55 protein-coding genes, 1 pseudogene and 1 riboswitch (1 of these 57 running past the window's edge) are annotated in these 57671 nt (G+C 57.1%); of the genes and pseudogenes, 7 read left to right on the top strand and 49 right to left on the bottom strand.

Annotated features, from left to right (window positions below; all coding sequences use genetic code 11):
* From VE23_RS22305 to VE23_RS22195, 24 genes are all read right to left on the bottom strand, one after another.
* Positions 1-269, bottom strand: partial view of a glycerol-3-phosphate responsive antiterminator gene (locus VE23_RS22305; RefSeq protein WP_049869175.1) — the start only. Its footprint begins 316 nt before the window's first position; the window shows 269 of its 585 coding nt (coding positions 1-269); the start codon lies at positions 267-269; its stop codon lies beyond the left edge, outside the window.
* Between the two features lie 396 nt (positions 270-665).
* Entirely contained in the window at positions 666-1133 is a 468-nt protein-coding gene (locus VE23_RS22300) for a DUF6985 domain-containing protein (RefSeq protein ID WP_049869174.1), read from the bottom strand.
* 17 nt (positions 1134-1150) lie between these two features.
* Complete coding sequence (locus tag VE23_RS27770; RefSeq protein ID WP_332310180.1) at positions 1151-3325, bottom strand: HNH endonuclease; 2175 nt, start codon at positions 3323-3325, stop codon at positions 1151-1153.
* A complete protein-coding gene (locus VE23_RS26705; RefSeq protein WP_021880435.1) occupies positions 3326-3475 on the bottom strand; it encodes a hypothetical protein in 150 nt (49 codons plus the stop codon).
* 95 nt (positions 3476-3570) lie between these two features.
* Positions 3571-6354, bottom strand: a complete 2784-nt coding sequence (locus tag VE23_RS22290; RefSeq protein ID WP_157054019.1) for a hypothetical protein — start codon at positions 6352-6354, stop codon at positions 3571-3573.
* Positions 6355-6372: 18 nt separating this feature from the next.
* The gene (locus VE23_RS22285; protein WP_049869171.1) at positions 6373-7197 is read right to left on the bottom strand and encodes a copper amine oxidase N-terminal domain-containing protein; all 825 of its coding nucleotides are present in this window, start codon (positions 7195-7197) and stop codon (positions 6373-6375) included.
* Between the two features lie 18 nt (positions 7198-7215).
* Entirely contained in the window at positions 7216-7452 is a 237-nt protein-coding gene (locus VE23_RS22280; protein WP_021880431.1) for a hypothetical protein, read from the bottom strand.
* Positions 7453-7547: 95 nt separating this feature from the next.
* Positions 7548-8297 carry a hypothetical protein gene (locus tag VE23_RS22275; RefSeq protein WP_048745732.1) on the bottom strand — a complete coding sequence of 250 codons (750 nt, stop codon included), beginning with the start codon at positions 8295-8297 and terminating at the stop codon, positions 7548-7550.
* 31 nt (positions 8298-8328) lie between these two features.
* Positions 8329-8958 (bottom strand): hypothetical protein, encoded by a 630-nt coding sequence (locus tag VE23_RS22270; protein WP_021880429.1) that lies wholly within the window; start codon positions 8956-8958, stop codon positions 8329-8331.
* A 15-nt stretch (positions 8959-8973) separates the two neighbouring features.
* On the bottom strand, positions 8974-10155 hold the full coding sequence (locus VE23_RS22265) for a hypothetical protein (protein WP_049869169.1): 1182 nt from the start codon (positions 10153-10155) through the stop codon (positions 8974-8976).
* Between the two features lie 136 nt (positions 10156-10291).
* Entirely contained in the window at positions 10292-10582 is a 291-nt protein-coding gene (locus VE23_RS22260; protein ID WP_048749331.1) for a WXG100 family type VII secretion target, read from the bottom strand.
* 73 nt (positions 10583-10655) lie between these two features.
* On the bottom strand, positions 10656-11006 hold the full coding sequence (locus VE23_RS22255; RefSeq protein ID WP_021878936.1) for a WXG100 family type VII secretion target: 351 nt from the start codon (positions 11004-11006) through the stop codon (positions 10656-10658).
* A 14-nt stretch (positions 11007-11020) separates the two neighbouring features.
* Positions 11021-14941 carry a type VII secretion protein EssC gene (gene essC, locus VE23_RS22250; RefSeq protein ID WP_084781626.1) on the bottom strand — a complete coding sequence of 1307 codons (3921 nt, stop codon included), beginning with the start codon at positions 14939-14941 and terminating at the stop codon, positions 11021-11023.
* A complete protein-coding gene (locus VE23_RS22245; protein ID WP_049869167.1) occupies positions 14938-15768 on the bottom strand; it encodes a DUF5050 domain-containing protein in 831 nt (276 codons plus the stop codon). Before VE23_RS22245 ends, essC begins: the two co-directional genes overlap by 4 nt.
* A 12-nt stretch (positions 15769-15780) precedes the next feature.
* The gene (locus tag VE23_RS22240) at positions 15781-16017 is read right to left on the bottom strand and encodes an EsaB/YukD family protein (protein WP_048749324.1); all 237 of its coding nucleotides are present in this window, start codon (positions 16015-16017) and stop codon (positions 15781-15783) included.
* A gap of 18 nt (positions 16018-16035) precedes the next feature.
* Positions 16036-16533 (bottom strand): hypothetical protein, encoded by a 498-nt coding sequence (locus VE23_RS22235; RefSeq protein ID WP_048749321.1) that lies wholly within the window; start codon positions 16531-16533, stop codon positions 16036-16038.
* Between the two features lie 15 nt (positions 16534-16548).
* Positions 16549-17028 carry a hypothetical protein gene (locus tag VE23_RS22230; RefSeq protein WP_049869165.1) on the bottom strand — a complete coding sequence of 160 codons (480 nt, stop codon included), beginning with the start codon at positions 17026-17028 and terminating at the stop codon, positions 16549-16551.
* Positions 17029-17042: 14 nt separating this feature from the next.
* Positions 17043-17240: a hypothetical protein gene (locus tag VE23_RS22225; RefSeq protein WP_048749319.1), complete on the bottom strand. Its 198-nt coding sequence runs from the start codon at positions 17238-17240 to the stop codon at positions 17043-17045.
* A 175-nt stretch (positions 17241-17415) separates the two neighbouring features.
* Entirely contained in the window at positions 17416-18297 is an 882-nt protein-coding gene (locus VE23_RS22220) for a hypothetical protein (RefSeq protein ID WP_049869163.1), read from the bottom strand.
* Positions 18294-19280 carry a hypothetical protein gene (locus VE23_RS22215; protein ID WP_049869162.1) on the bottom strand — a complete coding sequence of 329 codons (987 nt, stop codon included), beginning with the start codon at positions 19278-19280 and terminating at the stop codon, positions 18294-18296. The genes VE23_RS22220 and VE23_RS22215 overlap by 4 nt, the downstream gene beginning before the upstream one ends.
* Positions 19258-20727 carry an ATPase, T2SS/T4P/T4SS family gene (locus VE23_RS22210; RefSeq protein WP_021878928.1) on the bottom strand — a complete coding sequence of 490 codons (1470 nt, stop codon included), beginning with the start codon at positions 20725-20727 and terminating at the stop codon, positions 19258-19260. Before VE23_RS22210 ends, VE23_RS22215 begins: the two co-directional genes overlap by 23 nt.
* 89 nt (positions 20728-20816) lie before the next feature.
* Positions 20817-21551, bottom strand: coding sequence for a hypothetical protein (locus tag VE23_RS22205; protein ID WP_049869160.1), 735 nt, complete (start codon positions 21549-21551; stop codon positions 20817-20819).
* On the bottom strand, positions 21524-22405 hold the full coding sequence (locus VE23_RS22200; protein WP_021878926.1) for a hypothetical protein: 882 nt from the start codon (positions 22403-22405) through the stop codon (positions 21524-21526). The genes VE23_RS22205 and VE23_RS22200 overlap by 28 nt, the downstream gene beginning before the upstream one ends.
* 1 nt (position 22406) lies before the next feature.
* Positions 22407-23786: a hypothetical protein gene (locus VE23_RS22195; RefSeq protein WP_049869158.1), complete on the bottom strand. Its 1380-nt coding sequence runs from the start codon at positions 23784-23786 to the stop codon at positions 22407-22409.
* Between the two features lie 136 nt (positions 23787-23922).
* Between VE23_RS22195 and VE23_RS22190 the strand changes: the two genes are divergently transcribed.
* The gene (locus tag VE23_RS22190) at positions 23923-24363 is read left to right on the top strand and encodes a prepilin peptidase (protein WP_049869157.1); all 441 of its coding nucleotides are present in this window, start codon (positions 23923-23925) and stop codon (positions 24361-24363) included.
* A gap of 465 nt (positions 24364-24828) precedes the next feature.
* Here VE23_RS22190 and VE23_RS22185 read toward each other — a convergent pair whose 3' ends face one another.
* The 5 genes from VE23_RS22185 to VE23_RS27510 form a co-directional block, all read right to left on the bottom strand.
* The gene (locus tag VE23_RS22185) at positions 24829-25146 is read right to left on the bottom strand and encodes a hypothetical protein (protein ID WP_157054018.1); all 318 of its coding nucleotides are present in this window, start codon (positions 25144-25146) and stop codon (positions 24829-24831) included.
* Positions 25147-25174: 28 nt separating this feature from the next.
* Positions 25175-26080, bottom strand: coding sequence for a MerR family transcriptional regulator (locus VE23_RS22180; RefSeq protein WP_049869154.1), 906 nt, complete (start codon positions 26078-26080; stop codon positions 25175-25177).
* Between the two features lie 124 nt (positions 26081-26204).
* Positions 26205-26564 (bottom strand): fluoride efflux transporter FluC, encoded by a 360-nt coding sequence (locus VE23_RS22175; protein WP_049869152.1) that lies wholly within the window; start codon positions 26562-26564, stop codon positions 26205-26207.
* On the bottom strand, positions 26561-26962 hold the full coding sequence (locus VE23_RS22170; RefSeq protein WP_049869150.1) for a fluoride efflux transporter FluC: 402 nt from the start codon (positions 26960-26962) through the stop codon (positions 26561-26563). The genes VE23_RS22175 and VE23_RS22170 overlap by 4 nt, the downstream gene beginning before the upstream one ends.
* Before the next feature lie 71 nt (positions 26963-27033).
* A riboswitch (Fluoride riboswitch) is annotated at positions 27034-27094 on the bottom strand.
* Between the two features lie 120 nt (positions 27095-27214).
* Complete coding sequence (locus VE23_RS27510; protein WP_232312936.1) at positions 27215-27313, bottom strand: YjcZ family sporulation protein; 99 nt, start codon at positions 27311-27313, stop codon at positions 27215-27217.
* 336 nt (positions 27314-27649) lie between these two features.
* Between VE23_RS27510 and VE23_RS22165 the strand changes: the two genes are divergently transcribed.
* Complete coding sequence (locus VE23_RS22165) at positions 27650-28294, top strand: hypothetical protein (protein WP_049869149.1); 645 nt, start codon at positions 27650-27652, stop codon at positions 28292-28294.
* A gap of 66 nt (positions 28295-28360) precedes the next feature.
* On the opposite strand, the gene VE23_RS22160 is transcribed toward VE23_RS22165, so the two are convergent.
* The 4 genes from VE23_RS22160 to VE23_RS26120 form a co-directional block, all read right to left on the bottom strand.
* The gene (locus VE23_RS22160; protein WP_049869147.1) at positions 28361-29941 is read right to left on the bottom strand and encodes a SagB family peptide dehydrogenase; all 1581 of its coding nucleotides are present in this window, start codon (positions 29939-29941) and stop codon (positions 28361-28363) included.
* Positions 29942-29997: 56 nt separating this feature from the next.
* Positions 29998-31938 carry a TOMM precursor leader peptide-binding protein gene (locus VE23_RS22155; RefSeq protein WP_049869145.1) on the bottom strand — a complete coding sequence of 647 codons (1941 nt, stop codon included), beginning with the start codon at positions 31936-31938 and terminating at the stop codon, positions 29998-30000.
* Positions 31935-33887, bottom strand: a complete 1953-nt coding sequence (locus VE23_RS22150; protein ID WP_049869144.1) for a putative thiazole-containing bacteriocin maturation protein — start codon at positions 33885-33887, stop codon at positions 31935-31937. The genes VE23_RS22155 and VE23_RS22150 overlap by 4 nt, the downstream gene beginning before the upstream one ends.
* Positions 33888-34063: 176 nt before the next feature.
* Positions 34064-34318 carry a heterocycloanthracin/sonorensin family bacteriocin gene (locus VE23_RS26120; protein WP_084781624.1) on the bottom strand — a complete coding sequence of 85 codons (255 nt, stop codon included), beginning with the start codon at positions 34316-34318 and terminating at the stop codon, positions 34064-34066.
* Between the two features lie 241 nt (positions 34319-34559).
* Between VE23_RS26120 and VE23_RS22140 the strand changes: the two genes are divergently transcribed.
* On the top strand, positions 34560-35024 hold the full coding sequence (locus VE23_RS22140; RefSeq protein ID WP_049869141.1) for a heme-degrading domain-containing protein: 465 nt from the start codon (positions 34560-34562) through the stop codon (positions 35022-35024).
* Positions 35025-35157: 133 nt separating this feature from the next.
* Here VE23_RS22140 and VE23_RS22135 read toward each other — a convergent pair whose 3' ends face one another.
* The 4 genes from VE23_RS22135 to VE23_RS22120 form a co-directional block, all read right to left on the bottom strand.
* Positions 35158-36330: a hypothetical protein gene (locus tag VE23_RS22135; RefSeq protein ID WP_048748889.1), complete on the bottom strand. Its 1173-nt coding sequence runs from the start codon at positions 36328-36330 to the stop codon at positions 35158-35160.
* Between the two features lie 599 nt (positions 36331-36929).
* Positions 36930-37568, bottom strand: a complete 639-nt coding sequence (locus VE23_RS22130; protein WP_048748883.1) for a bifunctional 4-hydroxy-2-oxoglutarate aldolase/2-dehydro-3-deoxy-phosphogluconate aldolase — start codon at positions 37566-37568, stop codon at positions 36930-36932.
* A 5-nt stretch (positions 37569-37573) separates the two neighbouring features.
* A complete protein-coding gene (mutY, locus tag VE23_RS22125) occupies positions 37574-38902 on the bottom strand; it encodes an A/G-specific adenine glycosylase (RefSeq protein WP_049869139.1) in 1329 nt (442 codons plus the stop codon).
* Between the two features lie 17 nt (positions 38903-38919).
* Entirely contained in the window at positions 38920-40170 is a 1251-nt protein-coding gene (locus VE23_RS22120; protein ID WP_198156204.1) for a helix-turn-helix domain-containing protein, read from the bottom strand.
* Between the two features lie 171 nt (positions 40171-40341).
* Here VE23_RS22120 and VE23_RS22115 point away from each other — a divergent pair, with 171 nt between their 5' ends.
* Positions 40342-40674, top strand: a complete 333-nt coding sequence (locus tag VE23_RS22115; protein ID WP_021878790.1) for a c-type cytochrome — start codon at positions 40342-40344, stop codon at positions 40672-40674.
* Positions 40675-40745: 71 nt separating this feature from the next.
* On the opposite strand, the gene acpS is transcribed toward VE23_RS22115, so the two are convergent.
* The 6 genes from acpS to VE23_RS22090 all read right to left on the bottom strand — a co-directional run bounded on the left by acpS (position 40746) and on the right by VE23_RS22090 (position 44851).
* Positions 40746-41135 carry a holo-ACP synthase gene (gene acpS, locus VE23_RS22110; RefSeq protein ID WP_049869135.1) on the bottom strand — a complete coding sequence of 130 codons (390 nt, stop codon included), beginning with the start codon at positions 41133-41135 and terminating at the stop codon, positions 40746-40748.
* A 17-nt stretch (positions 41136-41152) separates the two neighbouring features.
* Positions 41153-41962 (bottom strand): ammonia-dependent NAD(+) synthetase, encoded by an 810-nt coding sequence (gene nadE, locus VE23_RS22105; RefSeq protein ID WP_048747499.1) that lies wholly within the window; start codon positions 41960-41962, stop codon positions 41153-41155.
* Positions 41963-41992: 30 nt separating this feature from the next.
* Positions 41993-42427, bottom strand: coding sequence for a BrxA/BrxB family bacilliredoxin (locus tag VE23_RS22100; RefSeq protein WP_021878793.1), 435 nt, complete (start codon positions 42425-42427; stop codon positions 41993-41995).
* Between the two features lie 175 nt (positions 42428-42602).
* Complete coding sequence (locus tag VE23_RS22095; RefSeq protein ID WP_049869134.1) at positions 42603-42950, bottom strand: DUF3905 domain-containing protein; 348 nt, start codon at positions 42948-42950, stop codon at positions 42603-42605.
* Between the two features lie 4 nt (positions 42951-42954).
* Positions 42955-43089: a hypothetical protein gene (locus tag VE23_RS27670; protein ID WP_269746003.1), complete on the bottom strand. Its 135-nt coding sequence runs from the start codon at positions 43087-43089 to the stop codon at positions 42955-42957.
* An 82-nt stretch (positions 43090-43171) separates the two neighbouring features.
* Positions 43172-44851, bottom strand: a complete 1680-nt coding sequence (locus VE23_RS22090) for a two-component system sensor histidine kinase NtrB (protein ID WP_069202511.1) — start codon at positions 44849-44851, stop codon at positions 43172-43174.
* Positions 44852-45132: 281 nt separating this feature from the next.
* Between VE23_RS22090 and VE23_RS22085 the strand changes: the two genes are divergently transcribed.
* Positions 45133-46416 carry an NAD(P)/FAD-dependent oxidoreductase gene (locus VE23_RS22085; protein WP_048747495.1) on the top strand — a complete coding sequence of 428 codons (1284 nt, stop codon included), beginning with the start codon at positions 45133-45135 and terminating at the stop codon, positions 46414-46416.
* Between the two features lie 120 nt (positions 46417-46536).
* Here the strand turns inward: VE23_RS22085 and VE23_RS22080 are convergent, their stop codons facing one another.
* The 3 genes from VE23_RS22080 to xylA form a co-directional block, all read right to left on the bottom strand.
* On the bottom strand, positions 46537-46938 hold the full coding sequence (locus VE23_RS22080) for a hypothetical protein (protein ID WP_048747493.1): 402 nt from the start codon (positions 46936-46938) through the stop codon (positions 46537-46539).
* 206 nt (positions 46939-47144) lie between these two features.
* Complete coding sequence (gene xylB / locus VE23_RS22075) at positions 47145-48641, bottom strand: xylulokinase (protein ID WP_021878799.1); 1497 nt, start codon at positions 48639-48641, stop codon at positions 47145-47147.
* Positions 48634-49947, bottom strand: coding sequence for a xylose isomerase (gene xylA / locus VE23_RS22070; protein WP_048747491.1), 1314 nt, complete (start codon positions 49945-49947; stop codon positions 48634-48636). The genes xylB and xylA overlap by 8 nt, the downstream gene beginning before the upstream one ends.
* A 214-nt stretch (positions 49948-50161) precedes the next feature.
* Here xylA and VE23_RS22065 point away from each other — a divergent pair, with 214 nt between their 5' ends.
* Positions 50162-51352 (top strand): ROK family transcriptional regulator, encoded by a 1191-nt coding sequence (locus VE23_RS22065; protein ID WP_049869133.1) that lies wholly within the window; start codon positions 50162-50164, stop codon positions 51350-51352.
* A gap of 130 nt (positions 51353-51482) precedes the next feature.
* On the opposite strand, the gene VE23_RS22060 is transcribed toward VE23_RS22065, so the two are convergent.
* Positions 51483-52844: a sodium-dependent transporter gene (locus VE23_RS22060; RefSeq protein WP_049869132.1), complete on the bottom strand. Its 1362-nt coding sequence runs from the start codon at positions 52842-52844 to the stop codon at positions 51483-51485.
* Positions 52845-53059: 215 nt separating this feature from the next.
* Between VE23_RS22060 and VE23_RS22055 the strand changes: the two are divergent.
* Positions 53060-54616 (top strand): annotated as a pseudogene (locus tag VE23_RS22055) (catalase); the annotation flags it as partial.
* Between the two features lie 156 nt (positions 54617-54772).
* Here the strand turns inward: VE23_RS22055 and VE23_RS22050 are convergent.
* Positions 54773-56377, bottom strand: a complete 1605-nt coding sequence (locus VE23_RS22050; protein ID WP_049869130.1) for a methyl-accepting chemotaxis protein — start codon at positions 56375-56377, stop codon at positions 54773-54775.
* A 150-nt stretch (positions 56378-56527) separates the two neighbouring features.
* Positions 56528-57292: a ThuA domain-containing protein gene (locus VE23_RS22045; protein WP_021878806.1), complete on the bottom strand. Its 765-nt coding sequence runs from the start codon at positions 57290-57292 to the stop codon at positions 56528-56530.
* Between the last annotated feature and the right edge of the window lie 379 nt (positions 57293-57671).

Raw genomic sequence — 57671 nt, 5'->3', positions numbered from 1 at the left:
ATGACGCTCGCCCTCGTGGAGAGGATTCCCGCCGGCCTTATGATCTGGCACAGAAATTCCGCCGCATGCTCGTCGTTCTTGAGCCCTTCGATGAGATCGGCGTGGATGAGCAGCTGCTTGCCGCCGGACCTCGCCAGATCAAGGATCGGCTTCAGCTGGCTGATGTGGCTGTCGAGCAGAACGATGTATTCATAGGAGAAGCCCATGAGCTTCTCCAGATCCTTCGGCTTGCGGATCGCCGGCAGGATCAGCTGTCCCTTGAAGGCCATGCCGTCTTCCTCCCTTATCGGACTCCTAGCCCCTTATCTTCCTGACTGAAAAAAGGAAAAAGCCCGCGTCAAGCTGCCGTTTGCAATGAAACAGCGCTTGATGCGGACCTCCCTTTCTCCGTCGCCCTATTAACTTGAATTCATTATATCGGCCTGCTGGAAACGTTGTCAACGTACGCTTGCCGCCAGGCGCTGATCCGCTCGCTGTTCTCAGCGAAGGCGGCGGACGTCGCTCCCGGAATGAATCGAACCTATACTGGCTCTAATGGGGATTACAGCAAAGTAGCTGTTTTATTGCCGATTGCTATTTAAAATTGAAGCTCTGATTGAACGATACTACAATGCTATTGGTTGAATGATGAGTTTATTCGGCACTGGGTAGTAGCCCATATATACTCAAAGCGCCACATCTTGGTATCCCACCCTAGCTACTTCTTCATTAATTAGACGTATACCAACCCCATTTTCTTCATCCCATGTACAGTCAAATGTTAGTCCAATATATCTGGCTTCAAATCGTCTTGCAGATGGCACATAAATTCCAACTAGCTTGATATTTTCAAGAAGTTTATCATTTGTTTCAATTAAAGGGTAATTTACATCATATGAAACGTCGTACCCAAGTTCAGACCGCTTCTCTTTGTAATAATCTAAAATTGGGGTCAGAATATTTTGCTGAATATCCCCCCAATTTTCTTTTAAAGTGTTATATGAAGCATACTGTTTTTCACTAAATTCTCCATCTTCTTCACCATCTACCATCAAAGCAATATTGACTTCTTTTCCGAAAAACTCAATTGTAATATCCTTGCTCCACACATAATCGTATTCAAGTTCACCGAAAACTGCATCATTAATTTTCACTTTGAGAAATCTCCCTTCTAATTATCGGCAAATCCGCCAGGCTCAAACGCTCCTGCGTTTATCTCTCCTACGCCACCTAGATGTCCGAATTTACTGTTAATTTCAGACGGCACAAGCTGAATTGTTTTACCATCATTTAATTCGTGCCAAGTCAGCTTTAATTCCTCGCGAACATCTGCAATGTCCCCTGCTTTAATTTTCCCTGGGGTTAATCCAAATTGACTAGCCAACTCAGGTGAGTTATTAAGTTGCTCAGCAAATTTTATATCTGCTTGTTTAAAATTCGCAGTTCTAGCTTTAGTTCCATTGCTACCAACTCCGCCCACCATATGGTCAATTTCAAGTTCTGCTTTTGCTACAGGCGAAAAATCAGGTACTCCGATTTTATAATTTATCCCATTAATACCTGCTTCGTCTAATATCTTCTTCAATTCAGGGTCTGGTGGTGGTTTTAAAATACATTTTGTTTCGCCCCTTTGCCCCTCAAAACCAACCGTTTTATTATTAGGTGATGGCGTTTGATGAAGTCTCGCTTCATAAGAACTAGCAAATTTAGTCTGTTTAAAGGCAGAAGGAGCATCATCTGCATCCATCCCCTCAACCTTCAAAAAACGATCAGAATCCGCCCCCTTAACATCCGCGTTCCCTTTATTCCCAGCAGCCAGATCAGCCAACTCACTCCGAGAAATTTCCATCTGCCTTAAATAGTTATCCTGAACAGGCGTGCGGGGCAACGCGCCGATATCCCAACCTGGACTTAGATCGGTTGGCATTCTCGGTCCTGCCGTCACAGGGACAGGTCCGAGCGAGATTCTATCCAATCCCGTCGGTACCGCTCCACCTGCCTTCTTCGTCAACGTGGTTATTCCTTCGACTACCTTGCCTGCTTTGGTGACCTTGGTGATCGCTGCTCCGGGTATCAGAATCGTTGATATCGCTCCAAGCGCCCGCGCTTTCTCTTCCGGACTCATCTGCTCGAAGTCTGCATAGACCTGTTTGGCAACGTCTACAAGCTTATCGGGATTCTCGACGAAATACGCGACACTTCCTGCCGTTTGTTTGACTGCTTCAATCGCTTCTCTGGTCGTCTGAGCCGGGTCGATCACAAACTCCACTACCAACTCACCCATATCGATGACGCTCGTGATGACTTCCGTGCCCAGACCGAGAACAAATTCCTCGCTTAAATGCATCGCCTGCTCCCAACCGTTTCTCCCATAGATCGTTCTTACCCACGCGACATAAGCCGTATACGGGACTTGAACGTTCATATACTCTTTATCTTTTTCCAGCACATGCTCATTAAAGTACGCAAAGGTAAGCTCATTTTCTTTATTGGCGGCTGTAATCAGCGTTCCATCGGACAAATGTGTCGGCGGCAGCATGCTTTTAGCATACGCCTCGACTTTCTCTTGCAGCTCTTTCTGTTGCATGTCCTCTGCCGATTGGAGAGAGGGTTCTATTGCCGACAGCCTAGTCAGCTCTGTCCTTGCCCAGTCCCTCATGATTCCTTCCTGAACGCCCAGGCTCAGCAGCAGCCGGTATTTCGGGTTCAGCGGCAGCGGCATCGGCTGGGCCATACACAAAGGATCGAAGTCACAGGCCTCAATCGCGGCCCTCCTGAAATAGGGCGTGAGATCCACATTGTCACCATATGCGGCCTCGCGGACACCCTGGACCTTCAGCTCTTTCCTCGCCGCCTCGGCCATCTCATGCATCGCATCCATCAGCCCTTGGTTTCCATAGGCCTTGTACACCTGATAGGCCGTCTGCGCCTTCGCAATATCCAGCCGAAGCTGGAACATCTTGTCCAGTTCCGCTTGAGCGGCCTCCCTGTCTTCCGGCGCCCGCTTGAGATCCGCCGCCGCCTCTCGCATACTCCGAACCAGCGGATCCTGCTCCAGGAGATCCATCGAAGGCAGCGGCTTCAATCGATGAAGACCCGCTTCGGCCTGCATCTTCAGGTCGGCCAGTCCAATGCCGCCCAACGGAGTCTGATATCCCGCTCCACCCCAGTCCATTCCGCCTGACAAGGAGCGAATCAGCGTCATGTTCCGCTGCTCTGCATCCGCATACGCTTCTGCAGCACGGCGCAGCTCTGCTGCCTGGCGCTGCATCTTATCGTCCAGATGGGCAGCCAGCTGGCTGGCTTCCCGGTGCATTTCCTGCACACGGATTACCGATCTCTGCACCTAAGACTCTCCATACTCGGACCGAATGGAATCCTCCATCCGCTCCAGCCCTGCCATACCTCGTACGGTCGTCTCCTCCAACGAAACGGCAAGACGCTTCATTCCATCCGACAAGCTGCCCAGCTTGTCGAGTTGAACAGACTGTCTCATTCTCTTTACTCACCTCCTGGAGCTTGAACTGGATCCTTACAGGCTATCGGGCAAAAAAAGACGCCGTCCTATCGACCGGCGTCCTCAATCTCATCTCAGTTGTTCAAATCATCCAGCATGGAGCCTTGCACAGTAATGCCGACGATGTCCAGCTCCTTAATTCCCTTCAAGGCCGGAAGAACGTTATAGGCATGTTTTTCTTTGGACAGGTCGATATCCTCGACCCAGGCCCGGATCGTATAGCCGCCGTTCGCCATATTGGCATGCGTATAAAGCGGCAGATTGCCCTTGTTGATCTGAATGGTCACCGTCGTCGTTTCCGTGATCTCGTACATCTTGCCGTTCTTCACGTACTCGCGGTATTGGTAGCTGCTCTGGCTGCTCGCCGTGGACGACTCGGAATAACCCTCCATCACTTTCTTCCAGTAAGGATCCGTCGCATCGCCGTCCTGCTCCCGGGCTGCAGAGGATTTGATCTCCCTCACGGTTTTTTTATAGCTGTCGCTGCTTTCTTTCCTGCCGCTGACCGTCAGCAGCTCTTTCCCGTCCACGCCCTTGTTGTTTTTGGCGGACAGAACGCCCATTTTGCGCTCGAAGCCTCCCCCGCTGGCGGAGAGCTGCTCGCCCCGGATGTTGACCGCGCGCTTGCCGGAGTCGATGTACATCAGATCGGTTCCGTAACGGAATGAGTCCGTTGCCGCCTCGACCAGGTCTTTATGGTCCTGCGTATCGTCCGGGGTCGGCTTGTAGGTCACCGTCTTCACCTTGAACGTGTAGATTCCGGCGGGATTGAAGTAGTAGCCCGACTTGATCGGATAGGCGAACTTCTGCAGCTCGCGGTCCGTAGCGAAAACGGCCTTGTCATAGCTGGATTTGCTGCCCGCGCCGTTTTTCGCCGCCTCCCTGGCCGTCTTATAGCTGCCGGCCATCGAGGTTTTCACGCCCCAGTCCAGCTCCCCGCTCGCCTGCTGGGTGAAGCTGCGCTCATAGCGGCCGTCGACGGCCGTCCACTTGATCGCCTTGCCGGCCGCATCGACATCCTTCATCCAGCGGACGACGTCGAATTTGTAGGCTTCGTTTTCCCAGTACAGCTTTTTCGGCTCAGCCGTCTTGTCCTGGTTTCCCTCGATCTTCTGGTCATATTTATGCTGCACGAGAGTTTTGGAGCCGTTGTAAATGTGGACGAGGAAAGCCTTCGTATCGGTGCCGTCGTCAAAGCTTGCCGACGCCGTCCCTGTCCGCCGCTCGGTTTCCATTCTCTTGCAGCCGCCGTTCTCGTCCGCTTCCGCGCAGTAGTCGTACTCGTATTTCCAAGGCCGGACGACATCGCCGGAATAGAGAACGCTGCCGATCCGGTCCGCCGATGCCGGCTCGGCGCCCTGGAAGAAACGGCCGCCGACAGGATCGTCCCCGAAGTCCTTGCGGTCGACGACCGCCTTGATCTGCGGATTGCGCGTAATGACCGTTCCCGCCTCGTCGACCGGAGGATTGTTGTCGTCCCGGAACTGCCTGTACAGATCCGGCGCCTGGTTCGAGACGCTCAGAGCGCCGGCCGCATTGCCGGTCCAGGCATAGCTGGAACCGCCCGGGAGACGGAGAACAGCCGTTATATCCGCTCCGTTGGCCAGCGGGAAGTCCAGCTGCCGGGAGAGGACGTCATAACCGACCTCGATCGGCGTGATTTTTTTCACGGCTCTCGGAAGAGAGTCGATGGAATTGTTTGCCGTGTAGGCTTCTTTCGGCGAATCTCCATCCCGGTTGACGTTGAACTGGACGCGGACGTCGCGCTCCGGCATGGTGAACGTCGCATAGAGTACCGATTCTCCGTTTGGATTCAGCGTGAGTCGGCCGGTTGGAGCGGTTCCCTCCTCTCCTTTGACCGAGTAGGCGACGCCTCGGACCGAGCGGTCTGTTCCCGTCTCGACCACACTCCAGGAGAAGGGCGCCGTCACTTGATTCTTGAACGTCGACTTCACTCTGACGCCGATTCTCACCTCGCTGCCGGATACGGCCGCCGATGGCAGCTGCTCGAAGCTGGCCGACAAGTCGGCTTCGGGAGGACCGACCAGATCGAACGGCGCCATCGGGATGCCTAGAAACGTTATTTTTCCAGGCGTATTTTCAATGAAGATCATGCCGTAGCCCCATGAAATCCGCGTCGGAGGCTGAAAGACATGCACATAATCCTGCCATTTTCCTCCCAGGCTCGGTTTCGCGCCTTTGTCGAACACGATTCGGTCCTTATACGCTTCATTCTGACGGTTGTAGATGAATTGGCTGTACTTCTTGCCTGCGTACAGCCTGTTCAGCCCTTCCTGAATCGAATCCTCGAGCGTAACGTTCCGATCCGTGAAGCCATTGCCCCGCTTATTGAACTGATTCTGCACGATGAAATAGCGGTCGGTCACTTTTTCCTTGCGCCAAGGCTCCTCGATCATCTTCATATCCTGAATTTTGTGGCCGCTCCAGCCCGCATACCAAGGGGTTCCTTCCGTCGGAACCGAGGAGCCGGCCAGCGTATAGCCCGAATACTCCTTCACCGGAGGATTCATGTGGATCAGCGTGTCGCCATGATCGGATCCGTATACCACTTCAAAAGCATAATGCCCATCAATTTTTTGCGATTCCTGCAGCTTGTTCCGGATCAGATCCTTCCGGTAGGGTCCGAACTTGGATGTATTTTCCGGGAAATAGCTTTCAAGCCCGTAAATATCGAACATGTCCCGGTTGATCGCGGCCAACACTTCGGATGGATCGGAACTGCTCGTCAGCGCGCGCTCCGGAGGATCGCCCTGGGCTGCTGCGAAGGATGGGACTGCCGAAGGGAACAAGCTGGAAACAGCCGCAAGGACTAGAGAGATAGATAGGATTCTTTTCATTTTTCACCCGCATGCCCGCTAGTATTTTTTCAAAATGACCGTGATGGCTGTGTCGCTGTAATAGGCGGAGCCGACCAGCACCTTGTAGGTCGCATCCTCGAATTTTTTCGTTTCGAGCTCCATGTCTCTCTTGTTCTTCTTTTTCGCGTATGCGATGATGGCGTCCACCGTCTTGGCCTCGATTTTCTGCTTCAGGATGAATTCGGCTTCAACTAGCTGCCTCTCGAAGTCCGCACCCTTCAATCCGAAAGGCAGAATGAGGACGATGACCCCTCCGTCTTCCTTCACTTCGGACGGCTCCGAAACGTCGACCAGAAGCTTCGACTCATATTCCTTTTTGATGACGAAGCCGTTGGCATTGATTTCGTCCCCGGTTCCGCCCGTCGCCGGAGGCTTCGCCGTCCCGATTCCCGTCGTATCGATATAGATCGTATTGATTTTCTTGTCCCAGTTGACCGATGCGCCCAGCGCTTCGCTCACGAAGCGGATCGGCACGAACGTGCGGCTGCTCTTCACGAGAGCGGCGGTATCCATGAGCTTCTTCTCGCCGTTGACCTTGTATTCTTTCTTGCCGACCGTCACGGCTACGTTCATGCTGGCAGCCGAGACCGACGCCAGCTTGGCTCCGCTGTTCCAATCCACCTTCGCGCCGAGCGCCTGGCTGACGAAACGTAAAGGCACTTGTGCACGGGAGCTTTTATCCACGAACGGCTGCGCGTCCGGCAGGCTGATCTTCTCGCCATTGACGACGATGCGCAGCGGCAATGCCGCCGCCTGTGCAGCAACGGGAACGGCAGCTGCCGCGATCGTGCCGGCTGCGAGCAAGGAAATGATTTTCTTCATGATGGTTTCCTCCTTGGATTAAATGACGAACAGCAGCACGATGCCGAGGACGACCGCCACAAGCAAAGCCATGACGATGAAAAAGGGGAAGGAGATGCGCGCTTCGATCCATTCCATCCGGCTGAAATGCCAATCGAAAAGGAAGCGGGTCCAAAACCTTTGCCCGGGCTTCAGCTCCCGTTCCCCAAGCCAAAATCGGTAGAAATGGCCCGCCTGCACCATCTCTTCATTTCCCTGCCGGTTTTTGCGGATCATCTTGCGATGCTCCTTTTTGTACCTCTTGTATGTATCGCTCAGATCTTGCCACCAGCGGTCATTCCAGCTTTCCCATCGACGGTAAAGCCTGCCGATCATACGGCCTCTTCGCCAAGATGGTAAAACCGTGGCAAATCAAGCAGATGCGCGCAATAAGCGGCAAACAGCGAAACCTCCTCGACGACGCCGCCCGAGGCGAGAAGCGTCTTCAGCAGCAGCTGCTCAAAGCTGTCGGCGATGAGAGCGTCCTTGATCAGAGGCCTGCGGTTGAGCAGGGATATATCGACCGCCCCGAACAGCCAGTCCATGAACCCCGGGGCATGCTGGAACAGCGGCTGGGCAATGTAGAGGGAATCCCCGGGACTCAGCCCGCTGGCGGTTTCATCGATGATCAGCTCCTGCTCATGGGCAGCCAGATAACCGGCGTAAGCCCGTTCGGTGCGGCGGATCTCGGCGATGATGGCGTCATCTCCCCCCTCGCTCCCGGCCTTGGCTTCCAGGAAGCAGAAGGCGCCGATGAAGTCGCCAGCAGCCTGCCTGCCCCAGCGGCGCAAATGAATGAGCACCGCCTCTGTCGCTTCCTCATGGGATTCGGCCTTTTCAAGATCCTCTCCGATCTGCTTCACCATATCCTCGTTGTTCACCCAGTCACGGGCGTAAGCATGCGCATAGCCCTGCAGCCCGATCCACTTGTTCTGGATCAGCTGCGCAAGCTCCCGGCTGTGCTCCGGCTTCAGGCTGGAGCCTCCGTCCCCATATTCGATCAACAGCTTGTTCGAGAATGCTTCCATTTCCATGGGATCGTTCAAATCAATGGGAATGGATGTCTGCGGTGTAGCCGTCATTTCTTCACGCTCCTGTCGTCATCATGGGATGCTAGGCGCCTGACCTGAAGCTGCCCTTCGCATCCATCGGATCCCAGTCGGGATCATCTACCTTGCTCCAAGCGGAATAAATCACCAGCAGCACATACATGGAAACGGGAACAAAGGCGAGGGTGAGAAAGAGAGGCAGCTTGCCGGCGAACCTCTCTCCCAGAAGATTTCCCAGCGAATAGCCGAGAATGCCTGCGGCGCCTGCGCCTGCGAGCCCGATCGTATAAATGATTCTGCCGGTTTTTGTCTGAGGATTCGCGGCTTCCTGAAAAATGAACCTCCGGAATCTCAAGCCGACAAAAGCGCAAACGACGTTCAGCAGCAAAAGTCCCGCTGCCAGCAGCAGCCCCCCGTCCCAAACCCTCCAGACGATCCCCAGCATGAAAAGGACAAAGAGATTGAATTGGGAGATGCCGAAAATCACTTTCCGCTTGCGGGATTTCTCCAGCGTCCGTGTTCTCCTCATGATCAGAACAAACGCCATGTTCAGCACGCCTGCCGTAATGGCGAACCAGGCCGTCCGTGGCGACCAGGCCGGAATGACGGACATGAGCACGGCGCCGACAAGAGGCACAAAAAAAGCAGCGTACAAGGCATTTGAGCTTCGGGCAGGCCTAGCTTCGCGCGGCATCGATATGCCTCCTTGCTAAAAGAGTGATTTGAGTCCGCCGACGAGCGAGCCGGCTGCCTTCCCGATCAGATCAGCCGCTTGAGAACCTTTTTCAAGAATCTCGTCGGCAGCCTGCTTCGCTTTTTTGACGCCTGTCTCAATCGTGCTGTGGACGGCACCTGCAGCGGCGCTGATCGCTTTTCCGGTGAACTCCGCGCCTTGCTTCAACGCTTTTCCGGCTGCCTTCACGCCTGCGACGGTTCCTTCGATGCCCTTATTGAGCTTGTCTTTCGTCCAATCCTTGATCGCCTTGCCCGTATCGGAGCTCATGAATACGCCGACGCCCAATCCGACGAAGAAGCCGACTGCGGTCCCAAGTCCAGGAACAACGCTGCCGAAGGCCGCGCCGGCCAGAGCGCCGGCTCCTGCGCCCGCCGCGGCGCTAAGCGCGGTCGTTCCGACCATGACCGCCGACTCCACGACGAGATCGGAAGCGAACTCGGTGCTGGCCAGACCGTGGTTCTTGTTCTCGCCCCAGCCGTAGCTGTAGACGCTTCCTCCGACAGTGAAGGCGGCTCCAAGGATGCCTCCGCCTTTAAGGGAGTTTTTCCAGGCGCTTTTCTTCAAGATATTGTAGCTGCTCGACAAATCGCCTTTAATGGCTGTTTTAGGGTCCATATACTTTCCGACTTTGCCATTGTCATAGCGGTATCGGGTCCCCATCAGATTGTCTTTTTTGCGCCATTTGATGTATTGGCTGCCCAAGAACCCTTTGGGAGTTTTAGAGCCGTATACATGCACATAATCGCCCTTGATCTGAAAATGGTAGCCCTGCATGACGGAGTATGCGCCGATGACGACTTTGTCGAACAATCCCCAGGCGTTCTTGTACATCTTCACGGTTTCCTTCGCCGTCGCGTATCCCTTCGACCGCTCCTCGGCCTTTTTGTATTCGGCCGCGATCTCCCTGAGCGTATTCATCTTGTCTGTCAGCCGATCGCCGATAGAGCTGGCCATACGGCCGATCTCCGCCAGAGCCGATTCCGCGCTTCTGGCGCCAGACTGGACATAGGATTCGGGATACGCCGACTTCGTGCTGGCGATCATGCCGCCGACGGACCGGGACAAGCCTGCCGCGACCGGCTCGAACGGCTTCTCCAGGCTTTTCATGCCTGCGGCCAATTTGGATACGCTGTCGGGATTCACCTTCAGAATCACAAGCCTGCACTCCTTTCCACAAGCTGACATATCTATATGTGATCGAATTCGCCGTCATGGCTCCGTTCTGTCGTTTTCGGAGGAAAAGCGTGTTGGAGGGAGACGGGCTCCCTCAGCACGCCGATGAAGAGCATGATTACTTGCGAAGCTGGCTGGCGATATCGCGGTCGCTTTGTTCCTTGATATCCGCGACCTTCTGCAGGGAAGTGCTGATGTTGTTCACGCACTCGACGAGCTTGTCGAGGCTTGGCTTCAACTGGTTGAATTCGTCGACGAAGGCCTTGGCGGATTCGCCCTGCCACCAGCCTTCCACGGATTTGATCTCGCGGTCGAGCTGATCAACGACGCTTTTCGCGTTCTGGCCCTTGTTCTTGATGGAGCTTGCTACGCTTCTCGCCTGTTCGGGGCTGAATGTCTGGTTTGCCATTTGGATTCACCTCCTTTCAAAAGAAATGCCGTGCCTTCCTCAGATCAGCAGCCGGGGCTGTACCGGTGGGCTTCTAGCGGCGTCCCGCCGACTTGCGCGCTTCTTCCTCGCGGCGCCGCTGCTCCTGCTCCTGAGCCCGTCGCCGCTCCTCCTCGAGCTTGCGGCGGCGCTCGTCGTCGGCGCGCTGGACATCTCCGGCCAGCCCTTTGAGGCTGCTCTCCAGGCCGTCCATCTTGGACAGCAGACGGTTGATATCCGCCTGGATTTCCTTGTAGGAATCCGCGAATGCCTTGCCCGCTTCCCCCTGCCACCACGAGGCTGCGGCGGATACCTCCGTTCTGTAGCGGGCTTCAGCCCGCCTGATTTCGTCCGCGGCCGCATTCACGGCAGCGGCGTTGCCGCGGATTTCCGACGGTGTGGGCATGTGCGGCGCCTCCTTTACCTCCCGGACAGGATCGCCGTCCGGAGTCCGGTGAATTTGTTTTTCACGACCAGATACCCGTCGCCCTGCTCGAATTCCTTCTCCTGGCTGCCGTAAGGAAGTCTTGCGTTGTAGAGGTTCTGATCCTTGAGGCTGCCGAGCAGAATGCCCGTCTGCTCCTCTCGGATCGCCTTGCCGAGGCTGTCCCAGTTGTTCGCGAGCTCCGAGGTCGTATCGGCGGCGAGCACGGCGACCTTCATGCCGCGCTCCTGCTTGACGATCCGCTCCAGCAGCTCCTTGAGCGCGTATTGATCGCCTGCCGTGAACTCCGAGAGGCGGTCGATGACGAAGACCAGCTGCTTCCATGAAGCCATGAGAGCGTCCGCATCTCCGCCGGAGCGGCGGACGGCTAGCAGCTGGGACCTGCGTGCGGCCAGCTCCTCCTTGAGCTCCTCCGTGAACGCATACATATCCTCGATCCTGGACAAATCTTCCGCCCCCGGCTTGACGAGCAGCGGGTACAATCCCATCGAGCTGGAATCCTGCACATACACTTGCATGCCGTCATCTCCGAGGCGGCGGCGGAGCATCTCGACCCAGGACACGAGCAGCGTGCTCTTGCCCGCCATCGGATCTCCGGCGACCATGACGACCGGGGTCGCGGCCAGCTCTAGGCTCACCGGCTGCAGATCGCGGTCGGCGAGGCCGATCGCGATCCGGCCGCCTGCCGGGACATCGGCTCCGCCGTCATTGAGCTCGTCGATGAAGATCCGCTCCGGCATCATCGGAATCGGCTCCGCCCGGCTGATCAGGCCGTCCTCGGCAAGCCTGCTGAACTTGCCGATCAGGACATCGCTGCCAAGCCCGTCCCATTCCGGAAGCGCCGTCTGGAATTCCAGAGGCGGCGTTCCGCGCACGAGCGCCCGTCCCGGCACGCGGGCAGGCACGAGCCCTTCCGTCCGGCCGACGATGCCGTCATACTCGCTTTTGTCCGTCAGCTGCAGGCTGACGGCCATCTTGAAGTTGACGGCGAACTTGTACCGGACGAGCGCCGAGTTGGTCGCGGTGACGACCATGTAGATGCCGTACTTGAAGCCTTCCCGGGCGAGCACGATCATTTTGTCATCCACCGCCTCATAGGTTTCCGACAGCGCGAAGTAATTGTCGATGACGACGGCGACGGCGGGCAGCCTGCCGCCCTTGCCGCGGTAGTCGGCGAAGCCGTCGCTGCCGGATTGCTCGAAGAGCCGCTTGCGCTCTTCCATCAGGCGGAAGATGTAGAGCATGAACTGGCTGATCCGGCTCTCCTGCTCCAGCGTCATCACGCCGCCGCAATGGGGAAGCTTCTCCATCGCCTTGAAGGAAGAACCGCCGAAGTCCATGACGTAAATCCGGGCTTCGTCCGGCGAATAGGACATGGCGATCGACAGGCAGAGCGTCCTCAGCAGCACCGTCTTGCCCGTTCCCGGCGCCCCGTACACGAACAGATTGCCTTCAGCGGCAAAATCGATGACAAGCGGCTCCTGCAGCTGGCCGCGCGGATCGTCGAGCATGCCGGCGGAGACGGCGAAGATCGGCTTGTCCGCCGGCCAGATGCCGCTCTCGCAGGAAGCCAGCGCCGCCTCCGGCAGCATGCCCTTCAGGTCGAGCTGCTCCGGCAGCGGCGGCATCCACGGACCTTCCAGCGGCAGGATGCCGCCGTCCCTTGCCGTCGACGCGATATGATCGACCATCGCCTTGAGCTGGCTCGGCAGCTCCCTCGCCGCGATCTTCTCTTCCTCCGCGGGATAGATCTGCTCCGCCCTGCCTCCCGGCCCCAGCTCGTAGATCCGCTTGACGCGGTTCTCGCTGCGCAGCATCTCGCCCTCGGGATCATAGTCGGCTCCGGAGTAGGCAGACTGGAAGAGCTCGAAGATCTCGTCGTTGCCGACCTGGATGTAAGCCCGGCCCGGCTCCTTGATCAGGGCCGCATCCGGACGCTTGATGACATCCTTGCTGTCGGCCTCGTCCTGGACCTTGAGGCAGATCTTGAACTTCGAGTTGCTCCAGATCTGGTCGTCCACGACGCCGGCCGGCTTCTGGGTGGCCAGAATCAAATGGACCCCGAGGCTTCGGCCGACGCGAGCCGCGCTGACGAGCTCCTTCATGAACTCAGGCTGGTCCTGCTTCAGCTCGGCGAACTCGTCGGCGATCATGACCAGATGCGGAATCGGAGGCATGTCTCCCCGGTCGTCGAGGCTGTAATAGAGCTTCTGGTAGCGGTCGATATTGTTGACTCCGTACCGGGAGAAGAGCCGCTGCCGCCGCTGCAGCTCGCTCTTGATCGATAGCAGCGCCCGCGTCGTCTGATTGCCTCCAAGGTTCGTGATCGTGCCGACAAGATGCGGCATGCCCTTGAATACATCCGCCATGCCGCCGCCCTTGTAGTCGATCAGGACGAAGACAATGTCATGGGGATGATAGTTCACCGCCAGCGAGATGATGATGCTCTGCAGCAGCTCGCTCTTGCCCGATCCCGTCGTGCCGGCGACGAGGCCGTGCGGACCGTGCCCCGTCTCATGCAGATCGAGGCTGAACAGCGAGCCGCCGCCTTTCACGCCGATCGGCACGCTGATGCCCTTGAACGTGCGGTTGCGGCTCCAGCGCTCCGCCAGCTCGACCTCGCCGACCGTACGGACACGGAGCAGATCGAGCAGCGTGACGGAGGCGGGCAGGGAGAAGCTCGCGCCGTTCTCCCGCAGCCGCAGCGGTCCGAGCCGCCTGACTGTCTGCTGCAGGCTCTTGAAGTCGAGCTTGTCCGGGCGGAACAGAATCTTGCCGCCGCTCTCCCGGTCCGCCAGCTCGCCGGTCTTGCCCTGCAGCGTAATGACGGTCCGGCAGTTCATCGGCAGGTAAGCCTGGTTGCCGGCAAGGAACACCGAGGAGACGCCCAGGTGCCCGCAGCGGTTGAACACGTATTTGTTGATCGGCTCGTAATCGAGGAGGGATGCGTCCTCAACAACGAAGACATAATGCGGCAGCGTCGAACCGCCTACCGTGCGGAACTCCCGGTCCTTCAGGACGGCGTACAGGTCGCCGAGCGCCTGATGGGCGACCGCCTTGCCGCACAGCAGATATCTCGTCTCCATGGCGTCATCCCACAGATGCGGCAGAAACTTCAGCCAATCCCACTTGGCGGCGCCGTCGTCGGCGGCCAGCACGACGACGCGGACGTCGTCGTAGCCGTGATGGGTGATGAGCTGCAGCAGCATGAGCCTCGCCAGCTCCGCCGTCTTGCCATCCTCGCCTGCGATTCCGCAAATCTCCGAGCCGGCAAGATCGACCGCCACCGGCACGTCCGGAACACGCTCGAATTCGAGCGCCAGCCGCTGCGGCTCCATCTGCAGCGGATCGCTCTCAAGCAGGATTGCCTGCGGGCTGTGCTTGATCGTCATCGAGAGCGGCACGTTGCCGAGGCCGAGGCGCAGAGCCAGAAAGTCCGGGTACGAGGACGTCCTCTCCCACAGCTTGCCGTCCAGGCTGGCGATCCGCTGGAGGCAGACGGCCGGCTCCGGATGGAGCTCGTTCATCGCCTTGGCCTGCTGCTCGCGGGCGATCGCCAGCTCGCTGCGCCGGTCCGCGATGAACTGCAGGTACTTGCTCTCGCGCTCCTTCTTGCGGTTCTTGTACCGGCGGATCTGCGATGCGGCCCCCGTCAGCGAGGTGACGAGCGTAATGGCGGTCGTCGCGATCGAGATCAGCAGGAACATCGACTGCGACGTCAGCGCCAGCATGAACGTGATGACGAGCATGACCGCCGGCGGCGCGAGAATCGTGAACCAGGCGATGTCGGGCTTCTCCTGGGAATACGGCGGATCGGGAATGGCGACCTCTCCACCCGGCATGTCAGGCATGAAACGAGGCTGGCGGCTGAAGGCATGCTGGCTGGTCTTCATCATGCCATCCCTCCATCCTGCAGCTCGACCCGAGAGGCTTGTCCCCCGAGCAGCGACATCCGGCTCCAGCCGGAGCCGTCCCGGAAGAACAGATCGCCTCCGATTATATGCAGGCTCTCGGCCCGTTCGCCGCAGATGCGGATGGTCCGGCCCTGGATGGGATCGATCCGATAGATCGTGCCGCCGTTGCGAAGATTGGCGACATACAGATAACGTCCGTCGGCGACGATGCTGCCCGCTTCGATATCCTCGAAAGCCTCCGCCACGGCTCCGCTTTCCTTATCGATCAGCGTCAGCGTACCGCGGTTGTCGGGATCGCCGAACGCAAGCCAGCCGCCGATCGGAACGATCGCCCCGCAGCGGCAAGCCGACAGCCGCTCCCGCTGCTTCCCGCCCGTCCGGATGACATGGATTCCTGCATCCGCACTGAAGTAGATCCGGTCCTCGTCCACAAGGAAGCCGCGCGCCTGCTCGTCCGTCAGCCGTGTTTCTCCGCTGCCGTCGGTATGGCAGCGGTACAGCCGCAGATCCTTCTCGCTTAAGTAATAAAGCCATTCCCCCCGCAGCGTCAGACCGCTGCAGGGAGTCTCGGACAGCAGCCGGCCGCGGCCGCTCGCGGGATCGTACGCGCATAACGCGCCGCCGCGCAGCTGGTCGCTGCCGTACACGGCATCCGCTCCGGCGTTCATGAACCAGAGCAGGCCGTCGATCCGGGAGACGCCGCCGGACGGATCGAGGCAGAGCGTCCCTGAGTAGCGGTCGACATCGCTGATCCAGACTCCGTTCCCCGCCTGCAGGACGAGTCCTCCATTCGCCAGATTTCCCTGCACCTCGTCACCTCCCTATATCAGCGTGAGCAGAGCTCCGTGTCCGACTCCTTCTTCCTCCAGCGTGCGGCGCCCGTCCAGAATGCGCCCCAGCGGCTCCGCCTGCAGCCTGCCTCCCTGCCCGGCATCCAGCTCCAGATTCAGCGCTTCGTCCAGCATGGCGAGCAGCTCGCCGGCCGTAACGAAGGCCGGGATCTTCAGATCCACGGCAGGGCGCCTATCCGCCTGGAAGGTCACCATGATGTAGTCCATGCAGAAGCTTCCTTTCCGTCAATTCTTCACCGACAGCAGCAGCTCGCGGTCCATCTTCATCCGGAAGGGAGAAGTCGTTCCTGCCCCGCTTGCCGCTCTCAGGTACTTCGTTTTGAACCGGTAATCCGATTCGGCCGATACCTCCACCTTCGTCACCGTCCGCTCCGTCGAGGGATCCTCGTTCTCCGCGATGTCCAGAGTGACGACGATATCGTTCCACTTGCCGTTGTTGGAGCGGAAGCGGAGCGTGTCTCCGGATCTGGAATCGAGCGAGGCGTTCATCGCCGCGCCGAATGCCTCCGAGAAGTAATCCTTGAACCGTTCGGGATCGACCTTGGCGTCCAGGCCGCGCATCGCCTCGTACTGCAGGCTGCGGTCCTTGGCGGACCGGGCTGCATTGCTGAGCGAGGTGCCCAGAGCAATCTTGTCCTTCATCACGAGGCTGATCTCCACCAACGGCTCGATCAGGATGGATGCGAGGATAACCAGCAGCAGTCCGATCGCGATCGTACGCATTCCCCTCAGTCCCGTCTAATCGAAATAGTAGGTCAAGTCCTTGTAATGCTTGAGGCCGACTGTCGTAAGCGAGAAGCTCACCGGCACCTCCTCCTCGATCTTCCTGCCCCAAACCGTGATGCTCAGCGGGTAGACGGCGCTCAGCGTCACCTTGACCGGCTTGCCTCTCTGCCTGTACGGCTTCTGAATCTCGGTCGCGTTCTCGTAGCTGGCCTCGTCGTCGGAGCCGACGGCGTCGTAGTCGTCCGCGTTGACGACTGTCAGCTTGATGTCGTTCGCCTTTTCTCTGTAGATCGGCCTGTTCTTGAGCCGGTCGAGAGCATCGTCGTAATAGCTGCGCTTGACATAGTTGTCGCCTGCCGCCACCTGGGACAGATTGAACGTCTCTACGATGAGCGTCGTATACCAGGGAAAGAAGAAGACGAGATTCGTGAACAGCATGATGGCCACCGACACCAGCATCGTCGCCAGCAGGGCTTTGGCTATGCCGCGCATGGACTCACCCGCCTTTATTTGATCAGATCATCGATCTTCTTGATGAACATGTCCCACACGTCCGTCACCCAGGTGTTCAGGTTCTGGTTGATGATGGCGACGACGGCGCCGATGATGACGATGACCGCCACTGTGATCGCAATGCCCTTGATGCCGAAGTCACCCGACTCCTCGCTCCAGAACGATTGTTTCTTGACCGGTTTCTTATCCATGACCGTTTCCCCCAGTGAAATGAATGATGTAATAGATGAGCTTGAAAATTGTACAAAGACCGCTGCTCAGGTGGAGGCAGAAATTCGGGGACAACAGCGATTGGAACAATGCTCCGCGAATGCAGCCAATAAGCGGCCTCGCGCAGGTGGAATGTTTATATGATGGACTCCTGAATTACTGGAACATCTTGATCGAATCCAGAACCGTGAACAGATAGTATATGGCGATGTACACGATCAGCACCGCGATCAGCACCAGCTGCAGGCGGGAATTGCTCCGCTCGCGCCGCTTTAGATCGTCTTCCAGCGCGACGACGCGGAACTCGTCGACCTCGTTCTTGAGGTACTCCATCTGCGAGATGTTGTCGTACCCTTTGAGCCGGGTCTCCATGATGTCGCAGAACTTGATGATGTAGTGCAGCGGCACCCGCTTCTTGAACTGCTTGAGCGCGTATTCCTCGCCGTACTCGATATTGTCGAGCATGACTCCAAGCTCCTCGGCCATATCCGGATTGGCGCTCGGCAGATAGTCCCGGATGACGTCCGCGAGATAAATGTTGACGGACTTGGCGTACTGGTAATACGCCATGCTGTAGAATCCCGGGAAATCGAGCGCGATGTTGCGGTTCTTGCGCTCGATCTTCTTTTCCAGCTCGGAGGCCGGGTACAGCCAGCCGAGGAAGATCAGCACGGCCGCCACGCACCCGATCAGCCGGTTGGCGCTCAGCGCCAGCAGCGTAATCAGCACCGCTCCACCCGAATACAGCAGCTGCTCCACCCGGATCTCCGCCGGCTTCTTCGCCAGATCGAGCCGATCGATCAGCTTCTGCAGCCGCAGCCGCTCCGGCGAGCCCATCAGACGGTCGGCATATCTGGCGGCCGTTCCGCTCTTGAACTGCTGGAACCGGGCGCGCCTCGCCTCGCTCCGCCGTTCCTTGAGCAGCCGGCGGGCGCGCTGCTTCTGCCGCCGGTTGACCGGCCGGAACATCGGATACAAGAACGCTTTGACAATGTACAGCACCGAGATCAGCGCGCTTATTTTGGCGATTGCGATCATTTGGCCCCACCGCCTCCCGGCCCGAGATTGCCCTGCAGCGCCTGGCAGCGGGCGAAGCTGATGCAGATGACGCTGACGAGCAGGGAGTTGATCACTTTGCCTGCTGTCGTATGGAGCATGAATTCCCGGAAGTCGGGCACCGACAGAGCGTAAAAGAAGAACAGGACGATGATCAGCGTCTTGAGCAGGAAATCGCGGTTCATCTTGCGGAAGATTCGATCCTTGCGGACGTTGATCTCGCGCAGCACGGCGTTTTCGTCGACGATGTCGAGGAAGATATCCGCCATCCCCTTGCGCTCGTTGTACTCGAATGTGATGGCCTTCTTCGTGAAGTTGTCGAACTTGGGGCCAAGCTGCCGGTTCAGCAGCAGGATGGCCTGCTTGAACGAATAGCCGTTGTTCTCGCAGTTGTCGATGAACTGCTGGAAGTAAGGCCGGAGAGCAGGGCGTATGTATTCTTCCGTCGCCATCACCTTCTTGATCGCGACCAGCACCCCGTCGCGCGCCAGCGGACAGATGATGTCCTCGGCGTCCATGATCGCCTCCAGCCGCTCCGCCTTGATCGACTTGGACTGCATGACGAAGTAGGTCAGCAGCCCGATGAAGATCGAGATCGTGACGACGACCGACAGCGTCACATTCTGCATGAAGAACACGATCAGGAGCGCCGTCAGGGCGAACAGGATGCAGAGGAGGGAGGTGAAGCTCTCCAGCGTCAGCGGCAGCCGGAAGTCGAGGATCAGCTCCTCTGCCAGCCGGTTGTATTTGGTGAACACGTTCTCCTTGCGCCGCACGATCCGCTCCCGCTTGATCCGCTCCACATAACGCCTGGTGTTGTAGCGGCCGAGATGCTCCGCCAGCGTGTCGACCAGATTCAGGATGAACCGGCCGGCACCCTGGAAGAAGCGGACCTCGAACACCGCATTGAAGAGCACGAAGGCGCCGATGCCGAGAAACAGGCTAACGAGAAGCGTCGTATTCATCCGGCACATACCTCTCTGTCTCGTTGTCGTCCGGCATCCGGGTCAGGAAGTCGAAGCGGCTGCGCTTGATGCCCGCCTTGAGCATGGACTGCTGCACCTTCTCCGACAGCATGCCGACGCGCTTATGCTTGCCGACGATCTTGAGCACCCGGTGCGTGCCCTTCTCCTCCAGCACATCCTCCGAGATGAACTTGTAGATCGGGTTCACGATCGGCTCCAGACCCTCGGAGCCGAGAATCTCGGATATGGAGGTCACCTTGCGCGTGCCGTCGGCCAGCTTCTCTTGGAAGATGACAAACTTGACCGCCGTGCATATATTCCTCAGCGCCAGCTCCGCCGGCTCGTTGGAGGCCATGAGGTAAGCGGTCAGGAACCGGTAGATCGCTTCCCTGTCGCCCTCGGCATGCAGCGTGGTGAAGAAGTAGTGTCCCGTCTGCGCGGCACGCAGCGCAGTCGCGAACTCGCCCGGCGTCCGCAGCTCGCCCGGACCGATCCAGTGCGGCGACTGCCGCATCGCGTTGATGAGCAGATTCTCCATCGTCGCCGGGCTGGAGTCATCCTCGTCCGGCACCGATTCGTACTGGAGCACGTCGTTGATGACACGTCCGTGATCGGTGCCGCCTTCTCTGCGCAGCAGCCTCATCTCCGAAGGATTCTCGATCGTAATGATGCGCGACAGCGGATTGATCTCCTTGATCAGCACCTCGTTCAGAGTCGTCTTGCCGCTGCCTGTCGGCCCGACCGTGATCCAGGAGAGATCCGCCTTGGGGATGAGCGACAGCAGCTTGAACATGTTGGCCGAGAACGATTCGTTCTGGATCATCATCTCCGGCGTGACCGACTTCTTGCTGAACTTCCGGATGACAAAGGCCGGCATGTCGTAAGGCGAGATTTCCGCATGGGTCGCGTTGACCCGGTAACCCTCGATCGTGCGGGCGTTGACCATCGGAATCTTCGGAGTCAGCCTCACCTTGGAGACGCCGATCAGCTTGGATATGATCCGCTCCATATGCTCCCGGTCGCTGAAATGCTGATCCCAGGCGAGCGACTTGCCTCCGCTCTCGACAAAGATCTGCTCCGGGCCGTTCGCCCGGATCTCGTCGATCGCCGGATCCTCCATCGCCTTGGTGATCGGCCCATAGTGGGTGATCTCGTCGACAAGCGCCTGCTTGAGCGAAAGCAGATCGTAGTGGCCCTCGACCGTTGGACGCTGGGAATCGACGAACTCGTTGATGTAGGACTTCGTCATCTCCCGCTTGCGCCCGGGATCGCTCTCGCGGCGGAAAGCATGCGTCGCGATCTTGGTGATGTACTTCTGGCACAGCTCGAGCACCTCGTCGAAGGTGATCGTCGTATACTTGCTTTTCAGGTCCTCCATATCCTCGGCGCTCTGCGCCTGATGGGACACTCTCTGCTGCAGCTCGCTGACCTTGGCCCGCGTAAGCATGACTTTCCTCCCCCTCTATTGGCTTCCGAGCAGATCGGCCAGCTTGCGCATCTCGCGCAGGAAATATTTGTTCATCAGTGTCGTATCCTTCACGTACAGCTTGCCCTCCAGCACCCCGCCGGCAGCGCCGCTGCGATCTTGAGCCCGAAGTCGCCCAGCACTTTGTGATCGAACGGCAGGTTCTGCAGGTTCATGAGGATCACGCTTGTGAACTTGGCCGTGCTGATGCCGATCGAGGAGACATAGTCGAGCATCTTCATGATGTTGCCCGCGACGTCGACCCGCTCCGAGCCGGTGAAGAAGCCGACATGGCAATACTTCATCGCGCCCACGCTGAGCTCCAGAGCCGGGATGTTCGGGATATCCAGCAGGATGATGTCGAACATTCCCTTAAGCGTCTCGATGACCCGCTCCAGATGCTCGAACTCGAAGTCGAAATATTCTTCGATCAGGTCGTAAGGGCTGGGCGACAGCAGGTACAGCCGCTCGTGCCTGGTCTGGATCAGCTCGTCGCGGAAGTCGGCCTTGTCGCTCTTGAGCACCCGGATCAGCCCGCCGCCCCGCTTGTTCGGCTTGACATCGAAGTATTGATAGAGATTCGGATAGAACACCTTGAGATCGACCACGCAGGTATTGAGCCCCTTCTGCGACAGCAGATAAGCCAGATTGCTGATGAGCAGCGCGTTGTCCGTAAAATCGCTCGCCGGCATGAAGCCGACGACGCTGTAGATCAGCCGGCTGTCCTGCAGCTCCGCTCCGACGAGATCGGTCGGGCTGAGCTTTTGAAAGATGCCTCCTAATTTCCGTTCTGCTTGTCGATCCACGACTCCACCTCGTTCTGCAGCGTCGGCAGCTGGTCTACGATCGCCTGGCTGTCGCTGCGGCTGAGGATCGTGATCAGCAGGGACTTGTTCTCCATGCTCTTGAACTTCGCATAGTAGTTGATCTGGTCGCTGGAGCCTTCCAGGAGCAAGGCTCTCGGCTGGATGTTCTTGAGGAAATCCTCGCTTTTCATGACGGTCTGGCGCTTGTCCTCGCTCAGCTTCAGCACTTCCTTGTACACTTCGTAAATGGAGTGGCTGTTGCCGTTCAGCATATCCTTGACGACAATGCTGTCGAACAGCACCTCGGTCTTGGTCGTCTTGCCCTGGGACACGCTGTAGATGTCGTTGGGATTGCTGGCCGCAGGCTTGTCGACCTCATAGGATACCCGGATCCGGACGCGGTCGCCCGGCATCAGGATGTCGCCGCCGGCTTCGAGAAAGTTGTAGGGGAGCGTCAGCACCTCCTGCTTGTCGTCCAGCTTGTACAGCCATTCGTTTTTCTTCGGCACCTCGGCGGCCAGCTGATCCTTGTAGAGAACGCCGTTGCCGCGCAGGTAATACTTGCTGAATTTGCCGACAGCCTCGTCCATATGCTCAGCCAGCACCATATCGTCGGTATACTCCTTGCGGATGATCGCATATTTCTGCAGCTGCTTTTCCGTCAGGACGGTATGGGCCGGAATGCCTCCGCTATCGCTGACCCGCAGCACGTCGACCGTATCCTTGGCAGCCTTGTTGGCATTGGTGATGACGACGAACGAACCGGCGATGACAGCGAGGCTGAACAGCAGCGCCATGATTTTCTTGAACGTATTGCGGTTGGGCGAAACGCTCTTGATCGTGCTCAAATCCATCTTACTTGGCTCCCTCCATCAGTCGCAGCAGCAGGTCTCCGAACGCTCTCTCGTATTCCTTGCCGGAATGGACCGCCGTTATATCGGTTTCAATCTGGGTGTCGAACTCATGGCTGAAAGGAATGCAGCCGGCCGTCTTCATCTCATAGCCGAAGCTTTCGCTGAGCCCGGAGGAGAGAAGCTCGGCCGTCTTGTCCGGCGTGAACGGCTCCCCCTGCAGCCTGGAGCGGTCGTTGTATTTCGTGACGATGACCTTGGACTTGGCGTTCATATACAGCGCGTCATCCCGGCTCAGCGCGACCTCCGCATTGCGCGCCGTGCTGAGCACGGCGTGGATATTGTTGGGCACGCACAGCCCGAAGGCATCGACATGAATCATCGCATCCCGGAACGCGGGCAGCAGATCCATCGGCAGATCCAGCACGATGAGATTGAACCGGTTCCGCAGCATCGACAGCAATCCGACCAGCTTGGAGCTGGTGCAGAACTGCTCGATCAGCTTGCGGTCCTGGAACGAATAACCGAGCGCCGCCAGCCAGAGGTTGTCCTTGACCGGAAAGGCGGTCGTCATGTAATCCTGAGGCCTCGCGAGAGTTCGGATCAAAGATGCATTAAGTTCCTCGTCCCTCTTGGTCTCGTCGTGGAAGCGGCTGAAATACATGTTTGAGCTGCGGTACTCCAGATCGAGGTCGATCAGGAAGGCGCTTAGTCCCCGCTTCTCCGCCTCGGAGACGAGATTGACAGCGGTACTCGTCACTCCGCTGCCGCGGTGTCCGGTCACAGCGACAGCCCGGCTGATGCCTCTCCCGATGCCGTCGAACGCTCTGGCGAGAGGATCCGTCGCTTCAAGCGGCGCCTCTTCCCTCGGTTTGGGCCGGAACCGGTCCAGGAATGATTTTTTGCGGTCGGGCTCCGACTCGGCTTCCCGGCGCCGCTGAGCGGCAGGCTCCCGATCGGATCGGGCGGCTTCTTTGTTGTTCCTGATGTCCGAGAGCGCCTCGAAAGCCTGCCGGTACATATAAGCCGGGATGCGGGGATATGGGCATGAGAGCGTGACGATCTGCCCTGAATACGCGCGGAGAAGATGTTCCATCCCCTTCAGCCGCCTCTCATGACGGAGCAAAAGCACCAATCGGAACCCCGATGGCCGGTTGCGGGACATCCAGGCGGCGATTCTTTCCAGATGATGGCGGTCTGTGCCGGAATCTCCGGTCAAGGCGTCGTCTGTCACCAACAGGCCGTCGACGTCAGGTCTCGCTTCTTCGAGGCCATTCAGGACGCTGCCCAGCAAGAGCTCTTCGACGTTGAGAATATCTTTGGGTTTCGGCGCGTAGGCCGCGGCAAACCGGTGCGAGAGACCGGATACGAGCAATACTTTCAATCGAATCACCTGGCGTCATAGAATTCTATCTTTATGCAAATCTCTATCATTGACCTTGACCAGCCAATATGAGAGAATAGCGCCGTTCTTTTCCAAAGCAAGCTTCAATATTTCTAGACCTGAAGGTGGCAAAGGCATGCCTTATGTATTCATGGATGGATTCATCCTATTGCTGCTTCTTCTATGTTCCGTAGCGGATATCAGATGGAGGCGGATTCCAAACAAATGGCTTCTCTTGCTGCTTCTGGCAGGCATAGGCCGCCAGTTCCTGTCCGGAACGCCTCTGGAATCCTTGCCTGGCATCCTGCTGCCTTCCTTGCCGCTGCTGCTGCTGCGCTCCTGGCTGGGGCGCGTCGGCGCAGGCGACATCAAGCTGCTGGCCGCGACGGGCGCAGCTGCAGGATGGCTGCTGAATCTGTATGTATTCCTGGCCGCCTGTCTTTTGGCGCTTGCCTGCGCGGCTCTGGTCCGAGTCGGAATGAAACGCCGGATCGTTTCGGTCCCATTCGCGCCCTTCGTTCTCGCCGCATTTCTTTCGTTATATGCAATCAGCTATGTTTGGAAAGAAATCCTTTAAAGCAGAAAAACAAATATGTGATTATTTACCTATAACCGCTCTAGAACTAGTTAAAACGACTTAAACCGTTATTTTTTTCCTGGATTGAAATCTCTACTTACCTAATTAAAGTCTCTATAAAATGTGTATTATTGCTATCATATACATTTATTTGAATTTCAATAATTACTTTCGATACTGATCATCTGGCTTTCGACGATTTTTTATCCAATTCCTTCTTATTTAGTGCTATTCGTCATGAAAATGAAGATAAAGAGCTAGTTTGGAAAAGAAATAAGTGCTCATGGTCCTAATCCTTTTTAGGTTCCTGGCAGGTAGACAAATAAAAAAGCGGTCCTGCATATGCAGGATCGCTTAAATTGCCATTCAGCTAAATTGCCATTCAGCTGAAAGGGAAAGGGAAGAAATCCATCGATTCAGCTTGACGGTTTCACTTGTTGCCGCTGCACAAGGTTGCGGCCCGCATCATTCGCCAGGGTTCCGCCACGCCAGAACAGCCATGTCGGCCGGCCCTTTGACCCCGTTCTGCCAGACGCTCTCCCGCCGAACGGTCTCGATCATCCTGAAGCCGCAATCCGACAACAGGCCGATGGCCCCTTCCTTTGCCAGAGGCAGCTCCGCTCGAATTTCCTCCACGTGGACATGATGGAACAAATACGCTCCCAACGCCCGAACAGCGCCGCCCGTCAGAGCCATCCATGCCGCCGCCGCTTCCCGCTCCTCCGGCCGATCCGGCAAGACGGCGGCAAGCAGCGCGGTCCGCGTTTTTTTATCGAAATGCACCGTCATCCATCCGGCAAGAGCTTCCGGTTCATCCGGGGCGACGATTCCCCACGATACGCTTTTCCGCTTGTAGTAGTCCCGTTCCAAATGCCCGACGATGTTGCGTACCGCGTTCAGGCTTTGCCTGCGGTCCCGGTTGATCAGGGCATGAAGCGCTTCCGCAGGAAGGGCTCGATCTTGGCCAGCTCCACTGAGCTTCCGCCGAGCCAAGGAAAATCACCGAATGTCGATTCGCCCGTCCGCTCCGCCGAACCGGTCGTCGTACTTCTCGTACATGATTCCACTCCAGTTCAAATACCGCGTAGGTACAGGCCGGAACGGACACAGCCGTCAACCCCTGCGGAACCGCTCCGGCATCCGCGGTCTCAAATCCCGCGATATACCCGAACACCCCGGATTCGCGCGGGCCGCCGGATCCGATCAGCTCGTTCGGATTCACCCTGCCCGCAATCTCGTGGGCACGCCGCAAAAAGCGCTCCCAAAGCTGTGGAATTCCATTCTCTTCCGTCAGCTGCCGGGCATCCCAATCCAGCCCCACGACCGTAAAGGCATCCTTGACGACGATTCTCGGCCCGTCCCGGAGTTTACGGCTCGGCTGCAGTCTTTCACTCATCGCCTCGACTTTGCCCAGCAGCTTGCCGAGCTCTTCCATTTGCCCTCGGATAGCTGCTTCACGCTCCTTCAGCAGCGGCTCCAAGGACTCATCTTCATGCAGGTCTCCGCTGTCTTTGAGAGCTTGAATCGTGTCCAGGCCGACCCCAAGCGAGCGCAGCCACATGATCCGCCGCAGCATGCCGAGCTGCTCGAACCCGTAATAGCGGTAGCGGTTGTCCTCTCCGACGGCAAGCGGACTGAACAAGCCGATGGAATCGTAATGGCGAAGCGTCTTTGCCGACACGTCGAAGATGCCGGCCATCTGCCTGATCGTAAGCATGGCTTTGACCTCCATTCAATAGGGAGCCTCGACATCCATTCTAAAACATTGCCGCCGGGGGAAGGTCAATCCCTTCTCCGCTTTCCGCCATTTCTCCGCTTTTCTTGTCCCCCCCGCAGCCTGGCTACCGCAGCAGCATGCCGGCCGAATGGCCGGCTGCGGCGAGCAGCAAGCCGAGCGCGACGCTGACGGCCAAATACCCGAACAGCGGCATCCACTGCTTCATCCGCCCATAACCGGCCAGCTCATACTGGAACGTAGAGAAGGTCGTATAGGCTCCCAGGAAGCCGGTGCCCAGCAGCAGGATCAGACGCGAGTCCGAGGTAGCGCCGTACAGCAGGCCGATCAGAAACGAGCCGGACAGATTGACCAGCAGCGTTCCGTAAGGAAAGCCGGACGAGCTCCTCTTTCGGACAAGCTCGATCAGTACGAATCGCAGAATCGCTCCCGCGAAACCTCCGATTCCGATATACATCCACGTCATTGGCCTCGCTCCTCTCCCGCTTGATTTCTTTCGAACGTTCCCAGCTTCACCCCGGCCATCGTCACCAGGAAGCCTCCCAGCAGACTCCCACCCGCATACAAGGCGGCGGTCCACAAATGTCCTGTTCCCATCAGCTCCGTCATTTCCCGGGAAAAGGCGGAGAACGTCGTGAAGGAGCCGATAAACCCGGTTCCGAACGAAGAACGGAAATGCGGATGGACGATGAACCGGGTCGTCGTCGCCGTATAAAAGAAGGCGAGCACGAAACATCCCGTGAAATTCACGGCCAACGTGCCGAATGGGAAGAGGGAGCTGCCCCCCGTTCCGACCCATTGGCCCAGGCTATAACGCAGCAGCGCTCCAAGCGTGCCTCCTATGCCCATCAGCATATAAATCATCTCGATCTTCTCCTTCTTTCGTCGACCAGATGTTGAACGAGTGCAATAAAATAGACCCCTACCAGCAAGCAGCGCTGGTAGGAGTCATCAGCCCTTGGGCGTTTAAAGGCGAACTCCATCGCCTATGCGGTTGAAATTATCTTATACGCGGCACGCAGCCGGCGTCAACGGATTTTCCGTTTTCCCCCAGTAAGAAGGAAAAAGATGCAGAACCTATCGTTCCGCATCTTTCTTTGCGTGGATAACCTTAAATTAGGACCAGAAAGATTTTGTGATGATGACCAGCAGAATGAACAGGACCAAAACGGCAGCTGGGCTTTTGAATGCATCGCCATATCCAGCTTCAGACATTGTTCATACCCCCTCTCGTTGATTCTACCCTACTTTATGAATCTAATCGTTGAGATGTTTGGACGGGTAGTATATTTGTGCTGATGCTAGGGTGGGTCTAGTAGATTTATAAATACGGCTGCCAGGGAGCGAACGCAACTGCCCTTGGGACTCGAATTCCGAGAGCGACCCCATTCCTTCCCAGCTTGTTTAGTTCTTTTTAGGCTGGTTGGGGGATTTGGCTTTCAAATCACGCGATCATGTCGACGACAAGGAGACTGCAGCCCATTTTATATGGACAGGTGCCCTTTTATCATTCAAAGCATATTGTAGAGTATGACAAAAAGGAGGCACACCATGCTACACAATCAATCTTATATGCCACAATCAGCTGTTATGCCTGAGCATTACCAACAGATGCAATCAAGCCCGAGCCAGGCTAATTTGGGACCTCAAGCTTATGAGCAGCCTGCTCCTTCCCCCTATCATAACAGCGTTGATTCTGGTCAAATTCAATCCCTTCCTTACATGCACGACTATCACCACATGCACGACTATCACCACATGCACGACTATCACCCCATGCATGATTTCCACCCGATGTATGGCTGTCACCCCATGATGGATGGCTATTACCCCATGATGGACGGATGCCACCCGATGTATGATTACCACCCGATGATGGACGGATGCCACCCGATGTATGACTACCACCCGATGATGGACGGATGCCACCCGATGTATGATTACCACCCGATGATGGACGGATGCCACCCGATGCATGATTACCACCCGATGATGGATGAAATGTGGGATGAGCATATGTTCCACGATTACTACCATCCTCTTTACGATGGATGGGAGTTCGAATCCTACGATTATCATCATGCTTGGCTGCATCCTATGACGTATATACATCCTCATCCTCATCACTTCTGTGTCCCCGTTCCTTGCCAACCGGCTGGCGAATCGCAGAAGAAGGCGGCCTATCAACAACCCTAAGTTAAACTAAAAAAGGCAGTTTGACTGGCAATGACATTCAATCTGCCCTTTTTATCTCAACATCCATTATGGTGCCAGACTGCCCTCAAGCCTCGAACGGCTCCTGCATGGGCCGATCGGGATTTGGATCAGGCTCGTTTGTCCGAGCGGGGCCAATCCATAAAGCTCATTCATGGAATTGACATCAAACCCTAGCAGCGGACGCCCCTCCATTCCGGATGCACAAGCAGCGAGCAGCAAGCGCTGAACCAGCATTCCCGCTTCCATTTGCAGAATCCGATAGCCGCGATAGCCAAGCTCGGCATGAAGATGTCCCCGATCGCCCGCCACATGAAAGCTCAGCGGAACCTGGAATAAGTTCACGTTATCCAAAGACATCGCATCCTGAAGCCGCGGCCTTTGATCTCCAGCCTTAACAAGCTGCAATGCATGCGCCATGCCATCATAATGATAGGAACCATCGCGAATTCCTTCAACGCCATAAAAGCAGCCATACAGCTGTACGCGGGACATCGGACTCTGGATTGAACCGTCCAGATCGTTTCGATAGCGATAGGAGCTCATGGTCTCTTGCAATAGTGCCGCCAAATCAGACTGACTCACTGGTTTCAATACAAATTCATTTTCCGGCGAGTAACGCTGCCTGCAAGCCTCTGCCAAATCATACGTGAGCCTATCTGCTTGAGGCAAAAAATGACCCTCGTCTTGATGGACGGCCTGTTGCTCTCTTCCCAGCTGTTTGAACAAAAGGGCGGAATCCATTATGGATGCTTCGTTCAGCTTGGTCAGCATGGGATAGTCCGATACTTTTTTTGAACGTACATAGTGATCGTGCTTAAGGATGGGAAGCTCGCTGCATAATTCGGCTGAAGACATCCGATTATTAGTGCTGATGTCATGGCGGAACCATTCCATGGTTGAATCTGCCGCAAGCGGAATTACAGCGTATACACTCTCCTCTGCCTCCGACAATCCAAGCAAATGGTTGACGGCACGGTCAAGAAACTGAAAATACACTCCCGTCTCAAAGTCGAAGCGCTTCGCCACCTCGAGCAGCTGGCCTATTACCAGACCTGCGTCCAGTCCCTGCAGACGATACGAGAAATTATCGTATTTATAAAAGTTTTTCCAAAATAAAGTGGATACAAAAACAGCTGCGAAGCAGCCCGTTACGTCGCAACGATCGCCTAGAGCCTTGCCTACATAGGAATCAAATCGACCTTCACGCAATAAAATCAACCGATGATGAGCCGCATCATAATGATAAATACCGTCCGGAATTTCCTCCAGCTTCAAATACAGGTAAATTTCGCTCGGATACAGCCCTCCGCCTGAAGGGACAAACCGTCTGCAAAGCTGCAAGGAGCTTTCCCATTGTTCCCCCGTATATTGCTCAACAACAGATTGACTAAGCTGTGCCAGACCGAAGGTATACCATAGAAGACACCCGATATTCCGAATTGTCGGCTTCCCATCGCCTTGGTTGCCCGCTAGCCTCAGCGGCACATCCGAAGCGAGCGAAAATACGGGCAAATGACGATACAGCTTATACGGCAGAGGCGCGTTCTCCCAATCAACCTCCGCATCCTGCGGCTTGGTTTTGTCAGGCTCGCATTGCAATTGGTGCAAAAATGCCTTCAGGCTCATTTCTCCTCCTCCTAATTCCCAGCACGAGGAAACCAACGCATACGAGAAGAAGCTTCTTATGGAAACGGATGCGGATAACCATTAAGCTGCTCCTGCTGAAGCGGTTCCTTTACATAACCGAGCTCTGCCGGTATTCGCAGCACCCGTTCCAGGCCAGTCAAGCGGACAAGATGATGGCCGAACGTCATGGGAAGCATGCCGGGAATGAGCACCTTCACACAATGAAGTCCGTTTCTCAGCGTTTCCGGCGTCGTTTGATCGACAACGATCACCTCGAGATTCAGCTCGCTGAATGTTTGCAGAATAAGATTCAATTCATCGGTCAAATCTGCATGCCATGCTTTTGGTTTAAACGCTTCTTGGAAGGAGATCACGGGACGATCAGGATCGAGCAGGAAATTCAGACGTTCTTCTGCTTCCTTCAAGCTGTACAGCATGGAGTGGTCTTCCATTTGCCGAACGAGAAAAGGATCATGCAGCATTTGCTCGTACTGCTCGCGGTTCGCCTCCAGCTTTTCGTTGAAAGCAAGCAGCATGCCCGCAATCTCATGAATGGCGCCCTTTGCCGCCCTCACAGGATCAGGATGCGCGCCGGCGGCGCAAATCATATTTACGCCTTGATCCGTCCTGTTTTTGGCAAGCGCCCACACGCTTGGAATGCCGTGCTCCATCGTCGAATCGAACAGATGCACCTCATACCCGAAAACATCGCGCAGCCGCTCCACCATCAGATTCATTTCCAAATCTCCTGTGGAACAGGGATCCAGCGGAACGAGCGGCAGCTGCGCGTACCACGTCATCAGAAACGAATCCCGCTCGACAACCTCCAGGATGCCGTAAAAGATGGCTTCCTCCAAGCTTCCTCCCAAAGCGCAGCCGTTGGAGGTTTCATATACAAATCCGTGGCCGCAGCCGGAGCTGTAATAAGCGAGCCGTTCCGGCACGAGAATAGGCTTCTCCTGAAGGAACGAATATCCCCACACCCAGTCGATCTTCCGGTCTGGATCGAAGGGTTGAAACGGAAAATCGGGCCGCTCATACTGCGCCGCGTCATGGAATCCTACTCGAGCGGGGTTCAGCGCCGACTCTGTTAACTGATTGAAGCTGTCATGAACCGCCGTCTTCTTTCCTCGCGGCGATATGCCGCAATAACGTTCCAAACCTTCCAATATCGCCGTCATTTCACTGTCCGCAAAAGAATGTGTGCGCCCTGCGCAGCCTTCATCCCCTGAAAACATCGGTAAAACAATGCTGGCGTCAGCAAATGGCGATATGAGGTCGATCATTTTTGCATTCAAAAAACCGCTGCGATTGTCCAGATAATCATGGGAAAGCACGGCCTTCAATTCCTCCATCGAACGGGTGCGGTAGCTGTTCCCGCTGATTTTCGGGCTGGACTGCAGCTTTATTCGCGAAGCTGTGGCAGAGTCATCCGGTATTCCCCCGCATACGGCACACAGCGGATCCGGCAAATAAAAATGAGCTGAGCTATGGAGCGATTGCAAATGGACAAGCTTGATATGATTTTCAACTTGAGCCGTATTTGAGGCAAGAAAGGTATGGACTTCTGCTGCAATCAGATGAGCCATATGCCATAGTCCGCTGCGAGAAGACCATATATCGGGGAAAACTTCCCCTTGCCTAATAAAGTGCTGCAGCTCCCACATGTCCTTCCGATCGTTCCCAGCCATTAAAAGCCGCAAATCAGCGCATTGCGAGCAGCCTGCTTTCCCAGGAACGACAAGCGGGCCGATGACGCCTTCGCCAAAGGCTACAAAACCGCGCAGCCACGGTATACCGGATTGCTTGAATAGTTCCTCTGCCTTAAGATGCGAGGCTGAATCGCAGCCGTCGCTAAGCACGAGCGCAAGATCAGCCGTTTCGGGCAGCTCGGAATCCATATTGTTCACTCTTGCAAGCTGACAGCTTGCAGACAATAGATCGTTTACATAGTCCGCAAGCTGACCCGCGCCAACAACCGCCACAGTAGCGCTCACGCTTCAACCTCCTCTCGAAGCGAGATGCCGTATACTCCGGCCAGCTTCTCTTTTAAAAAAGGCTCTGGAGTCAAGTCAAATACGAGCAGAAGCTTGCGGCTGCGGTTCAAATGCCGCACAGCAGCCTGCAAAACCTCCCGATGCTTCAATGGGTCGCAGGCAGGGATTGAAATCGAGTCCATTGCAGCTTCTTTTACATGTATGGAAGACATATGATGCCCTTTCCCCGCCAATGGATCCGCTTTGTTTTGAGCATCCAGCAGGGCAGTCATGAGCACGCTCCGCAGTGCCCGGGTTACATTGAGATCAGCGGCATCGTACCAGCGGCCGTTGGCTTGCAGCCACACAACAGGAAAACCGGATACTGCCTCGCCCAGTCCGAACGTTGGCGATCCTTGCATCGCAGCCAAGGCGTTGATATAGTAACGGCATCGCTCATCCTCTACCTGGCTCAGCTTCACCAGCTTTATAGACGGTGTGCGAGCTTCGTATGCCTTGATCCGGGCATTCATTAAATACTTTTGCAAGGCGCGGCAAACGCCCTCCTCCATCGTCTCGCCGGCACCTACGCTTGCGATCTCATCGAAGCCTGGAACGTCGGATAGTCCGCTTTCCTCATAAGCCTGATCGGTCTGCACATTCGCCATACGCGACACATAAGCTTCGATTCCGCTGAGACCCGCTTCCCTGCGAGCCTCTTCATGCGTATAACCGTTACATATCTTTTCAGGAAGAAGAAGCGCAGGGCCGACGGACAGCGGATCGACAGGCTGTACACGGCACTGCGATAGCGGAAGCTGCCGCAGCTCCCCTTCCTCCCATAGATGGAAGAGGCCTGTTTCCGTTGATGTCAGCTGACTGAAGAAAGGCAGCAGTTCACTAGAACCCCGTTTCTCTGGATCCGCTCCTGCTTGCAGCTCGACAGCTTCGATCCTCTCGATGAATCGTCGACCATCAACCAATGGATGAGGAAGAAACGAATGCCAATTCCCTTCCAGCGTTTCTAGATTAAGTAGAAACAGCTTATTGTTTTTCTCCGGTTTTGTTACTTCTGCTGCTGTTTTCAACCATTCGAAGACGATAACGTTAGCGAGCAGCGATTCCGCAATGGACGAAGCAGCGTGAATATTTGCATCCTTATAAACGGCAGAATGATGGACTCTGCGCCATGCCGATTCCCAATCACCCTCCGAATTCGAATACGAGAGCGGAACCGCCAGACCAGCCTGCCCAAAAATAACAGCCGGCAGCAGCACCTTGTTTTTTTGTCTGCAACTTTCATTAAGCAATCTCAGCTCTGGCTCTCCTTCTTGATCCGAGACGAACAATACCGCATCATAAGGCTCTACAATCGAAGACCAATCCACCCCCCCGTCCTTCGGCAAGCTGATCTCGTCCACCTTGACCTCTGAATCCAACTTGCGATAATGCTGCTCCAGCTCCAAAATCCGTTTTCGGTCCGCCGTTTCCGAGTTCAGGCTCAGCAAGCCGAATTGCGGCAATCCGGACTCGAATAATGATTTGACAAGCGAAACCAAAAAAGTGCCAGCTCCAACAACAAGCACGCTGGACTGACGATACAATTGAAATCGATATGCGCCTGACCCGTCAAAGCTGTCCAAAAATTCAATTTGAGAACCATAGTTCTTCACAATACGCTCTTCCAGCTGATGGGGGCGATCCTGACTTACATCTTGGACATAACCGTTCGCATACAATACTTTTGCAATCTCATAAACATGATTGCGGTATTGTTCCGGCAATCCGTCCGTTAAATCATGCATCGTATGCTCGCCGTTGAATACAGGCATCAATTTTTCAATCCATTGACCAATCGTGCTGCCTTCCATCCGAAATGAACCGATATTGTTGCGGAAATAGACGCTTCCGTCCGAGCTGGGGAGAAAAAAAGTATCTCCTCTCACTTTAAGGCGCGTAGAAGGATCCAAATTTCATTCCTCCTTAGGATGAAATCCAACTTTTCATAAGAAATGAGGTCCTTTATAAGGGTATGTAAGGCTATTTGTCCGTCATGCCAGCACATGCATAGAAATAAGACACCCCTGCAACCCAAAAGCGTTTGCAGAGATGTCTTGAACCTTCATTTAACGCTATAGCCGCCTTATTACCGGCAACGGGCGCAGCCTCCGCAGCGGGCGCAGCCTCCGCAGCGGGCACAGCGGGCACATCCGGCGCAGCCGCCGCAGCCGCCGCATCCACCGCAGCCGCCGCAAAAACCGATACAAAAGCCGATGCAAACGCCGATACAAAGACGAGCATTATTAGGATCCACTTGACCTTGACCCGCATTCGGAGTTATGCCGCTCGCTTTGAACGCATCCATATTCAAATTTTGAAGATCGTTCTTAAATTCATTCATCTTAGTAGCCTCCGTTATATGTTCATGTGAAGATCATCGGCACGCACAAAAAAGGAAATGAAAGGAGAACAATCCAACTGGTCCTATGCCGACAAACGTTCATGACATATACGTATGAAAAAAGCTCCGCTGGTGTTACTGATTCATTCGCCTACTGCTCTGTACGCCTCGATAAAACCATCGCAAGCATGTATAATAACGACCAAGAAATACTAATTCACAAGAAACGGGAGTGCTCCCTGTGAACCGACACGACGCTTTATTACAACCATTGCTGCAAGAAGAGACGGACCTTCAGTTCTCCCTTTTCACGAACGAAACCGCATACAAGGTTGGAACCAGCATGATAGAAAAAGCGTTGCTGGAGAACAAATCAATCGTCGTCGATATTCGAAAAAACGGCGAGCTGTTATTTTACAGCAGAATGGAAGGCACATCTTCTCATAACGATGAATGGGTGTCATGGAAAAATAACGTTGTCCATCATTTCGGCCATAGTTCCTACTATATGCACATCCTGATGAAATCGACCGGTTCAACGGTGAAAGCCTACGGTCTCGATCCGGATGATTACAAGGCTGAAGGCGGCGCCTTCCCGCTGCGCTTGGAAAAGGAAGGAATCGTTGGCACCATAACGGTATCGGGACTGCCTGGCGAGGAAGATCACTCCATGGTTGTTTCTGTGTTGAAAGAATTGCTGTTGTAAAATGGGATAGGAAAGAAAGCAATCCTTAGCAAGATAGCAAAAGAGAGAAGCCCAGATTGGGCTCCTCTCTTTTTAACGATAACTTGCTATTACATTATAGATGTCTTGACGGCACGTCATACCATGGACACGTTTAATCCGGAGGATGTAATTTATTGATGTTTACAACGTAGGATACTTGAGCAGTCGTGCCCTTTTTCAAGGCAACAACCAGGAGATTCTCTGAATCGATCCAGGAGAAGGTCTCGATAACAGATCCTGCGTCAGGGGAAATAACCTTGGTTGCGGCATTCTCGGGATCGGTGACAACAATAATGTTCGTATTGAAAGAGGTCGGATCGGGGAAATTCAGCATCGCAAATTTAGGGGACGCAATATCGGCCAGAATCATATCGACCCTGCCTATGCCTTCAACCAGCGACAGCTCTTTCTTCGAAGTAAGACTGGCTACTTTGACGCTCTTAAGCTCAGGAATGACCAGGTACGGATAGGAAACTACGCTCTCTGGGCTTACGTGGTCTTGGACAACGGACTGCTTGCGATTTTCGAGATCGATGCCGAAGATGGTGTCCTGAGAACGGATAAAGGCCTGATTGCCTTCCCCCCATCCAATGAATTCATAACCGCCGGAGAATGCCGGGAATTGTTCTTGAGTCTTAAAGTTTTTCACCCAAAGCTGTCCATCGCCCCGGCCATTTTCAACGGCTTCGCGGTTGGAGAAGAAAATCATGAATTCTCCCTTGGGGTTGACACGAGCGCGACCGCCCCAAACGAGAGGGAGATTCTCGATCTGTTTCTTTTCCAAGGTTTCCCTGTCATACTCACCGACAGTGTCGGACAGCATCTTCGCAATCTTGCCCTCCGCGATATCCAGTCCATACAAGGAGCCATTGTAATCCAGCACATATCCGCTTTGATTTGCGATCGGGGTGAGCTGGTAGCCTTCTTCGCTATTCGGCAGCACGACTTCTTTCTTCCCATTTGCAACGGAAGAGAATTTCAGCTTGGTCTTTTTACCATCGAAATCAAAGTCGATTGTCTTCTCCTTTTTATTTTTGTCCACCTCGATGCCGGCCTCCGTTAGCTTTGCAGCTTTGGACGGATGTTCTTTAGCGGCTTTACCAGACACGGGATCGATGGAATCAATGATGTCTTTTTGGGCTGCCTGATCGGTTTCAGAGAAGATCACGCCATCGAAAACTTTGAGCGATCCCTGAACTTTATCCGGGTAAGTCCCATACGCAGCCCCAGCTCCTGCAGCCAGGATCAACACGATGCCTGAGAAAAGAAATGCCTTCTTTTTCACATTGCTTCGCTCCTCCACGAACGGATTGGATTTCACCAAAGATTTCGCAAGAAAACGGCCATTTTGCCGATCTATATATAAAACAGCCTTCAACTCGGCTTTGTTTCAGGATAGAACCATATTTTACAAATTCTGCATCTCAATCGTTCCATTCTCTCTCCGCCTCTATTTCTTCGCCTTTCGCAAGCTCTGAACTCCGGTATCAGCCGAGAACGATCCCTCTCTGCTTGTAATACAAATGTAATAATTCCTTCAGCTAGGTTTCAGTAACCGGTTTTATACTACTATCAGACCCCCCTTATTCATATATTCTCTCTGGGCCCGCGAGCAATCGCGGGCCTCTTTTTTTTGCCGAGGCTTTTCTCCTTCGTCCCCTTGAAGCGGCAGGCTTCTTGTCCCAATCCATCGTTCAACTGCCTGGGCCATTCCGGCATGATCGCCGCCGGCTTTGCGCCCCTCCGAAGCGCGTCCTGAAAACGCTGCTCGGAGTCCGGGCGATTTGATTCGACCCTTCGCGATGTCGAGGATGAAGCTCCGATAAAAGCGAAAAAAAAGGCAGCGGGGGCATGCGCCTCATCCGTTGCCTTTTTTTATCCTTGTTAACTCCGCTGTGCCCGCACCGCTTCCGCGAACTGCCGTGCCCGATCCTCCATGAGGTCGAACCGGCCCTCGCGAGCCCATTGCAGATTGACAATCTTGCTTCCCAAGCCTACGGCATCCGCTCCCGCCCGCAAATAATCCCCGATGTTGTCCAGATCGACGCCGCCGGTCGCCATCATGGGAATAAGATTCAACGGAGCTTTCAGCTCCTGCAGGTAACGATGGCCGAGGGAGGCCATCGGGAATATTTTGACCGCTTCCGCCCCCGCCTTCCAGGCTCGGACGATCTCGGTCGGCGTCATGACTCCCGGCCATACGGATATGCCTTCGGCAGCGCCGAAGGCGACCACTTCCTCGTCGAGGTTCGGCGAGATGATGAACTGCGCGCCGGCGGAAGCCGCTTCCCTCGCCTGCTTGAGATCCAGTACCGTTCCGGCGCCAATATAGGCCTGTCCGTCATAAAGCTCTCGCCAGCGGGAAAGGATCGGCAAAGCTTCGTCGGTATTAAGCGTAACCTCCATCAAGGAGATGCCGCCGCGGATGAGCGCTCCTGCCGCAGCATCCGCTTCCTGCGCTCCGATACCCCGGAATATCGCGACGATTTTTTCCTCCAGCAGCACATCAAGCAGCTTGGCCATCGGATTTACGCCCTTTCCCCGTCTTCGGCTTTGTCCCAGTAGTCGTACAGGATCTTGGCAAATAAATTCGGAAAGGCATAATGGCGCATGTCGCCAGGGCCGATCCAGCGGTATTCCGGGGGCAGCTCAGGTGAATTGCCTGCAGCTGCCGCATTCGCGCCGGCCGTCGCGCTCTGCGACGCCGCTGCCGTCTCCACGGAAGCCGCATAGGCTTCTCCCGTCTCGGCGGCGGCGCTTGCTGCCCGAGGCCACGCCGCGCTTCCGGAAGAGTCCAGCTCGGCCAGATATACGCGCATTGTCCAATGAAGATGGCTGAACGTATGCTCCTCCGCTCCCCACCAGCGGCGGGGAACGGCCGTCAGCCCGCTCTCCTCGCGCAGCAGGCGCCGCAGGTCGCCGGCATCGGCCGCCTGGCGCTCCACCGGAGGCTCCGCGAGCAGGTCCGGCTTGCGGCCTCGCTTGGCGGGACCGGCTCCGGGCTCGTCCAGCAGCACATGCGGCAGCTCCCAGAGGCTCGCAAGAAGGCCGGTATCCGGGCGCTGGCGGATGAGGACGCGGCCGGCATGCTCGCCGGTGCCTTCAATGACGGCGGTCAGCCGTACTTGAGGCTTGGGCGGCTTGGCCTTCGTCTTGACCGGCAGCTCCAGCTCTCGCCCGGCGATGCGGCCCGCGCAGTGGACCATGACGGGACAGGTCAGGCAGCCAGGCGTTCTCGGGGTGCATACGAGCGCGCCCAGCTCCATCAAGCCCTGATTGAAATCGCCCGCGGCTCCATCCGGGATGAGAGAAGCGGCCAGCTTTTCCATTCCAACACGGGTAGCAGGCTTGGCGATATCCTCGTCGCGGTTGAAGTAGCGGGACAGCACGCGCATGACATTGCCGTCGACAGCAGGCTCCGGACGGTTGAAGGCGATGCTCATGATCGCCCCGGACGTATAGGGTCCTACACCCTTGAGCGAAGAAACGGCTGTCTTGTCATCGGGAATCGAGCCTCCGTGAACGGTCATGACTTCCTTGGCCCCGGCTTGCAGATTGCGGGCTCTGGAATAGTAGCCGAGGCCTTCCCAGTGCTTGAGCACATCCGCTTCCGGCGCCTCCGCCAAATCGGCAAGCGTCGGGAACCGGCTCATGAACCTCTCGTAATACGGAATGACCGTATCCACTCTCGTCTGCTGCAGCATTATTTCCGACACCCAGATCCGATAGGGATCCCGATTGCGCCGCCATGGCAGCACCCTTCGATTTTGGCGGTACCAGATCAGCAGCTCCCTGCTGAAATAGGCGGATGGACTTGCCCCGCTTCCGTCCTGGAGGGCGGCTTCGTATTCTGTCATTCTTGATTTGTCTCTCCTTATTTGAAGCTGTTTCCGCTTTTTCGGTCAAAAATGGAATAGGCGGCTGCCGTCCTCCCGTATCCGACCGCGTCCTCCAGCCATCCGAACTCTTCATTGAGGGAAGGGAAGCAGCCCGATACGGGTCCGCTTTTCGGGTTTTCTTTCTTGATGGAACAACCCGTTTGGCTGTTTCCATCCGGGTTTTCCATCTTGATGGAAGATCCCGTGTGCTTGTTTCCATCCGGGTTTTCCATCTTGATGGAAGAACCCGTTTGGTTGTCCTCTACCGGGTTTTCCATCTTGATGGAACAACCCGTTTGGTTGTTTCCATCCGGGTTTTCCATCTTGATGGAACAACCCGTGTGGTTGTCCTCTCCCGGGTTTTCCATCTTGATGGAACAACCCGTTTGGTTGTTTCCATCCGGGTTTTCCATCTTCAGCAACCGGGTTTCCTCCATCAGCTGCCTGTAGCGGCGCGGTGAAGTTCCAATCAGCTGTTTGAACATCCGCGAGAAATAAGGGCCCGTCAAGCCGACCTCGCTGGCGATGTCCCGCACCGGCAGCGTGCTTTCTTCCAGCAGCTTGCGGGCATGCTCCATCTTGCGCTGGTTCACGTATTGAATCGGCGTGAAGCCGGTGAAGCTGCGGAACAAGGAAATGAAATAGTTCGGATGCAAATACATCTGCCTGGCAAGGTCGTCGACCGACAGATTCTCGGCCGGATGCTGTTCGATATATTCGAGAATTTCGGAAAATAGGCTCAGCTCGGATGCGACCGCGGCGCTTGAATGCCCTTCCAGCCCTCTTTGCAGGTAAACGGCGATGAGCTCCATAATGATGGCTCTCGCCCTCAGCTCGTCCGTGATGTTCCCGGACAAGGAGATCAGGCGCCGGTATCGCGCTTCGAGCTGATCAGGCTCGTCCACGGCTGCCGACAAGGGAAGCTGCAAGGACTTGAAAAACTCCGTGCTGCCGGCATCCAGCTCGAATCTCACCCAATAGCAGCGGAATGGAACGCCTTTGTCGACGGTATAAGTATGCTTGCTTCCCGGAGGGATGCAGTACATGTGTCCGGGACCGGCCTGTAAGCACCCATCGGACGCATTCAAGCTCACGGAGCCTGTAATCGGCAGCGCGAGGCAGTGATGCCCCAGGCTCGAATTTTCTATGACGCTCCCCGGCTTCCATTCGCTTCGTGCAGCCATGGCATAGATGACCTGCATTTGCCGAAGCCGGGTCTGAAGGATTAGATTCATTGGTTTATCCATTGCTGATGCTCCCGGAACTCGTGTTGGGCCGTCAGGTCCATGAAGCTGTTCCATTTCTAATTATACGGAAATCTTCCTTGGAGTGGAATCATTCTAGGAAAGGAAACGTCTGACAGCGATGGCTGGCCGTCCTCCGAGACGCTATAATGGAACCGATAAGGAGGAATGCGCATGCGCCTGATCGGCCTGGCTGCCTTTGCCGCCGCACTTGTGCTCCTGTTGTCCGGATGCGGGTCCTCCGGAAGCGGCGGCACGGGCTCCGCCCTGCAGGGACCGAAAGAAACCGTCACGCTGTACAAGTCGCATTGCCTTTCCTGCCACGGAGCGGATCTCAAGGGCAGGATGGGCCCCGACACGGATATTCATGATGCGGGAAGCCGCCTTGCGCCGGAGCGGATCGCGGAGCAGATCGGCAGCGGCGGGAGCCTGATGCCTCCCTTCAAGGACAAGCTCACTCCGGAGCAGATCGACAGCTTGACCCGATGGCTGAAAGACAAGAAATGACAAGAGAAAAAAGCCTGCCGCCCAAACGGGGCGGCAGGCTTTTTTCAATCTGAAACGCTGAGGAGGAGAGGTTAGACGCTCTCCAATACCGCAAAAGCGGAGGCAAGACCTCGCTCATGGGTGATGCTCACATGCAGCAGGGGCTGCCCATCGAGGCCGAGCGCCTGCAGCGTATGCGGCGACAGCCCGCAGACGGGCCTGCCCGTGGCGGAACGCAGCACGGAGATGTCGCGAAAGCCGCAGATGCTGCCGATGCCGCAGCCAAGCGCCTTGGAGACGGCTTCCTTGGCGGCGAAGCGGCCGGCGACGAACTCGGAGCGCCTGCGTCCCGCGAGCTCCTCCGCCTGCTCCCGCTCGGCCGGAGCGAGAATCCGCTCCTCGAAGCGCCGTCCGGACGTTCCGCCCAGAAGAGCCTCGATCCGGTCGACATCGCATAGGTCGTGGCCGATACCGATGATCATAAAGGCAGGGCTTGTCCTTAGATTCCCGGAATCGTCGTCCGCTTATGCTCGGTCTTCAAATACTGCTTCTCCAGCAGCTCGCGGACTTCGGGAGCCACTTCCCGTCCTTCGAGGTAGGCGCTGTTGTCGTCGTATTTGATGCCGAGCTCGTCTTCGTCCGTCTGGCCTTCCCACAAGCCTGCCGTAGGCGCCTTCTCCTGGACGCTGGCCGGAACGCCGAGCACGGCCGCCAGCTGGCGGACCTGATGCTTGTTCAGCGTGCTGAGCGGCGTGATGTCGACCGCTCCGTCGCCCCACTTGGTATAGAAGCCGGTAATCGCTTCGGAAGCATGGTCCGTGCCGACGACGAGCAGGTTCAGCTCTCCCGCCAGCGCGTACTGGGCCACCATGCGCGTGCGCGCCTTGATGTTGCCTTTGACGCCGCGGTTCACGTGACGGGACATGCCGATGGATTTGAGCCCGTGCTCCACTTCAAGCGCAATCTCGTCGACAGCTTCCTGGATGTTGGTCTCCATGCGGTGAGTGAGCTGGAAGGCATCCGCGACCTCGTAGCTGTGCGAAATGTCGACTTGCTCGCCGTAAGGCTGGAACACGCCGAGAGTGATGTACTCCCGGCCGGATTCCTGCGACAGCTCGTCGGTCGCTCTTTTGCACAGTCCCGCTGCGACAGCGCTGTCGATGCCGCCGCTGATGGCGATGAGCAGTCCCGAAGCGCCCGCTTTTTTCACGTAATCCTTCAGGAAATCCACCCTGCGGCGGATTTCCTGTTCCGGATCGATGCTTGGCTTGACGCCCAGCTTGGCAATGATTTCCTGCTGAAGACTCACGGGAATTCCTCCTGGCTTAAGGGAAATGGATTAGCGGCAGAAACGGTCGAACGCGCTGGCGAGATCCGCGGAAATTTCAGCGGCGGAGCGGTTCTCGATCTGATGCCGTTCGATGAAATGCACAAGCTCGCCATCCTTGAGCAGGGCGATGGAAGGGGAAGACGGCGGGTACGGCGCGAAGTATTCGCGAGCCTTGGCTGTCGCTTCCTTGTCCTGCCCGGCGAAAACCGTGTACAGGTGATCCGGCGTGATGTCATGGTTCAGCGCGTCGGCAACGCCCGGACGGCATTGTCCGGCTGCGCAGCCGCAGACGGAGTTGATGACGACAAGCGTAGTGCCCTTGGCATCCGGAAGCTTCTCCTCCACTTCCTCGGGCGTGCGCAGCTCCTGGATTCCCAGACGGGTCAGCTCGTCGCGCATCGGTTGAACCATATCGAACATGTATCTTTCAAAAGACATTGACATCTTTGTTTACCACCTCTCGGAGAATAATGACCTTCTCCGCTATTATAGCGCATCCTGCGCCGATTGGGAAAACCCGCTGCAAGGCCTGCATGTACCACTTGCCAATAGGAAAAGGCCGCTCCGGCTGCCTCCATGCTCACAGCTCCGGAGCGGCCGGCAATCCCGGACGCCGGCGTTATTGTTCCTTGCCTGCATCCTCGTCGATGCCGCTCCGAACGTTGTGCTCCGGATGTCCGAAGCTGCCCGGACGCGGCTCGATGCCCTGCTCGAAATAGTCCCGGTTCTCCTCCGTCAGGAAGCCGATGTCCTTGAACGGATGCACCCATTCGTCCCCCGCCATTACGGACGGGTCCGTCTCCTCCGACCACTGCTCGAGAGGAGACGCTGCCGACACATAGTCGTGATCCCCGATCACGACTCCGTGCTCATTGACGAACGGCTCGCGGGGCCCGCGGCCTCTCTTGAATTCGGGGCGGAACTCCAGCTCGTAAGGATCGAGCTCCGGCCGGTCCTTGCCCGTCATGGAGTTAAATGGAAGGACGGTTGGGTCCGTCCAGCTTTTTGTCGTAACCGGACGATTCCGGGGACTTGCTGGAGCGGTTCTTGGCTGCGGCGCTCTCCTGCTGCAGCTTTTCCTTGGATTCGTTCTCGTTCTTGCTCATGGCATTCTCAGCTCCCGTCTCATGATGGGCAGCCCGCCTCAGGCCGGCCGCTTCGGCTTATGATGCATCAATCGATGCCGCGTTATGCCGTAGCGCCGCCGCTGTGGATGGAATCGGGAACTTCGAAGGTTATGATGAAGGAAGTGCCTTGACCCGGTACGGAGTGGACCTCGATCCTGCCGTTGTGGCGCTCCGCGATGCTGAGGCATAGCGGGAGACCGAGTCCGGTGCCGCGGGCCTTGGTCGTATAGAACGGCTCGAACAGCCGCTCTCTCTTGTCCTCCGGAATGCCTTCGCCCGTATCCTCGACCCTAAGCTCGATGCTTCCGCCGCTTTGCCGGGTGCTCAGCGTCAGAACCCCTTTCTCGCCCATCGCCTCCATGCCGTTGCGGGCCAGATTCAGGATCAGCTGCTTGATTTCCTTGTCATTGAGCTCCAGAAGCGGAATCGTCTCGGCAAAATCCAGCTCGATGGACTGTCCCCTCAGATTGGCGTCCGCCCACAAGAGAGGAAGAATCTCGTTGATGACGTGGTGCAGGGAACCGACCTCCTTGGCGATGACCCGGTTCTGGGCAAGCGAGAGGAAGTCGTTGATGATGGAGTTGGCCCGGTCAAGCTCCTCGATGATGATCCGGAAATATTCCTGCTGGCTGTCGGGGCTGCGCTCGCGCATCAGCTGGACGAATCCGCGTATGACAGCCATCGGATTGCGGATTTCATGCGTGATGCTCGCGGCCATCTGTCCGACGAGGCTGAGCCGCTCCATTTTGCTGAGCTCGTTGCGCAGCTGGTCGAGCTCGGAGATGTCCTGGATCATCATCGCTGCGCCCGCAGCGTCTCCCGCCTGCAGGTCCAGGATGGGGAAGGCTGTCAGCAGATAGACGCGGTCGCTCTCCTGATGGATCTGGGAGGGAACCGGAGTCCCGTTCAGAGCCGAATCAAAGAGGCTGCGGCAGCTGTCGTGATCGCGGAAAAAGGATTCATAGCCGATTCCCGCAAACTCCAGCTTGTCCCTGCCCTTCGTCGCTTGCCCGCTGAAACGTATTGCCGCATCATTGAGATGCGAAAGCCTGCCGTCACGATCTACGATGACGGTTCCCATGGACATCTGATCGACGAATTGCTGGAGCTTATGGACTTCGTTCATGTAATTGGAGGACATCCGCCTGAGCTGGATCTGCAGCTGATGATGCTCCACGACGCTGCTGATCGTATACAGCGTCAGCGCCGTCACGATTCCGTATATGCAGGCGATTCCGGCGAGAGTCGCAAGCCCGCCTTTCAGCCCGTCCGGCTCGTATGCCCTCAAATACCCTATGTATGTGCCGGCATAATAAAGAAACGCCAGCGCCAACAATATGAAGGTGATGCGCAGCTTGTCCTTCATCCGCGCCCGCTGGAACGGGCGGACCGTCAGGAGAATGATCGGGATGAACAAGCCGATGAAAAGAATGAAGCTGATTGTTTCGTACGGACTGTCCAGAATGGGGATTTGCAAGCCGCCATAAATCACGCTCAGTACCGCGACGGCCGGATAGCCGCCATACAGGGATCCCAGAAACAGAGGGAGCAAGCGCAAGTCGAGGTCAAATCCGTATTCGGTGCGGATGGACAGGGCAAAACATCCGGCAAGGGACAAGCCGTAGGCTGCGCAAAAGTAAGCGGCAGACTTCCGTTCGTGATTGATCCGGTACATCCACAGCTGGTACACAAATATCGGCAGCAAGGAAACGAATGCTTGCAAAATTAGTTTGTCCCACATCAGAGCACGAGTTTCCCCCTTCCGCACCTTCGATAACTCCGATTAAAGCACAGGTGGCGATATTTGACAATCGACGTTTGTAAGATTCTGGCTCATGCCGTCGATTTGAAGCATCTTCTTCATTTATTTGGGATAAAATGGATTTTTTCAAATGAATTGCGTCATGTCCATGGCCGTTTTCCAACTGATGCGGGAATCTGTTAGAATCAGTAAGAATCTGCGAACAGATTATTGATTACCCTGTCCGCATGCGGCAGAGAAGAAGGAGCTTTCATCAAGCTATGTCCAGCCATGAATTTTACGAAGTCATCGTCATCGGAGGCGGTCCTTCCGGCCTGATGGCCGCGGCGGCTGCCGGACACGCGGGAGCCGGCACGCTGCTGCTCGACAAGGGAAGCAAGCTCGGACGCAAGCTCGGCATATCCGGCGGAGGCCGGTGCAACGTCACGAACAACAAGGAGCCGGAAGAGCTGATCCGCTATATTCCCGGCAACGGGAAATTCCTGCACAGCGCTCTCTCCAGCTTCGGGAGCCGGGAAATCGCAGCCCTGTTCGAGGGACTCGGCATCCGACTGAAGGAAGAGGACAGAGGCCGGATGTTTCCTGTCTCCGACAAAGCCAAATCGGTCGTTGACGCCTTGATCCGCCATGTAAGCGAAGGCGGAGTCACCGTCCGCATGAACGAGAAGGTCGCCGGACTGCTGTTCAAGGACGGCAAGGTCAAAGGCATCAAGCTGACGGATGGCCGGACGATCCGGTCGAGAGCCGTAATCGTCGCCGCAGGGGGCAAATCCGTCCCCCATACGGGATCGACGGGAGACGCGTATCCATGGGCGGAGGACGCCGGGCATACCGTGACGGAGCTGTATCCGACCGAAGTTCCTCTCACCTCATCCGAGCCGTTCATCCGCAGCCGTGAGCTGCAAGGCCTCTCGCTCCGCGGAATCGTCATGACGGTGTGGAGCGCCAAGGGCAAGCGGCTGACCGAGCAGGAGGGCGACATGATCTTCACTCATTTCGGCCTGTCGGGTCCTGCGGCCCTCCGCTGCAGCCAGTACGTCGTCAAGGAAAGGAAAAAAACGTCCGGGCAGCCGGTCAGACTCACTCTGGATCTGTATCCGGACCGGTCGGCCGACGCCCTTTACGCCGAGCTGCTCGGACTTGCGGCAAGCGAGCCGAAGAAGGCGGTCAAAAACGTGCTGCCCGCCGTCATGCAGGACCGGATGGCGGAATATGCCCTTGCCCGAGCGGACATCAATCCCATGACGACCTACGACAATCTGAACAGAGCGGCATGGCTGGAGTTCGCGAGGCTGCTCAAGCAACTGCCCGTCATGGTGGACGGCACGCTCTCGATCGAGGAAGCCTTCGTTACCGGCGGGGGAGTCCATGTGAAGGAAATCAGCCCTGCCACCATGGAATCCAAGCTGCAGCAAGGCCTTTACTTTTGCGGAGAAGTGCTCGACATCCATGGCTTCACCGGAGGGTACAACATTACCGCCGCCTTCACGACCGGGTACCATGCCGGCCGCAGCGCTGCGGAAGCGGTGCTGCGGCAGCGCTGATTGGATTGAATCGCCAAAAAAGGCCGTTCCGCTCTCCGCCGCATTTCCGGGCGGAGAGCGGTGACGGCCTTTTTGGCTGTGCCTGACGGGATGTTTTAGTTCAGGTGATCGTTCATCGGCTCAGATGTGGACATCCCCCGAAAAATAGCTCAGCGCGTCGTCCTGTTCAGGAAAGGCTTCCTCGCCTTCCGCCGCTTCGTCTCGGTTGCGCAGGCCGGAATCGGCGCTGTCGCCGGGCAGGGAGGAATTCAGGGAGAAGCCCTCCTCCCAAGCGACCAGATCTTCATTGACCATATGCGCCGGAATCGTAATCGTGTCTTCCGGAACGTCCAGCTCGCCTCCATGGGCGAAGGCGATCTCAAGGGCGGACGTCAGGTCGTTGCCGTGGAGAGACAGGCGGATTTCCGCGTTATCCGCAGCGACGGCATCGTAGCCGAGCTCGCGAAGCGTCGATACGGCGACGGAAGCAGAGGCTGAATCCGTGAAGCGGAAGAGCAGGGAATGGTCATGGCGTTCGGTCATCGGGATCGGGTCTCCTTTTGGGTTGTTGCCGGGCAGCATTACGATAACCAATTGGCGATAAAAATATGAATGCTGGCCGCGATATCTCTCCGCATGGCCGGTCCAATCGTACCGTTCAGCCTGTTGTTCCCTGCCGATCCGGGTCCGCTGCAAAAAGCCGCCGTCCCGGAAGATCGTCTCTTCCAGTGCGGCGGCGATAGATTCGCTCAGCTTCTGAACGGCATGAGCGCCTCGCTCAATGACCGGGTCGCTCCGTACACCTGCTGGTATACCGGGAACAGCTGCTCATAAACATCGGCTGCAGCGGCATTCGGCTCGTATGTCCGGCCTCGGCGTACGAAAGCCGCGGCGCATTCCCGCAGATCGCCGTACCAGCCGCAGCCGGCGGCGGCCAGCATCGCAGCCCCCATGCCGGGTCCCTGCTCATTGGCCAGCGCCGTTACCGGCACCCGAAAGATATCCGCCTGGATCTGCAGCCACAGAGGATTGCGGGCGCCTCCTCCGATGGAGATGACGGCGCTCATCTCTTTCCCCGCCTCCCGGTACATATGAAGAGTCTCGTTCAAGGAGAAGGTGATTCCCTCCATGACGGCCCTCGCCATATGGGAGCGGCCATGCGAGCCGTCCAGCCCGATGAAGCTGGCTCGGATGGCTGCGTCCGCATGCGGAGTCCGCTCGCCCGCCAGGTAAGGCGCGAACAGCAGTCCGCCGGCGCCTGCCGGCACCTGATCCGCGCCTTCAAGCAGCTCCTCGTAAGGCAAGCCGCCCATCAGCCGGCGGAACCAGCTCATGGAATAACCGGCGGCAAGCGTTACGCCCATGGAGTAATAGGCGTCCTTCTCGCCATGGTTGAAGAAGTGGACCTTGCCGCCGTAATCGCGTCCGCGATCCGATTCGTAGGACAGCATGACGCCGGAGGTGCCGATGCTGCACAAGGCCTCCCCTTCCTGCAGGATGCCTGCGCCGATGGCGCCGCAGGCATTGTCCGCGCCGCCGGCGAATACGGCCAGCGACCCTCGCAGCCCTGCCTCCTCGGCCAGCTTCGGCAGCAGGGCTCCCGTCTGCTCGGAAGACTCTGCAAGCGGCGGGCACAGCGATGCTTCCAGCCCGAAGGCTTCCAGAATCTCCGCGCTCCATGCTCGCTCCGGCACGTTCAGCAGCAGAGTTCCGGCGGCGTCGGAGTAATCCATGTGGAGCGTTCCGCACAACCGGTAGCGGACGTAGTCCTTAGGCAGCAGGAACAGCGCCGCCTGCCCGAATATTTCCGGCTCCTGCTCGCGCACCCACAAAAGCTTGGGCAGCGTGAAACCTTCCAAAGCGGGATTGCGGGCAATGTCCAGCAGCTTGCCGCCGAGCTTGGCCTCAATTTCCCGGCACTGCGCCGTCGTGCGCGTATCGTTCCACAAAATGGCCGGCCGCAGCGGGCGATTGTCCTTGTCCAGCAGCACAAGGCCGTGCATCTGCCCGGAGAAGCTGATGCCTTCGACAACTCCGTCCCTCAAGGCATCGGAAGCTCCGAGCTCGCGCAGCACGGCCAGCGTCCCCTCGACCCACTGCTCCGGATCCTGCTCGCTCCAGCCGGCCTTCGGGCTATGCAGCGGGTATTCGCGGGAAGCCTCCGCCGCTACATTCCCTTCCCGGTCGACCAGCAGCGCCTTGACGCTGCTGGTTCCCAGATCGATGCCGATGACGTACTCAGACACGGAAAATCACTTCGTTCAGCTTCGCTTTGATCGCTTCCAGACGTCCGGAGGCGTTGACGATCGGATTGTTCTGGAGCGCATACTGCTCCAGCGAGGCCAGCGTCGCCCGGCCCGATACGATCTCGGCGCCGATGCCTTCTCCGAAGCTGGCGTAACGATCCTCCACGACTTTGTCGAGAACCTTGTCCTCGATCAGCTTGGCGGCTGCCTTCAGCCCCCATGCGAAGCTGTCCATGCCGGCGATATGGCCGAGGAACAGATCGTCCAGCTCGAAGGAGCCGCGGCGGACCTTGGCATCGAAGTTGACGCCGCCGCGTCCGAGGCCGCCTGCCTTGAGCACCTCGTACATCGTCAGCGTCGTGCTGTACAGGTCGGTCGGGAATTCGTCGGTATCCCAGCCGAGCAGCAGGTCGCCCTGGTTGGCGTCCAGCGAGCCGAGCGCGCCGTTGATCGCCGCGACGCGGACCTCATGCTCGAACGTATGGCCGGCCAGAGTCGCATGGTTCGCCTCCAGGTTCAGCTTGAAGCGGTCCTTCAGGCCGTACTTCTGCAGGAAAGAGAGCGTCGTCGCGGCATCGAAGTCGTATTGATGCTTGGAAGGCTCCTTCGGCTTCGGCTCGATCAGGAACTGGGCGTCGAAGCCGATCTCATCGGCATAGGCGATCGCCATCTGGTACAGGCGGGCGAGGTTGTCGAGCTCCAGCTCCACATCGGTATTGAGGAGCGTCTCGTACCCTTCGCGGCCGCCCCAGAAGACGTAGTTCTCGGCTCCGAGCTCTTTGCCGATTTCCAGGCTTTTCTTCAGCTGAGCTCCCGCATACGCGTATACCTGCGCGTTCGGGGCCGTTCCGGCGCCGTGCGTGAAGCGCGGGTTGGTGAACATGTTCGCGGTGTTCCAGAGAAGCTTGCGGCCGCTCGATTTCATGCCGTCTTTCAGCAGGGCGACGATGACGTCGAGGTTTTTGTTCGTTTCCTGGAGCGTGTCGCCTTCCGGAGCGATATCCCGGTCGTGGAAGCAGAAGAACGGCAGATCCAGCTTATCCATGAACTCGAAGTTCGCTTCCGCGCGCGCCTTGGCGCGGTCCAGGCCGGAGAATTTGTCCCACGGGCGAACCGCTGTGCCGGAGCCGAACGGATCGGAGCCGTCGGCTACGTACGTATGCCAGTAAGCGACGGCGAAGCGCAGATGCTCGGCCATCGTTTTGCCCAGCACGACCTCATTTGCGTTGTAATGCCGGAAAGCGAGCGGATTGTCCGTGTCCCTGCCTTCGTAGCGAATGCTGCCGATTCCATCAAAATATCCCATGAATGATTGCCTCCCCGAATACGGAAATGTAAACGCTCTACAGAATCTAATTTACCATCGTTCAACTTAGTTTGTCTACTAAACAAACTAAGTTATTTTTGTTATACTGAAACGGAATCCCATCCAGCAGGATTTGTTTCCCCTCTCATCCGATATATACTTGTCTGGATCAGCAACCGGCCGCAGGCCGCCATATAGAAGGAGAGCTGCACCTATGAAACCGACTACCGCCACCGGAGATCCGGCGATGATCCGGCGCATCAATACGGGCATTGCGCTCGAAGCCGTGCTGAAGCATGCCCCCTTGTCCAGAGCGGCAATATCCGAGAAGACCGGCCTCAACAAAGCGACGGTATCCTCCCTCGTGCAGGATCTGCTGGACCAGCAGCTCGTCCTCGAAACCGGACAAGGACAATCGAGCGGCGGCCGCAAGCCGGTCATGCTTGTGTTCAACAAGCGGGCCGGACATACGATCGGCGTCGACGTCGGGGCGAACTACATCCTCGGCGTGCTGACCGATCTGGAAGGCGCTGTCCTCAAGGAAATCAGGCGTCCCCATGAAGCCCGGTCGGCGGCTTCCATCATGAAGCTGCTGTTCGCGCTCATCGAGGAGCTTGCAGCCGCCGCCGAAGCAAGCCCCTACGGCCTCGTAGGCATCGGGATCGGCCTTCCCGGCATCGTGGACGAGACTGGAGCCCTGCTGTTCGCCCCGAATATGGACTGGGAGCCTACCGAAGTGGCCCGGCTGACGGAAGCCCGCTTCGGCGTGCCGGTGCGGGTCGACAACGAAGCCAACTTCGGCGCCCTCGGGGAGCAGGTATTCGGAGCGGGCTCGGGCATCCGTCATCTCGTCTACGTCAGCGCGGGCATCGGCATCGGGACGGGCCTCGTGCTGGACGGCAAGCTGTACCGCGGCTTCACCGGACACTCCGGCGAGCTCGGGCATCTCTCCGTCGATTATGCCGGCCCGCCTTGCCGCTGCGGCAACCGGGGCTGCTGGGAGCTGTACGCCTCGGAGCAAGCGCTGCTGGACAACGCCCTTCCTCTAGGATGCCGCACGCTGGATGAGATTCTGGAAAAAGCCAATGCAGGCGACAAGGCGATCATCGACGTCCTGGAGCGCACCGGGGCTATGCTTGGAGTCGGAATCGCGACCATCGCCAATGTCTTCAATCCGGAAGCGGTGCTCATCGGGAACCGGCTGAGCCGGGCGAAACGCTGGCTCGAAGGCCCGCTTGCCCGCGAGCTGGAGAGCCGCGCGCTCCCTTACCACCGCAGCCGCCTGCGCGTCCTGTTCGCGGAGCTTGGCGATGCGTCGGCCGTGAGAGGAGCCGCGCACTTGGCCGCAAGCGCCTTTTTGGACCGGGTCAAAGCCGGCAGGACCCAGCTTCTTTCCACCCATTGAGATTCGTGTCCGGCGAACATCGTCGTTCCCGATGATCAAGCCGCTGGTTTCCTGAAATTCCAACAATTTAAAGAGGCTGTTCCCTGCGTCGACGAGATGACGAAGGGAACAGCCTCTTTTTTTAGTGCCTTTACACCGGCTTGACGAACAGCGAGTAGAGCAGCACCACCAGGATGAGGAGAGGAGCGACGTAGCGCAGCGCGACCATCCACGCCCTGTACCAGAAGCCCGCAAGGCCGGCTTCTTCCCCGGCCCGCTTCCAGGCATAACCGGTGAACAAGGTGACGACGAGTCCCCCGATCGGCATGAGCAGATAGGCGGTGGAGAAGTCGAACCAGTCGAACACGGTTTTGCCGAAGATGAGGAAGCCGCTCAGGGAGCCCGTCACGGACAGCGCCGCCGGAATCCCAAGCACAAAGCAGACGGAAGCTACGATCGAGGCGGCCTTCCGGCGAGACCATTTCCACTGGGTCATGGCGAAGGCTACCGGCACTTCAAGGATGGATACGGCCGATGTCAGCGCCGCGATGGCCAGCAGGATGAAGAACAATCCACCGAAGAAGGCGCCGAACGGCATCTGCGAGAAAGCGGCCGGCAGCGCCATGAACGCGAGCCCGACGCCTTTGTCCGGCTGCAGCCCGTACGAAAAGACGGTCGGGAAGATGATCAGGCCGGCGATGAAGGCATACCCGAGATCGCCGATGCCGATCGCGATCGTCGCCTTGCCGAGCGATTGCTCTTTTTTTACGTAGGAGCCGTAGGTCAGCATGCATCCCATGCCCAGAGACAGGGAGAAGAAGGCATGTCCGAGAGCGACCAGCACGGATTCGCTGTCCAGCTTGGCGAAGTCCGGCTTCAGGAAAAACTCTACGCCTTCGGCGGCGCCCGGCAGCGTAAGCGAACGGGCCATCAGAACGAGCAGGATGATCAGGAAGCCGGGAATCAGAATTTTGTTGAATTTCTCGATGCCGCCCGATATGCCTCTAGCCACGACATACCCGCAGATGAGCATCACGACGGCTTGCCAGAAGACCGGCAGGAGGCCGCCGGCGAAATCGTTGAAATGCGCTTCGTAGTCCATCCCCTTGTGCGAAAGGCCGCCCGTAAGGGAATCGAGCGTATATTGGAACGTCCAGCCTGCCACGACGGCATAATAGGACATGATCAGGAAGGCTGTCAGAACGGACAAGGCGCCGAACCATTTCCAATACTTGTTGCCGGTCAGATTGAACAGCGACGTCGCCGCGTTGCCCCGGCCGCCGCGTCCGATCGTCATCTCGGCGAGCAGGACGGGCAAGCCGACCACAATCAGGCAAACGATGAACAGGAGGAAGAAAGCCGCCCCTCCATGCTCTCCGGTAATGTACGGAAATTTCCACATGTTGCCCAGCCCGACCGAACTGCCGATCGCAGCCAGAATGAACCCTGACGAGGAGAAACGCTCAGCTTTTTTCAAGGAGCCGCCGGGGGAGTTGCTTGATGACTTGCTCATGGATGATTTGCCTCCAGCTTTTCATGTTGGTAAGAGATTATTAATTTATCGAAAAAACGCTTTAATGTCCAGAAGCAATTGGTCTCATCTTTTTCTAGGCCGATCAACCTTTCCCTTATCTGGTATAGAAAGAAGTCAAATGGAAAAAGGTAAGTCGGAACGAAGAGATGAACACAGGAAGGAAGTCCTACATAATGAGTTCCCCTACCGAAAACAACGATTCGAAGGATATCCTGACCAACAGGCAAGGCCATCCCGTTACCGACAACCAAAACATCCGTACCGTCGGAAGCCGCGGGCCGTCCACGCTGGAGAATTATCATTTCATTGAAAAGATTTCCCATTTCGACCGGGAAAAAATACCGGAGCGGATCGTGCATGCCCGAGGCGCCGGAGCCCACGGGTATTTCGAAGCGTATGGCAAGGCGGGCAGCGAAGCCGTATCCAAGTATACCCGCGCCAAGCTGTTCCAGGAGGCGGGCAAGCAGACGCCCGTATTCGTTCGCTTCTCGACGGTCGTGCACGGCGGCCATTCCCCGGAGACGTTCCGAGACCCTCGCGGCTTCGCCGTGAAATTCTATACCGAGGACGGCAATTGGGATCTCGTCGGCAACAACCTGAAAATCTTCTTCATCCGCGATCCGCTCAAATTCCCGGATATGGTGCATGCGTTCAAACCCGATCCGGTGACGAGCCTGGGCAACCCGGAGAGAATGTTCGACTTCGTCTCCAATTCCCCGGAAGCGACGCATATGATTACCTTTCTCTTTTCCCCTTGGGGTATCCCGGCCAATTACCGGCAAATGCAAGGCTCCGGCGTCAACACCTACAAATGGGTCAATGCGGAAGGAAAAGGCGTGCTCGTCAAGTACCACTGGGAGCCTCTGAAGGTCGGCATCAAAAACCTGACCCAGAAGGAAGCCGACGAAATCCAGGCCAAAAATACGAGCCATGCGACCCAGGATCTGTACGAGGCGATACAGCGCGGCGACTATCCGGAGTGGGAGCTGAACGTCCAGATTCTGAGCGACGACGAGCATCCCGAGCTCGACTTCGATCCGCTCGACCCGACCAAGCTATGGGACCAGGACAAGTTCCCCTTCCTTCCCGTCGGCAAAATGGTGCTGAACCGCAACCCGGACAACTACTTCGCCGAGGTGGAGCAGGCGGCCTTCGGAACCGGCGTGCTCGTCGACGGCCTCGACTTCTCCGACGACAAGCTGCTGCAGGGCCGCACGTTCTCGTATTCCGACACGCAGCGCTACCGGGTCGGCACGAACTACTTGCAGCTGCCGATCAACGCGCCGAAAACGACGGTCGCGACGAATCAGCGGGACGGCCAGATGGCGTTCAATGTCGACAAGGGACCGAATCAGAATCCCCATGTCAATTATGAGCCCTCCTCGCTTGGCGGACTGAAGGAAGCGGCCCCTGCGGGCAAGGAGCATGAGCCGATGTACCATGCCGCTCTGGTGCGGGAGAAGATATCCCGGCCGAACGACTTCAAGCAGGCCGGAGAGACGTACCGGAAGTTCGAGGAATGGGAGCGGGAGGAGCTCATCTCCAATCTCGTCGATGCGCTCAAGATCAGCGCGCCGGTCATCCAGCAGAACATGATCGCCCACTTCACCGAGGCGGATGCCGACTACGGCCGCCGCGTGGCGGAAGGGCTGGCCAAGGCGAAGGCCGACATGGAGCATATCGCATCGTCCGGCATGCGCGAGGGAGCGGAGAAGGCGGAGCGCTCCGGGCACAAGACAGACGGATACTGAAACAGAGCAAAGCGGCGGTCAGCCCGGCATGGAATGCCGGAAGAACCGCCGCTTCTTTTTTTGCGGATTGGATAGGGCCGAGGCCGGGCATCTGCTTTTTTTGCAGCTGCAATCGGCGCCATGCAAGCCGCTTCCTTGTTGGAACGGACTTGCAGGCTAGTTGGACTCTTTCTCGGCCGCCAGCTCGCGCAAGGCATCCTCCGACTGCTCGATTCGCTCCTGCAGCTGCGCATTCTGCCTCGTCAGCGTCTCGACCGTAGCCAGCAGCTCCTCCAGAGTAGCCGAGGATTGCTGCATGACGGCGGCGAAATTCTCCACCTGCTCCTCCACTTCCCTGCTGGAGGCGCCGACATTGTCCATCTCTCCGCCTACCGTGCTGGCATCCTCGTGCAGCCGCTGGACGGATTCGCCGATGCCCGCGAACGCGCTGCGCGTCAGGTCGACGAGCGCGAAGCTCTCCTCCATCCTCTGCACATTGGCGTCCATGGAGGAGGCCGAGCTTTCCGTGCGCACAGCCGCCAGGTCGAGGCTGGCCGTTATGCGCTCCGCGGCTTCGCCGGCGGTTACGGCAAGCTTGCGGATCTCGGAGGCGACGACGCCGAAGCCGGCACCGTGCTCCCCGGCCCGCGCAGCCTCGATGCTCGCATTGAGGGAAAGCAGGTTCGTCTGCCTGGCGACCTCCTGGATGGAGGCGGTCATAGGAAGGACATCCCGTATCGTCTCGCTCAGCTTCTCAAAATCGCTCTTTGACTCCTTCAAGCTGTCCTGGAAGCGCTGGATCGTATCCGTCAGCCGTTCCATGACTTCTCTGCCGCTCACGGACGCCTCTCTTGTCCGCTCGATGTTGCCGATCATCTCTCCCAGCGTACCCATCATGGTCGCGAGCTGGCTGGTGGAATCCGATACTTTGGACGCGATGTCGGAGATGGATTCGGCCTGGCTGTTCACGCCCGAGGACATTTCCTGGAAAGCGGTATTCATTTCCTGGAAGGAGGCCGCATTGTCATGGCCGTTCTGGCGTATTCCTTCCATCCCCTCGGAGAGGGTCCGCACGGACACCCGCATGACCTTGTCCCGCTGCCGTTCGCGCTCCAGAGTGCGCTCCGCCTCGAGCTGGAACCGGCTTACCCGCTTCAGGATGGAGCGGCCGATCTCGGATTGGCTGATCAGCAGGCCGGACACGATCAAGAAGTAGAACAGGAAGTAAACGAGATCATAGTCGACTTCGTTGCTGCCGGGATACATCGCGAACTTATAGACGACTAGTCCCGCCCCGCTGAGAGTGCCGTACAAGAGCGTGATTCGGCTGTTGTACATGACGCCGAGCGCCAGGAGGAAGAATGCGGGCAGCGCGGACAGCACGCTCCGGCTGTCGTATTGTACGGAGGTAATGGTCATGTAGCCGACTAGCGCGACGGTCATGTACGGAATGATCGGCTCCAGCCTGCGCAGGACATGCCCCGCCCATAACAAGACCAAGACGATGCCCGCAGGAATCAACAAAGCCTTCGTGTAAGCCGCTTCCGTATCGAATGAAGTCATCATGCCGGCAACAAGGGCGTAATAGATCGACAGGACGGCCAGGACGGCCGTACTGCGCCTTCTGCGATCGGAGTAGGCGAGGCTTTGCCGGTCCGCGGAAGGCCGGCCTGCAGGCATCTCCTGCTTTGGATTCTTTCCGTCGGCCTCCGTGTCCTTGCTGTTCAGGGAGCGGCTGCCCTGTTCTTTCGCTTGAATCGATTCCGGCTGTCTGAATGCCATCTGATTTCCCCCGTCTTCAATATCGATGCCAACTAAATGACAACATGTCGTAAGTACACATCGACATTTTCCAGACGGAGATTTAGGGCCAAAATCAAAAAATCGAAAACAAAAAGCGGGTCCGCAGACCCGCATCGTTCTAAAGATGGCTTATATCCGCCCCGCTGCCCACAGACTGGCCGATCGGATCAGCCGCTGCACCTGCCCGCTCTCGAACGAAGCCCGGTCATGGCCCGGCATCAGGACGGCGATTCGGCCTTCGCCGTAGCGCTGCACCCAGGCTGCGGGGTAGCAGCACCCGTCCAGCCAGTACTCCAGGATGACCTCTCGGTCCTTCGACCTGCTGAAGGAGTAGCGGTAAGGCTCGTCGGGGGAATCGAAGGGCTCGATATTCTGTACGATCGGATGCGCTCCGCCCTTGCCTACGACCGGTTCGAAGGAAAGGGTCTGATAAGGGGGATGTCCGAGAAACCGCGCTCCGATCATTTCCTCAAGCCGGGGGTCGGCTGCAAGAGAAATGCCGGAATGGATCAGAACGAGTCCTCCTCCTTGGCCGACAAAATTGATGATGCCCTTGGCTTGCTCCGGTGTGACGGGATCTTTCCAGCGGTCGGTATACGCGGCTATCAGGCCTGTTCCGGAAGCGGGGCTTTCGAGAACGCTGTAATCCTCCGTCGCTTCCGCGTCGAAATCATCCTTCAAGGCGCCGAGAATCGTTTCCTGAACGGCCTGCAAGGGATGATAAGAGGCGCCTGAGCCGTCTCCAAGCAGCACGGCGCCTCTTGCAGGCCGAGGCTTGACTCGCCCGGCAGCGATCTGCCTCCCTGTCAAGATGCCCATGCGAGGACTTCCGTCCCCCGTCATCCCTGTATCCGGCACATAGACTGTGCCTCCCCTTCCGACTTCGACAACCATGCCCTGTCTCTCCCTTCAGGTCAAATGGATGAAATAAAGCGATAAACGTTTAACGGATCTTTTATCTAATCTATTCCACTTTTTGAAGCAAATCCCTTCCCGTCCTCGTCCACATTTTGAAGCCGGTCCCTAAAGACGACAAACCGGCAGCCGGCCGCAGAGCGGTCATGCCCCTGCGGCGCTGCCGGTTTCCGCAAGGAACGCGGAAGCTCGAACAACAATACGGATTTTTACCCGCTTGGACGCGGGGCGAAACAGGATTCCGGTGCGCTGACCGAGAAATGGTCCCTGCGGCCGGCTTCAACCGCCGTATTCATGCACATACCTGCCATTCCAGCGAGGAGGAACGGAAATGGAACCGAAGTGGCTCCAATGGGGA

The sequence above is a fragment of the Paenibacillus sp. D9 genome, assembly GCF_001188365.1.
Lineage (GTDB): Bacteria > Bacillota > Bacilli > Paenibacillales > Paenibacillaceae > Paenibacillus_O > Paenibacillus_O humicus.
This window is presented reverse-complemented; position numbering and strand designations above follow the sequence as displayed.

Excerpts from the sequence above, each read along its gene's own strand:
- VE23_RS26705 (WP_021880435.1), bottom strand. The coding sequence starts at position 3,475 with ATGAGACAGTCTGTTCAACTCGACAAGCTGGGCAGCTTGTCGGATGGA.
- VE23_RS22290 (WP_157054019.1), bottom strand. The coding sequence starts at position 6,354 with ATGAAAAGAATCCTATCTATCTCTCTAGTCCTTGCGGCTGTTTCCAGC.
- VE23_RS22285 (WP_049869171.1), bottom strand. The coding sequence starts at position 7,197 with ATGAAGAAAATCATTTCCTTGCTCGCAGCCGGCACGATCGCGGCAGCT.
- VE23_RS22280 (WP_021880431.1), bottom strand. The coding sequence starts at position 7,452 with ATGATCCGCAAAAACCGGCAGGGAAATGAAGAGATGGTGCAGGCGGGC.
- VE23_RS22275 (WP_048745732.1), bottom strand. The coding sequence starts at position 8,297 with ATGACGGCTACACCGCAGACATCCATTCCCATTGATTTGAACGATCCC.
- VE23_RS22270 (WP_021880429.1), bottom strand. The coding sequence starts at position 8,958 with ATGCCGCGCGAAGCTAGGCCTGCCCGAAGCTCAAATGCCTTGTACGCT.
- VE23_RS22260 (WP_048749331.1), bottom strand. The coding sequence starts at position 10,582 with ATGGCAAACCAGACATTCAGCCCCGAACAGGCGAGAAGCGTAGCAAGC.
- VE23_RS22255 (WP_021878936.1), bottom strand. The coding sequence starts at position 11,006 with ATGCCCACACCGTCGGAAATCCGCGGCAACGCCGCTGCCGTGAATGCG.
- essC (WP_084781626.1), bottom strand. The coding sequence starts at position 14,941 with ATGATGAAGACCAGCCAGCATGCCTTCAGCCGCCAGCCTCGTTTCATG.
- VE23_RS22240 (WP_048749324.1), bottom strand. The coding sequence starts at position 16,017 with ATGGACTACATCATGGTGACCTTCCAGGCGGATAGGCGCCCTGCCGTG.
- VE23_RS22235 (WP_048749321.1), bottom strand. The coding sequence starts at position 16,533 with ATGCGTACGATCGCGATCGGACTGCTGCTGGTTATCCTCGCATCCATC.
- VE23_RS22230 (WP_049869165.1), bottom strand. The coding sequence starts at position 17,028 with ATGCGCGGCATAGCCAAAGCCCTGCTGGCGACGATGCTGGTGTCGGTG.
- VE23_RS22225 (WP_048749319.1), bottom strand. The coding sequence starts at position 17,240 with ATGGATAAGAAACCGGTCAAGAAACAATCGTTCTGGAGCGAGGAGTCG.
- VE23_RS22220 (WP_049869163.1), bottom strand. The coding sequence starts at position 18,297 with ATGATCGCAATCGCCAAAATAAGCGCGCTGATCTCGGTGCTGTACATT.
- VE23_RS22215 (WP_049869162.1), bottom strand. The coding sequence starts at position 19,280 with ATGAATACGACGCTTCTCGTTAGCCTGTTTCTCGGCATCGGCGCCTTC.
- VE23_RS22210 (WP_021878928.1), bottom strand. The coding sequence starts at position 20,727 with ATGCTTACGCGGGCCAAGGTCAGCGAGCTGCAGCAGAGAGTGTCCCAT.
- VE23_RS22200 (WP_021878926.1), bottom strand. The coding sequence starts at position 22,405 with ATGGATTTGAGCACGATCAAGAGCGTTTCGCCCAACCGCAATACGTTC.
- VE23_RS22190 (WP_049869157.1), top strand. The coding sequence starts at position 23,923 with ATGCCTTATGTATTCATGGATGGATTCATCCTATTGCTGCTTCTTCTA.
- VE23_RS22180 (WP_049869154.1), bottom strand. The coding sequence starts at position 26,080 with ATGCTTACGATCAGGCAGATGGCCGGCATCTTCGACGTGTCGGCAAAG.
- VE23_RS22175 (WP_049869152.1), bottom strand. The coding sequence starts at position 26,564 with ATGACGTGGATGTATATCGGAATCGGAGGTTTCGCGGGAGCGATTCTG.
- VE23_RS22170 (WP_049869150.1), bottom strand. The coding sequence starts at position 26,962 with ATGATTTATATGCTGATGGGCATAGGAGGCACGCTTGGAGCGCTGCTG.
- VE23_RS27510 (WP_232312936.1), bottom strand. The coding sequence starts at position 27,313 with ATGTCTGAAGCTGGATATGGCGATGCATTCAAAAGCCCAGCTGCCGTT.
- VE23_RS22165 (WP_049869149.1), top strand. The coding sequence starts at position 27,650 with ATGCTACACAATCAATCTTATATGCCACAATCAGCTGTTATGCCTGAG.
- VE23_RS22160 (WP_049869147.1), bottom strand. The coding sequence starts at position 29,941 with ATGAGCCTGAAGGCATTTTTGCACCAATTGCAATGCGAGCCTGACAAA.
- VE23_RS26120 (WP_084781624.1), bottom strand. The coding sequence starts at position 34,318 with ATGAATGAATTTAAGAACGATCTTCAAAATTTGAATATGGATGCGTTC.
- VE23_RS22130 (WP_048748883.1), bottom strand. The coding sequence starts at position 37,568 with ATGGCCAAGCTGCTTGATGTGCTGCTGGAGGAAAAAATCGTCGCGATA.
- mutY (WP_049869139.1), bottom strand. The coding sequence starts at position 38,902 with ATGACAGAATACGAAGCCGCCCTCCAGGACGGAAGCGGGGCAAGTCCA.
- VE23_RS22120 (WP_198156204.1), bottom strand. The coding sequence starts at position 40,170 with ATGGATAAACCAATGAATCTAATCCTTCAGACCCGGCTTCGGCAAATG.
- VE23_RS22115 (WP_021878790.1), top strand. The coding sequence starts at position 40,342 with ATGCGCCTGATCGGCCTGGCTGCCTTTGCCGCCGCACTTGTGCTCCTG.
- acpS (WP_049869135.1), bottom strand. The coding sequence starts at position 41,135 with ATGATCATCGGTATCGGCCACGACCTATGCGATGTCGACCGGATCGAG.
- VE23_RS22100 (WP_021878793.1), bottom strand. The coding sequence starts at position 42,427 with ATGTCAATGTCTTTTGAAAGATACATGTTCGATATGGTTCAACCGATG.
- VE23_RS22095 (WP_049869134.1), bottom strand. The coding sequence starts at position 42,950 with ATGACGGGCAAGGACCGGCCGGAGCTCGATCCTTACGAGCTGGAGTTC.
- VE23_RS27670 (WP_269746003.1), bottom strand. The coding sequence starts at position 43,089 with ATGAGCAAGAACGAGAACGAATCCAAGGAAAAGCTGCAGCAGGAGAGC.
- VE23_RS22090 (WP_069202511.1), bottom strand. The coding sequence starts at position 44,851 with ATGTGGGACAAACTAATTTTGCAAGCATTCGTTTCCTTGCTGCCGATA.
- VE23_RS22085 (WP_048747495.1), top strand. The coding sequence starts at position 45,133 with ATGTCCAGCCATGAATTTTACGAAGTCATCGTCATCGGAGGCGGTCCT.
- VE23_RS22080 (WP_048747493.1), bottom strand. The coding sequence starts at position 46,938 with ATGACCGAACGCCATGACCATTCCCTGCTCTTCCGCTTCACGGATTCA.
- xylA (WP_048747491.1), bottom strand. The coding sequence starts at position 49,947 with ATGGGATATTTTGATGGAATCGGCAGCATTCGCTACGAAGGCAGGGAC.
- VE23_RS22065 (WP_049869133.1), top strand. The coding sequence starts at position 50,162 with ATGAAACCGACTACCGCCACCGGAGATCCGGCGATGATCCGGCGCATC.
- VE23_RS22060 (WP_049869132.1), bottom strand. The coding sequence starts at position 52,844 with ATGAGCAAGTCATCAAGCAACTCCCCCGGCGGCTCCTTGAAAAAAGCT.
- VE23_RS22050 (WP_049869130.1), bottom strand. The coding sequence starts at position 56,377 with ATGGCATTCAGACAGCCGGAATCGATTCAAGCGAAAGAACAGGGCAGC.
- VE23_RS22045 (WP_021878806.1), bottom strand. The coding sequence starts at position 57,292 with ATGGTTGTCGAAGTCGGAAGGGGAGGCACAGTCTATGTGCCGGATACA.